Source organism: Pantoea sp. Morm (assembly GCF_016643525.1).
GTDB classification, from domain to species: Bacteria; Pseudomonadota; Gammaproteobacteria; order Enterobacterales; family Enterobacteriaceae; genus Pantoea; species Pantoea dispersa.
Map to the genome: position 1 here is coordinate 1 of NZ_VOQX01000043.1, position 42156 is coordinate 42156.

At 59.1% G+C, this 42156-nt stretch carries 31 protein-coding genes; 10 read left to right on the top strand and 21 right to left on the bottom strand.

Features of this window, described 5'->3' with window-relative positions; translation table 11 throughout:
- Positions 1-948: Ig-like domain-containing protein (locus FT726_RS15675; RefSeq protein ID WP_346303048.1), on the bottom strand; the 948-nt coding region annotated here is incomplete at its 3' end.
- Between the two features lie 192 nt (positions 949-1140).
- On the bottom strand, positions 1141-2985 hold the full coding sequence (locus tag FT726_RS15680; protein ID WP_346303049.1) for an Ig-like domain-containing protein: 1845 nt from the start codon (positions 2983-2985) through the stop codon (positions 1141-1143).
- Positions 2986-3386: 401 nt separating this feature from the next.
- Here FT726_RS15680 and FT726_RS15685 point away from each other — a divergent pair, with 401 nt between their 5' ends.
- Positions 3387-4709 carry an MFS transporter gene (locus tag FT726_RS15685; RefSeq protein ID WP_150059411.1) on the top strand — a complete coding sequence of 441 codons (1323 nt, stop codon included), beginning with the start codon at positions 3387-3389 and terminating at the stop codon, positions 4707-4709.
- Positions 4710-5071: 362 nt separating this feature from the next.
- On the opposite strand, the gene FT726_RS15690 is transcribed toward FT726_RS15685, so the two are convergent.
- From FT726_RS15690 to FT726_RS15710, 5 genes are read right to left on the bottom strand one after another with little or no spacing between them, the layout of a single operon-like run.
- The gene (locus FT726_RS15690) at positions 5072-6034 is read right to left on the bottom strand and encodes a spore coat U domain-containing protein (RefSeq protein ID WP_058781925.1); all 963 of its coding nucleotides are present in this window, start codon (positions 6032-6034) and stop codon (positions 5072-5074) included.
- Positions 6031-8463: a fimbria/pilus outer membrane usher protein gene (locus tag FT726_RS15695; RefSeq protein ID WP_346303050.1), complete on the bottom strand. Its 2433-nt coding sequence runs from the start codon at positions 8461-8463 to the stop codon at positions 6031-6033. The genes FT726_RS15690 and FT726_RS15695 overlap by 4 nt, the downstream gene beginning before the upstream one ends.
- A complete protein-coding gene (locus tag FT726_RS15700; protein WP_371221606.1) occupies positions 8463-9161 on the bottom strand; it encodes a molecular chaperone in 699 nt (232 codons plus the stop codon). Before FT726_RS15700 ends, FT726_RS15695 begins: the two co-directional genes overlap by 1 nt.
- Before the next feature lie 24 nt (positions 9162-9185).
- Positions 9186-9689 (bottom strand): spore coat U domain-containing protein, encoded by a 504-nt coding sequence (locus tag FT726_RS15705; protein ID WP_215800634.1) that lies wholly within the window; start codon positions 9687-9689, stop codon positions 9186-9188.
- 22 nt (positions 9690-9711) lie between these two features.
- Positions 9712-10281: a spore coat protein U domain-containing protein gene (locus FT726_RS15710; protein WP_021509578.1), complete on the bottom strand. Its 570-nt coding sequence runs from the start codon at positions 10279-10281 to the stop codon at positions 9712-9714.
- Positions 10282-10828: 547 nt separating this feature from the next.
- Between FT726_RS15710 and FT726_RS15715 the strand changes: the two genes are divergently transcribed.
- Positions 10829-12928 (top strand): EAL domain-containing protein, encoded by a 2100-nt coding sequence (locus FT726_RS15715; RefSeq protein ID WP_346303051.1) that lies wholly within the window; start codon positions 10829-10831, stop codon positions 12926-12928.
- Between the two features lie 162 nt (positions 12929-13090).
- The gene (locus tag FT726_RS15720; protein ID WP_346303052.1) at positions 13091-15184 is read left to right on the top strand and encodes an EAL domain-containing protein; all 2094 of its coding nucleotides are present in this window, start codon (positions 13091-13093) and stop codon (positions 15182-15184) included.
- A 320-nt stretch (positions 15185-15504) separates the two neighbouring features.
- Here the strand turns inward: FT726_RS15720 and FT726_RS15725 are convergent, their stop codons facing one another.
- Entirely contained in the window at positions 15505-18207 is a 2703-nt protein-coding gene (locus FT726_RS15725; RefSeq protein ID WP_346303053.1) for an Ig-like domain-containing protein, read from the bottom strand.
- Positions 18208-18418: 211 nt separating this feature from the next.
- Between FT726_RS15725 and FT726_RS15730 the strand changes: the two genes are divergently transcribed.
- Positions 18419-19849 carry a PLP-dependent aminotransferase family protein gene (locus FT726_RS15730; RefSeq protein WP_058757217.1) on the top strand — a complete coding sequence of 477 codons (1431 nt, stop codon included), beginning with the start codon at positions 18419-18421 and terminating at the stop codon, positions 19847-19849.
- Positions 19850-19861: 12 nt separating this feature from the next.
- Here FT726_RS15730 and FT726_RS15735 read toward each other — a convergent pair whose 3' ends face one another.
- From FT726_RS15735 to pepA, 4 genes are all read right to left on the bottom strand, one after another.
- The gene (locus FT726_RS15735; protein WP_371221604.1) at positions 19862-20368 is read right to left on the bottom strand and encodes a GNAT family N-acetyltransferase; all 507 of its coding nucleotides are present in this window, start codon (positions 20366-20368) and stop codon (positions 19862-19864) included.
- A 63-nt stretch (positions 20369-20431) separates the two neighbouring features.
- Entirely contained in the window at positions 20432-23287 is a 2856-nt protein-coding gene (locus FT726_RS15740; RefSeq protein ID WP_021506717.1) for a valine--tRNA ligase, read from the bottom strand.
- 5 nt (positions 23288-23292) lie between these two features.
- The gene (locus FT726_RS15745) at positions 23293-23751 is read right to left on the bottom strand and encodes a DNA polymerase III subunit chi (RefSeq protein WP_346303054.1); all 459 of its coding nucleotides are present in this window, start codon (positions 23749-23751) and stop codon (positions 23293-23295) included.
- Between the two features lie 311 nt (positions 23752-24062).
- Positions 24063-25574: a leucyl aminopeptidase gene (gene pepA / locus FT726_RS15750; RefSeq protein ID WP_021506719.1), complete on the bottom strand. Its 1512-nt coding sequence runs from the start codon at positions 25572-25574 to the stop codon at positions 24063-24065.
- 267 nt (positions 25575-25841) lie between these two features.
- Here pepA and lptF point away from each other — a divergent pair, with 267 nt between their 5' ends.
- The gene (gene lptF / locus FT726_RS15755) at positions 25842-26942 is read left to right on the top strand and encodes an LPS export ABC transporter permease LptF (protein ID WP_031279533.1); all 1101 of its coding nucleotides are present in this window, start codon (positions 25842-25844) and stop codon (positions 26940-26942) included.
- On the top strand, positions 26942-28018 hold the full coding sequence (gene lptG, locus FT726_RS15760; RefSeq protein WP_021506721.1) for an LPS export ABC transporter permease LptG: 1077 nt from the start codon (positions 26942-26944) through the stop codon (positions 28016-28018). Before lptF ends, lptG begins: the two co-directional genes overlap by 1 nt.
- A gap of 115 nt (positions 28019-28133) precedes the next feature.
- Here the strand turns inward: lptG and FT726_RS15765 are convergent, their stop codons facing one another.
- From FT726_RS15765 to FT726_RS15775, 3 genes are all read right to left on the bottom strand, one after another.
- Positions 28134-29411 (bottom strand): DUF445 domain-containing protein, encoded by a 1278-nt coding sequence (locus tag FT726_RS15765; RefSeq protein ID WP_058757214.1) that lies wholly within the window; start codon positions 29409-29411, stop codon positions 28134-28136.
- A 23-nt stretch (positions 29412-29434) separates the two neighbouring features.
- Positions 29435-30937, bottom strand: a complete 1503-nt coding sequence (locus FT726_RS15770) for a helicase HerA-like C-terminal domain-containing protein (RefSeq protein ID WP_288421086.1) — start codon at positions 30935-30937, stop codon at positions 29435-29437.
- Positions 30938-31107: 170 nt separating this feature from the next.
- A complete protein-coding gene (locus tag FT726_RS15775; RefSeq protein WP_374710413.1) occupies positions 31108-32682 on the bottom strand; it encodes an ABC transporter substrate-binding protein in 1575 nt (524 codons plus the stop codon).
- Between the two features lie 525 nt (positions 32683-33207).
- Here FT726_RS15775 and FT726_RS15780 point away from each other — a divergent pair.
- From FT726_RS15780 to FT726_RS15790, 3 genes are read left to right on the top strand one after another with little or no spacing between them, the layout of a single operon-like run.
- Positions 33208-33939, top strand: coding sequence for a gluconate 2-dehydrogenase subunit 3 family protein (locus FT726_RS15780; RefSeq protein WP_031279537.1), 732 nt, complete (start codon positions 33208-33210; stop codon positions 33937-33939).
- A 32-nt stretch (positions 33940-33971) separates the two neighbouring features.
- Positions 33972-35741: a GMC family oxidoreductase gene (locus FT726_RS15785; RefSeq protein ID WP_346303055.1), complete on the top strand. Its 1770-nt coding sequence runs from the start codon at positions 33972-33974 to the stop codon at positions 35739-35741.
- A 4-nt stretch (positions 35742-35745) separates the two neighbouring features.
- On the top strand, positions 35746-36996 hold the full coding sequence (locus FT726_RS15790; protein WP_288421090.1) for a cytochrome c: 1251 nt from the start codon (positions 35746-35748) through the stop codon (positions 36994-36996).
- Positions 36997-37108: 112 nt separating this feature from the next.
- On the opposite strand, the gene FT726_RS15795 is transcribed toward FT726_RS15790, so the two are convergent.
- From FT726_RS15795 to FT726_RS15815, 5 genes are all read right to left on the bottom strand, one after another.
- Positions 37109-37786 carry a MarC family NAAT transporter gene (locus tag FT726_RS15795; RefSeq protein ID WP_021506728.1) on the bottom strand — a complete coding sequence of 226 codons (678 nt, stop codon included), beginning with the start codon at positions 37784-37786 and terminating at the stop codon, positions 37109-37111.
- 265 nt (positions 37787-38051) lie between these two features.
- Positions 38052-38687: a hypothetical protein gene (locus FT726_RS15800; RefSeq protein WP_215800640.1), complete on the bottom strand. Its 636-nt coding sequence runs from the start codon at positions 38685-38687 to the stop codon at positions 38052-38054.
- 95 nt (positions 38688-38782) lie between these two features.
- Entirely contained in the window at positions 38783-39262 is a 480-nt protein-coding gene (locus tag FT726_RS15805; protein WP_288421094.1) for a carboxymuconolactone decarboxylase family protein, read from the bottom strand.
- A 12-nt stretch (positions 39263-39274) separates the two neighbouring features.
- A complete protein-coding gene (locus FT726_RS15810) occupies positions 39275-39880 on the bottom strand; it encodes an NAD(P)H-dependent oxidoreductase (protein ID WP_346303056.1) in 606 nt (201 codons plus the stop codon).
- Positions 39881-39891: 11 nt separating this feature from the next.
- Positions 39892-40317, bottom strand: coding sequence for a GNAT family N-acetyltransferase (locus tag FT726_RS15815; protein ID WP_059011143.1), 426 nt, complete (start codon positions 40315-40317; stop codon positions 39892-39894).
- Between the two features lie 120 nt (positions 40318-40437).
- Between FT726_RS15815 and FT726_RS15820 the strand changes: the two genes are divergently transcribed.
- On the top strand, positions 40438-41817 hold the full coding sequence (locus tag FT726_RS15820; protein WP_215800643.1) for a PLP-dependent aminotransferase family protein: 1380 nt from the start codon (positions 40438-40440) through the stop codon (positions 41815-41817).
- 109 nt (positions 41818-41926) lie between these two features.
- Here FT726_RS15820 and FT726_RS15825 read toward each other — a convergent pair.
- Positions 41927-42156 (bottom strand): DUF2501 domain-containing protein (locus tag FT726_RS15825; RefSeq protein WP_346303057.1); only part of this gene is annotated, 230 nt, incomplete at its 5' end.

Here is a 42156-nt window from a genome sequence, read left to right on the forward strand (position 1 = left end):
TTCCGTTGTTGCCGCCGGTGCGAGATCGATATCCAGTTTAAACTCATCGGTCCAGCCGCTGCCGGCATTGGCGCGGAATTCCCAGTTACCGGCACCCAGCGCCGGGTTTGGCGTCCAGCTCCAGCTGGTGCCGTTCATTACCGCATTGCCGCCGTCGATCCATTCACCTTTATCGTTGCGATACTGAATGCGCACCACGCTGCCTTCCGGTGCGCTGCCGCGCAGATCGGGCGTGGTGTCATCGGTAATGCCGCCGCTTTTCAGTGAGCCGGTCAGGCTGCCGGCGTTGTCGATAGCCTCAATGATTTTGGCCACGCCGCCCGGATCGCTCGGCACGTCGCCGTCTTTTCCGATGGTAATGTTAAACTCATCGGATACTTTGCCCTCGCGCACCTTACCGGCAAAGGTTTCCGCCGCCACCAGCGTCAGGTTGTGACGGCCATCCGCCAGGTCCACATTCGGTTCCAGCGTCCACAGACCGGTTTTCTCGTCAGCTTTGGCGCTGCCGATCACGGTGTTGCCTTCTTTCAGATACACCACGGTGCCCTTTTCGGCGATGCCGGTCAGGGTCGGGCGGCGGTCGTCGGTCATTTTACCGGCGTCAAAGCTGCCGGTAATGGCGCCCTGATCGTCGTACAGGTTAAGCAACGTCGGTGCGACCGGCGGCGTGGTGTCGACGATCAGCGTGCGCTGTGACGGCGTACTGAGGTTACCGGCGGTGTCGATGGTCATAAAGGAGAGGCTGTATTCGCCGTCGGTCAGCGCTTCCGGTGGCGTCCACTTCCAGCTGCCGTCCTGCGGGTTGATGTCGACAAAGAAATTCCTGTCGCCAAGCGTAATCATTACCTGGCCGCCTTTGCCCACTTCTGAGTTGATGATGCCGGAGAAGGTTGGGGTGTTGGTGTCGCGCTCGAGGTACTTCACCTCTTTAAAATCAAACAGATCCATGGAGTTTTTCCTGTGTTTTATGTTGGGTCTATTGCAGCAAAGCCCGCTGCGCCTTGTTATAAAGTGCGCATTTTGTAATAGATGACGTAAAACGCTGTATGAGACCTGTCCCGAAGGGAGAAAAGTCCGAACGGGTGAAAAGCCGGGGAAAGAGGGCAGGGTGATGCCGTGCTAAGCGCACGGCATCGGGGGTTACACCAGTTGCAGTTGCACGCCGTCCTGCACCAGCAGTTCGGCGTCGCCGTGACTCCAGACGTGGTATTGCGTACCGGCGATGGTCAGGGTGCCGGTCTGCTGCGTCCAGCCATCAACCGCTTCGCCTACCGGCAGAATATCCTGCAGCTGCACGCTGTCGCCCGGCTTGCCTTTCACCAGCAGCTGGGTGCTGTCATCCTCAATGAACAGCCCTTTGCCACCTTCGCTCAGCAGCTGGTGGAGCGTCAGCGCGTCCGGCTGGGCTTCATCCTGCGCCTGCTGATCGAACGCGGCGTCCGGGCTGACGTCGAGCACGAATTTGCTGCTCCAGTTGCTCTTCATCTCACCGGTCGAGGCGCGCGCCTGATATTCCCACACGCCAGGCTGATGCAGATACGGCGAGGTGAAGCTCCATTTGCCGTCGGCATCGACCAGCACGCTGCCGGCGTGGCGCAGGCCTTCACCCTGCACGCCATATTCGATCTCAATCACCTGGCCCGGCGTGCCGCTGCCGTGCAGCGTTGGCGTGGTGTCATCGGTTGAGTCATGCTGATAAACCGGCCCCTGTAGCGGACCCGCGTTGTCCCAGGCGTAGTCGATGGTCGGTTCCAGCGGCGCGCCGGGGATCACCAGCAGCTCAAACTTATCGCTCCACGCGCTGGCTTTACCATCGGCCACGCCGCGCGAGCGGAAACCCCATTCGCCAAAATAGGTCAGTTCGAAGCCGGCGAACTGCCAGTTGCCCTGCGCATCGACCGTCACGCTGCCCGCGCTGTGCCAGCCGCTGTTACTCAGGTTGTACTCAATCTCGACGATGCTGCCCGGCGCACCGCGACCTTCCAGCACCGGCGTTTTATCGTCGGTGGTGCCGCGATGGTACACCTGGCCGGTATGGGCGCCGGTATCGTCACGCGCAAAGTCGATAGCCGGACGCAGATTCTCCAGCGCCGACATATTAAGGCTGAAATCCGGGCGGTAGTCGTCTTTGCTGTTCTCGTAAGAAGCATAGAAGGTGTAGATGCCGTCACCGCTGATCATCGCGCGCGACTGAATCACCCAGTCGCCGTTGGCATCGGTTTTAACGCTGCCTTTATAGCCGATTCCGCCGTGATCGTTCTGCGCGAACAGATAAACGATGCTGTTCGGCTCCGCGCGGCCCACGATCAGCGGCGAGAAGTCGTCAGTGGTGGAACCGCTGGCGAGCTGGCCCTGCACGGTGCCGACATCATCAATGGCATAGCTGATGGTCGGCGGCACCGGTCCGCTGTCAACCACAGTGATGTCGAAGTGGTCAGAAGGTTCGCTGACGCGGCCAAACTCGTCGGTGGCGGTGACGGTTAGCTGATGCCCGCCCGCACCCAGCAGCGGCTCCAGCGACCATTCGCCGCTTTTACTGGCCACGGTGCTGCCAATCAACCGGTCGTGATCGTACAGCCGCACCGTGCTGCCCGGCAGCGCATAGCCCTGCACTCTAGGCGTGGTGTCATCAATGGTGTGTCCGCGCCCGACCGGGCCGGTTTCGCTGCCGACGTCGTCAAACAGCGCGGTGATCGCCGGTTTGTCCGGCACCGAGAGCGCGACGTCAACAGAGAACGGATGCGGTTCACCGCTGTCGCCGATGCACGCCACCATGTCGTGGCTGCCTTCGCTCAGCGAGAACGGCGGCTGAAATGACCAGCTGCCGTCGGCGGCAATCGGCGTGCTGTAGCGGTGATCGTTGATAATGAATTCAATGATTTCACCGGCCTGCGCCGGCAGGCTGCCGCTCAGCAGCGGATAAGGTGTGCCCACTCGCAAGGTATTAATGGATAAAAAGGGGTCAAAGCTGAGAGGTGTTAGCATAAGTATTCTCCACCAAAATCATCAACGGCGTGATTACCGTTGCCTGCCCAGCTTAACGGGGGAGGGGATAGCGCCATGTACCAGAATCGTCTCGTTTCTAAGACTGATCTTAATAAGTTCTGCTAATGAAAAAGGCATTAAAAAGAGCAGGATAAAGCTCATGACATGGCTTGCTTAGGCCTGATGGTGCTGAAGTTATGTCACCGGAAAGATCGATAGTCTGTCCCGCGCCAGCCAGCGCAAAAGCCCAGAATTATTAACTTTCCTCATAAGCTGATCGGATCGGTCTTGTTAATCCTTTGTTACCTTTGTTTGTACTTTTGTAAAGTGCAATGGTGAACAGGATCACATCTATTCACGCGCCGGCAGGCTAAAACAGGAGAAAAACCAGGAAGGACGATATGAGCTCAAGTCACACTTTACAAAAGTCATCGCAGGGCGGTGCCAAAACCATCTTTAGCGTTACCAGCGGTAACTTTCTTGAGATGTATGATTTTATGGTGTTTGGCTACTACGCCACCGCCATTGCAAAAACCTTTTTCCCGGGCGACGATCCGTTTGCTTCGCTGATGCTGACGTTGATGACCTTTGGCGCCGGCTTCCTGATGCGTCCGCTCGGGGCGATTATACTGGGGGCCTACATTGACCATCACGGCCGGCGCAAAGGGCTGCTGCTGACGCTCGGCCTGATGGCGCTCGGTACGCTGACTATCGCGCTGGTGCCAGGCTACGCCACGCTGGGCGCGGCGGCGCCGATTCTGATTCTGCTGGGCCGCCTGCTGCAGGGCTTCTCGGCGGGCGTGGAGCTGGGTGGCGTCTCGGTTTATCTGTCTGAAGTGGCCCCCAAAGGCCGCAAAGGCTTTTACGTCAGCTGGCAGTCGGGCAGCCAGCAGGTAGCGGTGATCTTCGCCGCGCTGCTGGGGCTGGGGCTTAATCATCTGCTGGCGAAGGACGCGGTGACCGAATGGGGCTGGCGTATTCCGTTTGTGGTCGGCTGTCTGATTGTGCCGTTCCTGTTCTGGATTCGCCGCATGCTGGAAGAGACCGAAGCCTTCAGCCAGCGCAAATCGCACCCGTCAATGGGTCAGATTGTGCGTTCCGTGGGGCAAAACTGGGCGCTGGTGCTGGCTGGCATGCTGATGGTGGTCACCACCACGGTGATGTTCTACATGATTACTGCGTTCACCCCGACCTTTGGTAAAACCGTGCTGATGATGAGTGACAAACAGAGCTTCCTCGTGACGCTGTTTGTCGGCATCTCGAACCTGTTCTGGCTGCCGGTGATGGGCGCGCTGTCGGACCGCGTTGGGCGGCGGCCGCTGCTGATTACCTTTACCGTGTTGATGATCCTGACGACCTGGCCGGTGCTGCACGGGCTGGTGGGATCGCCGACCTTCGCGCACCTAGTGGAAGCGGAGCTGTGGTTATCGTTCCTGTACGCCAGCTATAACGGCGCGATGGTGGTGTATCTGGCGGAGATCATGCCGGCTGAAGTGCGTGCTTCGGGCTTTTCGCTGGCCTACAGCCTGGCGACCGCGCTGTTCGGTGGTTTTACGCCAGCGATTTCGAGCTATCTGATTCATGCTACTGGCGATAAAGCGATGCCGGGCGTCTGGCTGTCGTTTGCCGCGGTGTGCGGCCTGGTGGGTACGCTGCTGATTGGCCGCATGGTGAAACAGTATCAGGCGCGGCACAGCGCAACGGTAGTGGGCGCGTCGCTGTAGTTAGAGTGGGTATGCGCTGGGCCTCACTTTAACTTTTCCCATTTGCCCTCACCCTAACCCTCTCCCGCATGCGGGAGAGGGAACCGCTCGGTGCGGTTTCGCAGACCTGCACTTCACCTCAACACTCGCTTGGTTGGCTCCTTCTCCCGCCAGCGGGAGAAGGCGGGGGATGAGGGTGCCAGCCAGCTCCTGCTCTGCCTGCTGGCCCTCACCCTAACCCTCTCCCGCACGCGGGAGAGGGAACCGCTCAGTGCGGTTTCACAAACCTGTACTTCACCTCAACACCCGCCCGGTCGGCCCCTTCTCCCGCTTGCGGGAGAAGGCGGGGGATGAGGGTGCCAGCCAGCTCCCGTCCCACCCCGCTAAAACGCCACATCCACCACCACGCTATCGCTGTAATTGCCCGCTGCGGGCGTATTCTGCGTAGTCAGAATCTGCGCCGTATAGGTAAAATTGCGCGTCACGGTATCCGCGTTGAGCGATGTCGAGGTCGCGCTGCTCCAGCGGTCGCTGCCGCTCGGGCCCCAGCGATTAGTGGTGGTGGTGCCTTTATAAATATCGTAAGCCAGCCGGTTGGTGCCGCTCGCCATCTGGCGCGTGGTGCCGCTGTAATAGCTGCCATTACTCAGTCCCACCGTATACGTGCTGCCCTTTGAACACACCACGTTAATCGTCTGCTGCACAGTAGAAAAACTACCGACCAGCGGCGCACTGCCGAAGCTGACGTTCGGCGCCGTAATCGTGGTGCAGTCGTTGGTGATCACCATATTCACGGTGATCGGCATCGCCGTCCCGCTGCTGCTCTGCACGGTGCCGACGCACACGCCGGCCACATTTAGCCCGGCGCACACGTTATAACTCACCGTCAGCGTGATGGTGGTGGTGTAACTGCCGGCGGCAATCACCTGGCCAGGCACGGTGCGGAAATAGAGTGGAATGACAAAATTGAGGCTGTTGCCGAGCGCCAGCAGCGCGGAAGAGTTCCAGCGATAGCTGCCGCCCTGGCGCAGTTCGGTGGCACAAGCGCTGTCGATGCACAGCTGAATCGGCACGTTATCGGTGCCGCTGGCCGATGCCTTCATGGTGGCGCGCGTGCCGCTCAGGTAGCTGGCAGTGGTAAACGCATAGGCGACGTAATCGCTGCCCAGCAGGTTGAGCGTGCCGGTGCCGCAGTTAACGTTGGTGTTACTGGAAGTATTGACCGCCGTCGACTGAACGTAAAACGTGGTTTGCGTGCCAAAGCTGGCGTTGGGGGCCGAAAGCGAACAGAGCGCGTAGCTGCTGGCCGGCAGCAGCCACAGCAGCAAGAACAGAAATTTCCTCATGGCGAGATCCCTGACTGTGAGTTGTTGGCGGCATTCACGGCCGTACCGGGCGCGGCAGGCGGCAGCGGGCAGGTGAGTGGACCGTAAGTCTGCAGCGCTTTAGGCTGCCCCTCAGCAATAGCCAGCGTGGTCTCGCACTGGCGTCCGTCCGGCGTCACCACGCGCATCGGGTTGCTGGCGCTGAGATCTTCCATCCACACGAGGCCGTCCCAGCCGACATATTCGGTGGCGCGATCGCGGCGCAACACCTGGCTGGAGACCGGCAGCGGCTGGCCGTCGCTGTCGTGCAGGATCACGCTGGCGGCGCGCAGGCGCTCCACCGGGAAATTCAGCAGATAGCCACTTTTGCGCTTCACCGCGAAGCGCTGCTCCACTTTGGGCGCGGTCATGTCAGCCGGCAGATCGAGGGTATCGATATCGTACTTCGCGCCGTAATAGCTGCTGATGGACGGCACCAGCAAATAGCCGGCGTCATCGGTGCGGCCCATCGCCTGGTTCTCGTAGCGCACCGTCACGTCCGGATAGCGGGTTTTCACCACCACAAAGGCATCGTTGATGTTGTTGGCGGCGAACACATGGTTGTCCATCAGCACCAGCGAGCCGGTGAAATCGGCCCACTGCGTGGTGTTGTCATCATCGCCGTAAAAGCCGGCGGAAGTATCAATCTTGTTGTTGCGATAGCGCAGGCTGCCCTGACGATAATCGCCGCTGTCGCCGCCCTGATGCGCCCATGACGCATCGTAAGCAAAACCGCCGTCGCTCGGCATGGCGCGCGACACGTACAGGCGCTGATTGCTTTGTCCCTGCTGATCGCGCTCGACGCTGATCGATGCGCTGCTCTGTTCGCCAAACGGAATCACCAGCGAAATCGCGCCGCTCCAGTCGCCCTGTTGCTGGTCGCGGCTGGCGGAGATGTACAGACTGCTGTTGCCCCACAGGTTTTTACTCCACGATAAATTCCACAGGCGGGTGCGATCACCGCTGCCGCCGGCGATGTCCAGATACGCCAGACCGAGGCTGCCGTACTGGCTGAGCGACAGGCTGGCGGTGTACTGCGCGCTGCGTCTGGCGAGCGAATAGCTGGTATTGGCGTTGTCGCCGCGGCTGCCGACCAGCGCCAGGTTGCCGAAATCCGCGCTGCGCAGCGTGTGCTGAGTGCCGAGGCTGAACCAGCTGTTGTTGTACTGGTAACCCCAGCTGTACTGGGTGCCGGGCCTGCCGTCCAGCTGGCTCTGCGCCAGCGCGGCGTTGATGACGCCCAGGCTGCCCAGCTTCACCAGCGCGCCGGCACCGCCCATCGCCACGTCGCTGCTGCCTTCGGCGTGCGATTCGAGCGTTAGCCAGTCGCGCAGGCCGTAGCGATAGGATCCGCTGGCCGCCGCCGCGCCGTAATCAAAGTTTTTGATGCCGTAGTTCTCGCGAATCGCCCCGGCGGAGAAGGCGTAATCAGACAGGCCGGTTTTCAGCAGGCTGCTGGAGACGTAGAACGGCAGCGTCGTCGTCACCTGACGACCGACCGCGTCGGTGGTGGTGATCACCGCATCGCCCGCCCCGTTCACGAATGGCACATTGGTCAGCGACCACGGCCCCGGCTGCACGTTGGCCTGCGCGCTGCGGTAACCATTGATAAACAGATCGACTGACGACGGCACCGCCGCCTGGCCGCTAAAGGCGGGCAGCGGGTAGGTGACCAGATCCGGTCGCACGCTGAAGTCACGCGCGATCTGCACGCCGCCAAGGCGCACGCTGTTGCTCCAGCCCAGCGCATCCGTAATCAAATCCCCGGCGCGCCAGCTCAGCGCGGCGTTCTCGTTCTCGTTGCTGTACCAGGTGTCGTAGCGAATGTAACCCTGCTGCTGGCCGCGGGTGTCACCCGCAAGCTGCTGAATATAGACACCGTTGCTGGAGAACTGGCCGGCCGGGCCGAACAGGCGTAGCTCGTTCCAGCTGGAGAGGCGCGAACCGGCGTTGTCGGTGCGCGTGGCATAAAGGTCGTAGTTGAGCAGCGCGCCGTTGCTGGCCTGGCCGGGATAGCGCGGGCCATTTTGCGGCTGACCGAGCGTCTGCTCTGGCAGCCAGGCGGGCGGTACCGTCAGCAGCAGGCGCTGGCGGCGTTCATCGTATTCCACTTTAACCTCACCCAACTGACCGGGAGCGACCTGTTCGCCAGCCAGCTTCGCCGCCGGAATGCCGGCGCGCTGCAGATCGCCGCTGCGCAGCCAGAACTCACCGTCGCGCCGCTCGACCGGCACAATCTCGCCCCGTTCGCGCTGGTTCACCACCAGTTCCAGCATGTATTGCTGGCCGCTGGCGCTGTGGCTGACGGCAGGCGGCGGTGGCAGCTCAGAGAAAGTCTCTGCGCTGCTCAGCGGGGAAAAGCACAGCACGCTGGTCACCGCCAGCGCGCAGGGAGGCGGCGTCAGCTTCATCAGCGCGCGGCAGCGCTGCGCCAGTGAGTTTTATTCACCTCGGCCGCGAGTTCACCGCTCACCGGGCTGTTCAGCGGCCAGCGGTGGCTGCTGTTAGCCAGCACATAGCCAAACAGGCCGTTGCCGAGCGCGCGACCGCCGACGGTGACGTTGCTCAGGCGCGCGTGGCCGTTGCCGCGATTGGTCAGCTCCAGCCAGCGTTTGCCGTCGCGGCTGACCTGACGCCAGCTGAGATCGGCTTTGGTGCTGTCGCGCGTCAGGCCATCGCCATAGACAAACAGCGGCACCGAGTAGCGCATCTGAAACGTCAGCCCGGCCTGATTCTCGCCCGGCGAGCGCGGCGTCGGGATCTCATCCAGCACCACGCGATAGGCTTGCTCCACGCCGGCGGGCGGCGTGCTCTGGCGAATCAGGCGCACCAGTTGCTTCTGCCCCGGTTCCAGCCGCACCATCGGCGGGCTGGCGACCACCTGCTGCTGCGTTTGATACTGTTCCTGGCCGTCAATCTGCTGCCAGTTGAAGATGCGCACCTGCATGATGGTGGTGGCGTTACCGCGATTCTCCAGCCACAGTTCACTGGCTTTTTCCTGCGGATTGATGGCGGGATCAATCGGCCAGATCATCAGCGAGTTGGCCGCGAAGCTGGCGGGCGAAAGGGCCAGAAGAAACCACAGAAGCAGGGCGCGCAGGCTCATCATTATTCATCCTTTTTTATGCTGCCGTCACCAGCTCAGGGTGACGGTTAACGTATCGGTATAGGTCCCGGCGCGCGTCGGGCCAGGCAGGGTTAACAGGCCATAAATCGGCAGCACGATGTTATTGGCGTTGCTGTAACTCAGCGCCACCGGCGAGTTAACCGGAATCGTTGTGGTGTGCGCTGCGTTGGTATACAGGCTGTACGCCACGGTATCGGTGTTACTGGTGTGTTTGAGATTGCGGCTGCTGGTGTAATTGCTGCCGCCATTGATGCTCATGCTGAGGGCGGTACCCGGCGTGCAGGCGAGGGTGAGGGTGGTGCTTTGCACGTAGCTGGCGCTGACGCTGCTGCTCGCCACGCCCGACTGGGTGCCAAAATTCAGCGTGCCAAACACGCCGGTATTGGTACCGGAAATCACGCAGCCTGCCACCACTGACGCAGAGACCTGGAAGGTGGCCGTCGGCAAACCCCAGGCCGGGACGCTCCCTATCAGCAGGGCCAGGCTGCCAGCGCGCAGCAGCCAGACCATCCTTCTTACCCCACCGCTGGCTTCAGTAATTCACCGCCACGTTAATAGTATCGGTGTAGGTACCGGCCGGAATCAGTGGGTTAAAGCCGCCGCCGACTACCCGACCGTAAATGGCATAGTTGGTGCCGAGCGTCGGATCGGTGGTGCCGCTGGCGGCAATGTTGGTGTTGTTGGCGATGGCGGTGGTAAACGCGGCGTCGCTGTACAGCGTGTAAGCAATGCCCTGCGTATTGTTGGAGCCGAGGATCAGGTAACGCGGCTGGCCGCTCACCGTACCGTAAATAGTGGCCGGTGCCGGATTACTGCTGGTGACCTGCACATTGAAGGTCTGGCCGGTGGTGCAGCGGACAAAAATGCCGTTCCCGGATGCACCCACCAGGGTGGCGTTTAAGGTATCAAAGGTTGCAGCGCTGCTACCGAAGTTCAGGGTACCGAAGTTAACCCCGCTGGTGGCGGACTGACCGTTCACCAGACAGCCGGTGGTGAGCGTCAATGTGGCATTGATGGTTCCCGTTGTGGTGGCAGCAAAAACCGTTGCAGGGGCGAGCGCGGCGCTCAGGCTGGTAGCCAAAAGAAAAAGCTTGAGTTTCATAATCAATCCTTACTGATTATCCAAGGTCAGTGCTTTTTCGCCTGGTGATTTATTAATGAAACGAACCCGTAAATAACAAGACGCCGCGATCGGCAAACGAACTTAATGCCCTGCCACCTAAGAAAATTCTTAAAGGCTGAGTTAGTGATTTATATCAGTTTTATTTACTATAGAACACCCTTTTGCCGCTTGTACAACGCACCGGAGAATTTTCGCTAATCAATTCTCCCTTTTCGCCGATAACGCAGTCATAACAAGGGCTGGCGGCCCGTTAAAAAAACCAAACGGCAAGTGTTTTCCCCCTCTACCGCGACTTCAGGTTCAATGCTATGTTCATGCATTAATCAGATATCATTACTTTTCCCGGCCGCGACAGACGATGAGAATAAAAAATAGCCGTGCAATACCTCCAGTTATTTATGGATCTGTTTTCGTGTCGCCACAGCGCGGGTGGTCATTAGCTGCCTCTCATTGATGTTTCCACTTTTTCTGTTGTTAATTGACGATACCGCACCTGCGCCGCCGCGGGTTGAGTTGAGGAGCGCACATGTTGCTGGTTACCTGGGATAGCGTTCTGGTTGCCGTTTCGCTGATTGTGGCGTTTATCGCGGCGTTTACGGCGCTGGATACCGCCGGGCGCGTCGCCGTGTCGCGCGGCCTGCTGGCGAAACTGTGGCTGGTGGCCGGCGGTACGGCGATGGGCATTGGCATCTGGGCGATGCACTTCATTGGCATGCTGGCGATGATGATGCCGATGACCATGCGCTATGACATTCCGCTCACCGCCTTCTCGCTGCTGCTGGCAATTCTCACCAGCATCTTCGCCTTTGCGCAGGGCCTGCAGGGCAGCCATCTGACGCGCCGCCGGCTGCTGCGCGGCACGGTGATCCTCGGCAGCGGCGTGGTTGCCATGCACTATCTCGGCATGCTTGCGCTGCTGATTGAACCCGCCATTCACTGGGATTTGCGCCTGGTGGCACTGTCGGTACTGATTGCCTACGGCGCATCCGGTGCTGCGCTGTGGCTGGCGTTTCACCTGCGCCACGGCGAGAGCCTGCTGCTGATGCGCGCCTGCGCGGCGCTGGCGATGGGGGTAGCGATTGCCGGCATGCACTACACCGGCATGGCGGCCGCGCAGTTCAGCGCCCCAGGCAGCATGCAGCACCACGGCATGGGACAGGAGGGGCTGGCGGTGTGGGTAACCATCATCACGCTCACGATTCTCGGTCTGACGCTGCTGATCTCGATGCTGGACGCCCAGCTGCGCGCGGCGCGTCTTGCCGCCCGGCTGCGGCGCGCCAACAGCGAGCTGCGCCAGCTGGCGCTGCACGATAATCTCACCGCACTGCCCAATCGCGTGATGCTGGACCAGCAGCTCAGCACGCAAATCAAACACGCGACGCTGTATGACCAACCCTTTGCCCTGATGTTTATGGATCTCGACGGCTTCAAAGCGGTGAACGATACCTGGGGGCATCACGTCGGCGATCGTTTGCTGGTCGCCGTGGCGGAACGGCTGCGCAGCCAGCTGGATGCGGACATTTTGCTGGCACGCCTCGGCGGCGATGAGTTTGTCATGCTGTGTCCACAGTACGCGGCAACGCAGGCTGAAGCGCTGGCGCAGCGGCTGGTGCACAGCATTGATGCACCGTTTGAGCTGGATCGTTACTCGCTGCGCGTCTCGCTCAGCATCGGTATTGTGATCTTCCCGCAGCATGGCCGCAGCCCGCAGGAGATGATGTTCAACGCGGACTCGGCCATGTACCACACCAAGCACAGCGGGCGTAACGGCTGGAGCCTGTTTGAACCGGTGATGAGCGCGGTGGCGCAGCATCAGCTGGCGCTGGCCAACGATTTATGGAACGCGCTGGAGTGCCAGGAGATGCGCCTGTTCTACCAGCCGAAATTTCGCGCGGGCGGGACCATTCTGATGGGTTTTGAGGCGTTACTGCGCTGGCAGCATCCGCGCCGCGGCTTGCTGATGCCGGATATGTTTCTGGCGCGCGCCGAGAAAACCGGCCAGATTGTGGCGCTCGGCAACTGGGTGATCAACGAAGCCTGCCGCCAGCTGCGGCAGTGGCATGACGAGGGCAATCGCGACTGGAGCGTCTCGGTTAACCTCTCCGCACTGCAGTTTCATCAGCGCGATCTGATCGACACGCTGCGCCAGACGCTGCAGCGCTACCAGCTGCCGGAAGGCGCGCTGATGCTGGAAATCACGGAAAACATCGCCATGCGCGATCCGCAGTTCAGCCAGCAGCGCATCGCCGAACTGCAGCGGCTTGGCGTCAAAGTGGCCATCGACAACTTTGGCATTGGCTACGCCAATCTGCTGCACCTCAAGCATCTTGAGGCCAGCGAGCTGAAGATTGATCGCGCCTTTATTAACAGCCTGCGTGCCGACAGTGAGGATGCAACCGTGGTGACCGCCATGCTGACGCTGGCGCAAAGCCTTAACCTGCGCATGGTGGCGGAGGGCGTGGAGACCGAAGAGCAGCAGCGCCTGCTGACCGGTCTCGGCTTTGACACGCTGCAGGGGTATCTGCTGGGCAAACCAACGCCGGCGGAGCGCATCGGCGAATTCACTGCATCAACGCAGATTGCGCCGCACTTTCCTGATAACGTGCTGCCGCTCACCGGCGCCTGACCAGCAATTTTTGTTCTCCTTCACATCGGAAGCTTTCATCGTTCAGTGACTCATATCGGCAGCCGGTCTGCCGATAATTTCAATTATAAAACCAACATTTTCTTTTTCATTTCAACAACACCACAGCTGACTTAACACAGCTTTTTTATATGGGAAATCACTATGTTAGTGACTTCGTACGATGCGTTTACCGTTCTCGTTTCGATACTGGTAGCGATGCTGGCCTCGTTTACCGCGCTGGATATGGCGGGGCGCGTCGCTTCCTCCACCGGCCGGGTGGCGCTGGTCTGGCTGCTGGGCGGCGGTTTCGCCATGGGCGTGGGCATCTGGGCCATGCACTTTATCGGCATGCTGTCGATGAGCCTGGATATGGTGATGAGCTACGATCCGCTGCTCACCGCCGCCTCAATGGTGGTGGCGATTCTTGCCTCCATCTTTGCCCTGTGGCTGGTGTGCTCGTCCGGCGACTTGCCGTGGCGACGGCTGCTGGGCGGCGCGCTGGTGCTGGGTTCCGGCGTGGTGGCGATGCACTACACCGGCATGGCGGCGCTGATGTTTGAGCCGGGCATCAGCTGGAACTGGGGCTGGATTGCGGTTTCGGTGCTGATTGCGCTGGTGGCTTCCGGTGCCGCGCTGTGGCTGGCGTTCAACCTGCGCGAAGGACATGGCCGCGTCACGCTACTGCGCGTCGGGGCGGCCGTGGTGATGGGTTGTGCCATTGCCGGTATGCACTATACCGGCATGGCAGCGGCGAACTTCCCGATGCACAGTCACGCCACCCATCACGGCGTGAACAGCGACTGGCTGGCGATGCTGGTCACGGTGGTGACGCTGGCGATCCTCGGCATTACGCTGCTGGTTTCGATGCTCGACGCGCGTATGCAGGCGCGCACCTCAATCCTTGCACGCTCGCTGGCGGAGGCCAATCGCGAGCTGGCCCAGCTGGCGCTGCACGATAACCTGACGCGACTGCCGAACCGCATCCTGCTGGAGGATCGCCTCGAGCAGGCGATCAACAAGGCCAACCGCGAGCGCTCGCACTTTGCGCTGATGTTTATGGATCTCGACGGCTTCAAAGCGGTCAACGATGCCTTTGGTCACCACGTCGGCGATAACCTGCTGATTGCGGTAACCGAACGCATGACCGACCAGATGAAAGGGCACTACACGCTGGCGCGGCTGGGCGGTGACGAGTTTGTGCTGCTGATTGAGATCGGCGATCCCAATGATGCCGCAGCGGTGGCGGATGCGCTGGTTAAAGCCGTGGATCGCCCGTTTAGCGTGTCACGCTACGAGCTGATGGTGTCGCTGAGTATCGGCATCGCTGTTTATCCCGGTGATGGCAAGGACGAGCGCGAGCTGATGTTTAACGCCGACGCCGCGATGTATCACACCAAGAACAACGGCCGTAACGGCTACAACTTCTTCCAGCCGTCCATGAACACGCTGGCGCAGTCGCAGCTGCAGCTTAATAACGATCTGTGGCAGGCGCTGGATAGCAACGAGCTGCGTCTGTTCTATCAGCCTAAGTACTGCGCGCCGAGCGGGCCGATCATTGGCTTCGAAGCGCTGCTGCGCTGGCAGCACCCGACGCGCGGCCTGCTGACGCCGGACAAGTTTTTACCGATCGCCGAGAAGACCGGCATGATCATTAATATTGGCAACTGGGTGATCAACGAGGCCTGCCGCCAGCTGCACATCTGGCATCAGCAGGGCCATCCGCACTGGTCGGTGGCGGTGAACCTCTCTGCCTTGCAGTTTGAGCAGTGCAACCTGGTCGACACCGTGACGCAGGCGCTGGAACAGCACCAGATCCCGGCCGAGCTGCTGACGCTGGAGGTCACCGAAACCACGGCGATGCGCGATCCGGAAGAGAGCGTGCGCATCCTCACCGAGCTGACCAGCATGGGGGTAAAAGCCTCGATTGATGACTTCGGCACCGGCTACTCCAGCCTGCTGTATCTCAAACGCTTACCGGCCAGCGAGCTGAAAATCGACCGCGCCTTTGTTAACGAACTGCAGGCGAAATCGGAAGACGCCACCATCGTCTCCGCCATCGTCGCGCTGGCGCAGTCGCTGGATCTCAAAGTGGTGGCCGAAGGCGTGGAAACCCAGGATCAGCAGGCGTTCCTCACCGGGCTCGGCTGCGACACCCTGCAGGGCTTCCTGCTGGGCAAACCGCTACCGCCAGAGCGCATCAGCGAGCTACCGGATTTTGTTAAAGACAAACCCGCGGCGCTGACGGCGGCGGAGTAGGGGCTGGTTTCTGCCGCCTGGAGCTCCTCTCTCCCGCGTGCGCGCTGAGTGTTTTTCACCTTCACCCGCGTGCACGCTGTGTGTCTTTTCTCCCTCTCCCGCGTGCACGCTGTGTGTCTTTTCTCCCTCTCCCTCTCCCGCGTGCGCGCTGCGTGTCTTTTCTCCCTCTCCCGCGTGCGCGCTGTGTGTCTTTTCTCCCTCTCCCGCGTGCGGGAGAGGGCCGGGGTGAGGGCCAGACCGCACCCAACCCAACAAAAAAAGCCGCAGCATCCCTGCCACGGCTTTTACCTCAAACTCACCTAAAAAGGAGGAGAAAAAACTCACACCAGCTCGACTTTCACTCCTTCCTGCACCAGCAGTTCAGCATCGCCGTGGTTATAGACGCTGTAATGAATGCCAGCAATGGTGACGGTGCCATTCTGTTGCACCCAGCTAACATTATTATCTGATTCCGGTATCAAGTCTTTTAGCTTAACGACATCTCCATTATCACCATTGACTTTCATCTGGGTATTACTGTTTTCTATAAATAAATTCATCTCTCCATGCTGAAGAATCGTTTTTACATCGACCAGTAAATCGTTATCGATTTTGTCAGACATATTAATGGTATTAACTGTGCCTTTTTCTGCCAGCAGGTTAGCTAAATCGAAACTACTTTGCTCAGCACTCAGGTTAATTACCTCGTAACTGGTTTTCATATCAGCAAGGTGATTATCTGTTTTTTCTTCGACAGGTTTAATAGCGATGTTGTCTATCGCGAAATCGTTACCGTTTCTACTCGAGGTACCATTGGTAATAGCTACCTTAACTTTTTTTGTTTCGGTTGCCATATAATAACCTGTGTAATGTGTCCAGCTTGTTTTTTGAAGTGTTTCCGGAATAACCGATTTTCCATCAATGCTCATCCCGAGTTTTGATGTGTATTCACCAAATGTATGTTGAAGGGCATCATAAGAAACTTCATAAGTTTTTCCTTTTTCCACAATGATAGTGCGGTAAGCAACTTCTCCGTTGTAGCCGTCGGTGGTCCCATTCGTCATACTACCCAACTGATTTGTTCCGTTTCCACTCCATTTTTTTACTGTCAGCTCACCAGATTGGCCATATTTCCCCGCAGCCTTCCATCCTTGCAATGTTCCATCATTAAAATCCCATAAATAGCCTTGTGACTCTTTTCCGGAATCAGTTACGTTGATAGCGAAAGTGTTACTCCACTTCGGAGTGCCAGTATGGCCAGTGTTACTGGCACGAAATTCCCAGCCTGTCTGTTCTTTCAGTTTTGGTGATTGCCATGACCAGTTACCATCTTTATCTACAACTGTAGTACCACCTGCCACCCATGGATTACTAAACTGGCCATACTCGATAGTAATAATTTGTCCCGGAAAACCTGTACCTTTCAATATCGGTGTTAAGTCATCTGTAAAACCGCCGTGTTGTATCAGACCACCTGTGGGGGATGAATCATCAAACGCACCCACAATCTCAGGTGCTTCGGGTTGAATATTTAGATAAAATTGTAATGATTGTTCACCTGATTCATCCGCCTTAGCAATAAATTGCCAGCTGCCACTGTGCAGGTTTTCTTGCGGAATAAATGACCAGTTACCAGCGTGATCTGTTTTTACTGAGTGACCAGTATTCCAACTGCCATCTTTAGAACGATATTCGACGTATACCACTGAGTTGGCTTCAGCCACACCTCTAATTTCTGGTGTCGGATCGTCAGTCGTCGCGCCGGATTTTAACGCGCCGGTTAATTTACCAAAGTTATCAAACGCACTGGTGATCTGTGGTGTTAAACCCGTATCATTGGCTATCGTCAATGCAAAATCGCTGTTGCTGTTGTGCGCGTTAGCATTATCACTCGCTGAAAACTGATAGCTGCCCGGTGAAATGCGGTCGGTTTCATACACCCAGCTGCCATCCGCGCCAGCCTGCACGCTGCCCAGGACTTCCCAGTCGCTCAACGCGTTACGGAAGTGAATATAGACAATGCTGTTAGCCTCAGCGCGACCGTTCAGCGTTGGCGTGCGGTCATCGGTGATTGCGCCACTGTGTAACAGACCGGTATTGATGCCAAAATCATCCCACGCATGCGTGATTGCGAGTTCGCTCTCCGGCGTCAAATCGATTTCCAGCGTGAACTCGTCGGTCCAGCCGCTGCCGGCGTAAGCGCGGAACTCCCACTTGCCTTCACCCAGCGCCTGACCCGGCGTCCAGCTCCACTCGGTGCCGTTCAGCGTGGCGTAACCGCCGTCAACCCACTGGCCGTTCACGTCCCGGTACTGAATCAGCACGTGGCTGCCGGCTGGCGCAGTACCGTGCAGCGTTGGCGTGGTGTCATCGGTCAGCGCGCCGTCCAGCAGCTTGCCCTGTGCGGCACCCGCGTTATCCTGCGCGTGGGTGATTTCCACCTTGCCGGGAACCGGGACTGCTGAGTCATCGGCAACGGTCAGCGTAAATACCTCCGATGCCTGACTGACGTAGCCACGGCCATCGGTGGCGGTGACATACAGTGAATGCTCACCGTCAGCCAGCGACGGGGTAATTTCCCAGTAGCCGTTGCTGCTGGCTTTAACGCTGCCAATCAGCTGGTTCTGCGCATTGTACAGGCGCACAATGCTGTCTGGCTCGGCCACGCCTTTCAGGGTCGGCGTACGGTCATCCGTCTGCTGGCCGGAACTGACCAGGCCGGTTTTATCGCCGAAATCATCCCCGGCACCAATAATCAGCGGCTGGTCCGGCGCGGTAAGGTCAACGTTAACGATTAATAGCGATGGAGCACCAATATTTCCGGCGCGATCGATGGTGCGCACGGAGAGGTTATGCGGGCCTTCAGCCAGCGGAAACGGCGGCTGCCAGCTCCAGCTGCCGTCAGCGGCGATGGAGACGGTATAGACGGTGCTGTCCATAACGATTTCCATGATGCCGCCGGCTTCGGCTGGTGAGGAGCCGCTAAAGGTGCGCTGCGGATCGGTGGTCCAGAGTTGTCTTGCGTTGGTGAGTGCTGTGCTCATGAGGTTTTCCTGTTAAGTAATAATCAGTGTCCTGGTGGATCTGGCCGCATCAAACGGCAGGTGGCGATTATTAGTGGATCGGATAATTCTCCCAACGAGAACGGTCTTGAAGGAAAACTGGCGGCGCGCGGGGAAAAGGACACGGATTTTTAGCCGCAGCAATGGCTGGCAGGCTATACTGGCGCGCACGCAGGTCGCAGGGAATGGAGCCATGGCCAAATACCAGCAGCTGGTAGATCAGCTACGTACGCAAATCGAAGCACGCATCTGGCCGCCGGGTGAAAAGCTGCCGTCGCTGCGCCAGCAGGCGGAGCAGAGCGGGTTAAGCCTGATGACGGTGATGCACGCTTACGAAGTGCTGGAGAGCCAGGGCTGGATTGTGTCGAAGCCGCAGTCGGGCTATTACGTGGCACCGCGCGCGGCGGAGAGCCGTCCGCGTTTGCCAACCCAGGCAATCGCTAAAACCGATCAGGCCGATACCAACAGCTTCGTGTTTGACGTGCTGCAGGCGACGCGCGATCCGGCCATCATGCCGTTTGGTTCTGCTTTCCCCGATCCGGAACTGTTTCCCCAGCGCCAGCTGATGCGCTCGCTGGTGAAGGTCTCGCACAATCTTAAACCCACCGATGCCCTGAATAATCTGCCGCCCGGTAATGAAGCGCTGCGAAAAATCCTCGCCCAGCGTTATGCGCAGCAGGGCATTACGCTGTCGCCGGATGACATCGTCATTACTAACGGTGCGATGGAAGCGCTGAACCTCAGCCTGCAGGCGGTGACCGAACCGGGCGACTGGGTGGTGATTGAGAACCCTTCCTTCTATGGCGCGTTGCAGGCGATTGAACGGCTTAAGCTGAACGCGATTGCTATCGCCAGCGATGTGGAGCAGGGCATCGATCTGGATGAGCTGGAGCAGGCGCTGCAGCGCTGGCCGGTGAAAGCCTGCTGGCTAATGACCAACCGGCAGAATCCGCTCGGCTTTACCCTCAGCGCCGAGCGCAAACAGCAGCTGGTGGCACTGCTGACGCGTTATCAGGTGGCGATGATAGAGGACGACGTCTACAGCGACCTGTATCACGGCCACGATAAGCCGTTGCCGGCCAGAGCGTTCGACCGCGAGGGTTACGTGCTGCACTGCGGCAGCTTTTCGAAAAATCTGGTGGCGGGATTTCGCGTGGGCTGGGTCGCGGCGGGGCGCTATGCGCAGCGCGTGCAGCGCATTCAGATGATGAGTACGCTCTCGACCAGCGCGCCGATGCAGCTGGCGCTGGCGGATTTTCTCAGCACCCGCAGCTACGATACGCATCTGAAAAAGCTGCGTCAGACGCTGGCGAAGCGCAAACAGCTGGCACAGCAGGCGCTGCGCCGCGTGCTGCCCGCCGAGGCGCACATCAGCGATACGCCCGGAGGCTACTTTTTGTGGATTACCTTGCCAGAGCAGATTAACGCCACGCAGCTGTATCATCTGGCGCTGCAGCAGGGCATCAGTATTGCGCCGGGCCAGCTGTTTTCCAGCAGCGAGAGTTTCAGCCACTGCTTCCGCTTCAACACCGCCTGGCCATGGGATGCACGCGCCGAGGCGGCGGTAGAGACGCTGGGGGCGTTAATTGGTCAGCTGGCGCAGGGCGTTGCGGTAGAGAAGTGAGTGGTTTTTCCCTCACAACACCCGCAGCATTCTCACTTCGCAATCCACGTGGCCGGTACAGCCCATCGCGTCCGCAATCTGTTCAAAGCCCAGCGACTGATAGAGTTTAATGGCACGCGTCAGGCTGCCGGTGGTCTCCAGGTAGCAGCGCCGGAACCCGCGCTGGCGGGCAAAATCCATTGCGCGCAGCGCCAGTTCGCGCGCTAAACCCAGCCCGCGCACCGACGGCAGGAAATACATCTTCTGCAACTCACAGATATCCGGTGCGCTGCAGGCCAGTGGCGCCACGCCGCCGCCGCCGACCACCTGACCTTCATGCTCCACGATCCAGTAAGCGCTGTCCGCCGCACTGTAAAGTTCAAACAACCGATCGAGCTGCGGGTCGGACACGGTATAACCTTTATCCGCCGTCAGGCCGAACTCGGCGGAGACATCGCGGATCACCTGGGCAATCAGCGGATTATCGGCGGCGACAATCGGGCGCACCTGCAGGTTAAGTGGCGTGGCGGTGGTCATCATAATCTTCCGATAGAAAAAAGCCGGGCAGTGCCCGGCTTCGATTAAGCGTCAGGACTGAAGCGCTTACAATGCCGCAATCACGCCCTGCTGTTCAATCAGTTTTGCTTTTGATTGCTCCAGCTCGGCTACGCGCTCGCGCTCTTTCGCTACCACCGCTTCCGGTGCGCGCGATACAAAGCCTTCGTTAGCCAGTTTGGTCTGAATCTTCTCGATCTCGACATCCAGCTTCACCAGCTCTTTTGCCAGACGCTCCAGCTCGGCTTCCTTGTTGACCAGATCTGCCATCGGGATCAGCAGCTCTGCGCCATCAACAATCTTGGTCACCGAGACCGGACCTTTCTCGCCGGCTGGCAGAATGGTCAGGCTCTCCAGACGCGCCAGGCGCGACAGGAAGTTGCGGTTCTCTTCAACACGACGCTGCGCCGCCGGCGAGCAGTCGCGCAGCAGCACGTCGAGCGGCTTGCTTGGCGCGATGTTCATTTCGGCACGGATATTACGCACCGCCACAATCGCCTGCTTCATCCACTCGATATCGGCCTTCGCTTCCGCGTCTTCCTTCGCCGCGTCATACTGCGGGAACGGCTGCAGCATGATGGTATCGTGATCGATGCTCTTCAGCACTTTCACGCGCTGCCAGATGGTCTCGGTAATGAACGGGATGATCGGATGCGCCAGGCGCAGCAACGCTTCCAGCACCGTCACCAGCGTGTTGCGCGTGCCGCGCAGCTCCGCTTCGCTGCCGCTGTTCATCACCGGCTTGGTCAGCTCCAGGTACCAGTCACAGAACTGGTTCCAGGTGAAGTCGTACAGAATGTTGGCAGCGATATCAAAGCGATAGCTATCCAGCGCTTCACGGTACGCTTTCACGGTGCTGTTGAATTCCGTCAGGATCCAGCGATCCGCCAGTGACAGCTTCAGCTCGCCGCCGTTCTGGCCGCAATCCTGATCTTCGGTGTTCATCAGCACGAAGCGGCTGGCGTTCCACAGCTTGTTACAGAAGTTGCGGTAGCCTTCCAGGCGCTTCATATCCCAGTTGATGTCACGACCGGTGGACGCCAGCGCGGCGAGGGTGAAGCGCAGCGCATCGGTGCCGGAAGGCACGATACCGTCCGGGAACTGCTTCTCGGTGCGTTTGCGAATCTTCTCAGCCAGCTGCGGCTGCATCATGTTACCGGTGCGTTTCTCCAGCAGATCTTCCAGCGAAATGCCGTCCACCATATCCAGCGGATCGATGACGTTGCCTTTCGACTTGGACATCTTCTGGCCTTCTTCATCGCGGATCAAACCAGTCATGTAGACGGTTTTAAACGGAACCTGCGGCTTGCCGTTCTCATCTTTGATGAAGTGCATGGTCAGCATGATCATGCGCGCAATCCAGAAGAAGATGATGTCGAAGCCGCTCACCAGCACGCTGGTAGGATGGAAGGTGCGCAGCGCTTCGGTATTCTCCGGCCAGCCCAGCGTAGAGAATGTCCACAGGCCGGAAGAGAACCAGGTATCAAGCACGTCGTCATCCTGGCGCAGCGTCACGTCGGCGGCCAGATTGTTTTCCTGACGCACTTCTTCTTCGCTGCGTCCGACATAGACGTTACCGTTGTTGTCGTACCAGGCCGGAATGCGGTGTCCCCACCACAGCTGACGCGAGATGCACCAGTCCTGGATGTCGCGCATCCACGAGAAGTACATGTTTTCGTACTGCTTCGGCACAAACTGAATGTCGCCGTTTTCTACCGCTTCCACCGCGACTTTCGCCAGCGGGGCCGTGCGCACGTACCACTGATCGGTCAGCATCGGCTCGATCACCACGCCGCCGCGGTCGCCGTAGGGCACCGTCAGATCGTGTGGTTTGATTTCGTCGAGCAGGCCGAGCTCGTCAACGGCGGCGACAATCGCTTTACGCGCGGCAAAACGCTCCATCTTCTGGAACTGCGGCGGAATTTCATCGGAACAGGCATCGCTGACTTCACCGTTGGTGTCGAACACTTCCGCACGCTCGCGGATGTCGCCATCAAAGGTCAGGATGTTGATCATCGGCAGCTTGTGACGACGGCCCACTTCGTAGTCGTTGAAGTCGTGCGCCGGGGTAATCTTCACGCAGCCGGTGCCTTTCTCCATATCGGCGTGTTCGTCGCCGACGATCGGAATACGACGGTTCACCAGCGGCAGGATCACCTCTTTGCCGATCAGATCTTTGTAACGTGGATCTTCCGGGTTGACCGCCACGCCGGTATCGCCCAGCAGGGTTTCCGGACGGGTAGTGGCCACCACCAGGTAATCTTTGCCTTCGGCAGTTTTCACGCCGTCCGCCAGCGGATAGCGAATGTGCCACATTGAGCCTTTGCTCTCGCGGTTTTCCACTTCGAGGTCAGAGATCGCCGTGCGCAGTTTCGGGTCCCAGTTCACCAGGCGCTTGCCACGGTAGATCAGGTTTTCTTTGTACAGACGGACGAAGACTTCTTTCACCGCGTTGGACAGGCCTTCATCCATGGTGAAGCGCTCGCGCTCCCAGTCAACCGAGTTGCCGAGGCGACGCATCTGGCGGGTGATGGTGCCGCCGGATTCAGCCTTCCACTGCCAGATTTTTTCGATAAAGGCGTCACGACCGTAATCCTGACGCGTTTTGCCCTCTTCAGCGGCGATCTTGCGCTCAACCACCATCTGCGTGGCGATACCGGCGTGGTCCGTACCTGCCTGCCACAGGGTGTTTTTACCCTGCATGCGCTGGTAGCGGATCATGGTATCCATGATGGTTTGCTGGAAGGCGTGACCCATATGCAAGCTACCTGTGACGTTCGGCGGCGGGATCATGATGCAAAAGCTTTCCTGGCTGGTATCGCCATTCGGTTTGAAGTAGCCCTGCTGTTCCCAGTGCTCGTAGAGCGGCTGCTCGATATCTTGCGGGTTATATGTCTTTTCCATATCTGCTATGTCGTTTGCGGCGGGGGTGGCGTCGCCGTATTCAATTGGAAACCAACGCTGCGATACGCTTTATAGCGGTCGCGCGCCAGTTGTTTCAGGAATTCTTCATAAGGTACGAAGTCTATCACTTCATGGAAACCGGTAGCAAAATCTGCGAACTGCGGTAGCAGGCTGATCAGCAGATCGCGCGGCGCACTGCCGCGTCGCTGCGGCCAGGCCAGCTCAACCGGCGCGCCATAGCGCGGGCCTTCGCCGGCCAGGTTGTGCGGCACAAAGGCGTTGGCCGGACGCTGCCACAGTGCTTCATCCAGTCGATTGGCCTGCTGTTCATCTTCGCAGGCAATCAGGATGCGCTTACCGTCTCGCCAGCGGCTGGCGGCCAAATCGCACACCAGCGCTTCGATGGCGCTTAAGCCGTCGCTGGCGCTTTCAGACTCCATCACGAAGAAGGTGGCGTTTTTCATGGCAGGTTATTTCCATCAATGACAGTGGGGCGCATTGTGCGACAGTAAGATTGCGGCGTCCAATAATAAGGTCGCCATCAATGGCGACCTTACAAACCGTGCGGCTGATAATCAGGTCGCCATAAATGGCGACCCTACACCCGTAGGGTGCGCATTCATGCGCACCGTATCAATGGCCGCAGGGTATTTAACGCATTCATGCGCACCGTATCAATGGCCGCACGGCGTCAAACGCATTCATGCGCACCGTTCCAATGGCCGCACGCTGTCAAACGCATTCATGCACCCCGTTGCAGCATTCGCCCCGGCTCTTAATCGTCGCCGTTCAGGCCAGCGCGGTTCAGCAGGAACTGCGACAGCAGCGGCACCGGACGGCCGGTCGCGCCTTTGGCTTTGCCGGAGCGCCAGGCGGTGCCGGCGATATCCAGGTGCGCCCAGTTAAACTTGCGTGCAAAGCGTGCCAGGAAGCAGGCTGCAGTAATTGCGCCGCCCGGACGGCCACCGATGTTAGCCATATCGGCAAAGTTAGATTCCAGCTGCTCCTGATACTCATCGGCCATCGGCAGACGCCACGCGCGGTCGCCCGACTGCTCTGACGCGCTGATCAGCTCGTGCGCCAGCGGATTGTGGTTCGACATCAACCCGCTGACGTGATGGCCCAGCGCGATCACGCAGGCACCGGTCAGGGTGGCGACGTCAATCACCACTTCCGGATCGAAGCGCTCAACGTAGGTCAGCGCATCGCACAGCACCAGACGGCCCTCGGCATCGGTATTCAGCACTTCAACCGTCTGGCCGGACATGGTGGTTAGCACGTCGCCCGGACGCATCGCGCGCCCGTCCGGCATGTTCTCACAGCCCACCAGCACGCCGACCACGTTCAGCGGCAGATTCAGCTCCGCCACCATGCGCATCACGCCGTACACCGACGCCGCGCCGCACATGTCGTATTTCATCTCATCCATCGCCTCGGCAGGCTTGATGGAGATGCCGCCGGAGTCAAAGGTCAGCCCTTTACCTACCAGCACGATAGGGCGCGCATCGGCGTCGCTGCTGCCTTTGTACTCAATCACCGACATCAGCGACTCGTTGTGCGAACCGGCACCGACCGCCAGATAGGCGTTCATGCCCAGCTCTTTCATCTGCTGTTCGCCAATCACGCGGGTGGTGACGTTTTTGCTGTACGCATCGGCCAACTGACGTGCCTGCGACGCCAGATACGCGGCGTTACAAATATTCGGCGGCATATTGCTCAGGTCTTTCGCCGCTTTGACGCCGGCGGCAACGGCCAGACCGTGCTGAATAGCGCGCTCACCGCTGGTCAGCTCACGGCGGGTCGGCACGTTGAACACCAGCTTGCGCAGCGGACGGCGCGGCTCAACTTTGTTGCTTTTCAGCTGGTCGAAGTTGTACAGCGCCTCTTTAGAGGTTTCTACCGCCTGGCGCACTTTCCAGTAGGTATTGCGCCCTTTAACGTGCAGTTCGGTCAGAAAGCACACCGCTTCCATCGAACCGGTATCGTTCAGGGTATTGATGGTTTTCTGAATCACCTGTTTGTACTGGCGCTCATCCAGCTCACGCTCTTTACCACAGCCGATCAGCAGGATACGTTCGGACAGGATATTTGGCACATGGTGCAGCAGCAGCGTCTGGCCCACTTTGCCCTCCAGCTCACCGCGGCGCAGCAGCGCGCTGATGTAGCCATCGCTGATCTTATCCAGCTGCTCGGCAATTGGTGACAGACGACGCGGTTCGAAAACGCCAACCACAATGCAGGCGCTGCGCTGTTTTTCCGGGCTACCGCTTTTTACACTGAACTCCATGCACTCTCCTGAATCTTAAAGACAACGGCCTTAGCTGTCGTTAGAATGTAGCGCGTTCGTAACCCATTAATTTGTTGCGACGCCATGACAATTTAACGCCGGCGGCCATAATGAGTGGGGTGACAATGTGTTGTTTTTTCACCACCCTAACGCGTTCGTCATACTATTTTAGCTACCATGACGGCCATTGATGAAGAAAAATGGCTGATAAGCGTTGAAACTAGCGATTTTCCTGCAAAAAGACAAGTTTTCACAGGCGTACTAAGCGTGATCATCATTAGATATCTGGTTCGGGAAACGCTCAAAAGCCAGCTGGCTATCCTGTTCATCCTGCTACTTATCTTCTTTTGCCAGAAGTTAGTCAGGATTTTGGGTGCGGCGGTGGATGGCGAAATCCCAACAAATCTGGTTCTGACATTGTTAGGACTTGGCGTGCCTGAAATGGCACAACTTATCCTGCCCCTAAGCTTGTTTCTGGCGATTTTAATGACCCTTGGGCGGCTGTACACCGAAAGTGAAATTACGGTGATGCACGCCTGCGGGCTGGGTAAAGGCGTCCTGATTAAAGCGGCGATGATCCTGATGCTGTTCACCTCGCTGGTGGCGGCGGTCAACGTGATCTGGCTTGGCCCGTGGTCCTCGCGCTATCAGGATGAAGTGACACAAAATGCCAAAGCCAACCCGGGAGCGGCTGCGCTGGCGGCGGGGCAGTTCCAGACCTCCAGCGACGGCAATACCGTGCTGTTCGTCGAAGACGTGAAAGGCAACAAGTTCGGCAGCGTGTTCCTGGCGCAGCTGCGGCCGAAGGGCAATGCACGGCCATCGGTGGTGCTGGCAGACAGCGGTCACATGGAGCAGCACAAAGATGGCTCGCAGACGGTGACGCTGGATAAAGGCACGCGCTTCGAAGGCACGGCATTGCTGCGTGACTTCCGCATAACCGACTTCGTCAATTATCAGGCGCTGGTGGGATACAAAGAGGCGGTGCTCGATCCTAACGATGCCGATCAGGCCGATATCAGCACGCTGATAAAAACCAAAACGCCGCAGTTCCAGGCGGAGCTGCACTGGCGTCTGACGCTGGTGTTCGCTGTGCTGGTGATGGCGCTGATGGTGGTGCCGCTCAGCGTGGTTAACCCGCGTCAGGGCCGCGTGCTGTCGATGCTGCCGGCAATGTTACTCTACCTGATCTTCTTCCTGCTGCAGAGCTCGCTGCGCTCCAACGCGGCGAAAGGCCGGTTTGATCCGGCGATCTGGATGTGGGTGGTCAACCTGGCGTATCTGGCGCTGGCGGTGGCGCTTAACGTATGGGATACCGTGCCGATGCGCCGTTTCCGCGCGCGCTTTAGCCGTGGAGGATCCGTGTGATGTTTAAGGTCCTTGACCGCTATATCGGCAAAACCATCTTCAACACCATCATGATGACGCTGTTCATGCTGGTGTCGCTGTCGGGCATCATTAAGTTTGTTGATCAGCTGCGTAAAACCGGGCAGGGCGCGTATACCGCGCTGGATGCCGGTTACTACACGCTGCTCAGCGTGCCGAAAGATATCGAGATCTTCTTCCCGATGGCGGCGCTGCTGGGCGCATTGCTGGGGCTGGGCACGCTGGCGCAGCGCAGCGAACTGGTGGTGATGCAGGCCTCCGGCTTTACCCGTCTGCAGGTGGCGCTGGCGGTAATGAAAACCGCGATTCCGCTGGTGCTGCTGACCATGGCGGTGGGCGAATTTGTCGCCCCGCAGGGCGAGCAGATGGCGCGTAACTACCGGGCGCAGCAGCTGTACGGCGGCTCGCTGGTTTCGACGCAAAACGGCCTGTGGGCGAAAGACGGCAACGATTTTATCTACATTGAGCGCATTAAAGGCGACAACGAGATCGACGGCGTCAGTATCTATCGCTTCACCGACCAGCGACGTCTGCTGAGCGTGCGCTATGCCGCCACCGCGGTCTGGAATAAAGATCGCAAACTGTGGGAGCTGTCGCAGGTGGATGAGTCGGACCTGAAAGACCCGAAGCAGATTACCGGTTCACAGAGCCTGAGCGGGGAATGGAAAACCAATCTGACGCCAGACAAGCTGGGCGTGGTGGCGCTGGACCCGGACGCGCTGTCGATCAGCGGTCTGTATAACTACAGCAAGTATCTCAAACAGAGCGGCCAGGAATCCGGGCGCTACCTGCTGAATATGTGGGGCAAAATCTTCCAGCCGCTGTCAGTGGCGGTGATGATGCTGATGGCGCTGTCGTTTATCTTTGGTCCGCTGAGAAGCGTATCGATGGGCGTGCGCGTGGTCACCGGCATCAGCTTTGGCTTCCTGTTCTACGTGCTGGATCAGATCTTCGGGCCGCTGAGTCTGGTGTACGGTTTACCGCCGGTGCTGGGCGCGATTCTGCCAAGCGGCGCGTTCTTCGCCATCAGTTTGTACCTGTTGCTGAAACGGCGGTAGTGAGGGTTGCAGGGGCGCGATTCAGGGCGCCCCTGTCATTCCCGCACCGTTACCGTAGGGTCGCCATTCATGGCGACCTTTTTTATTTATGCCAGCCAGGTCGATGCCCGCACCGTTAGCGCAACGTCTGCACCCAGCCCGGCAGCTGCGACAGCAAAAACAGCACCAGGCCAATGGTACCGCCCACCAGCGTGCCGTTGATGCGGATAAACTGCAAATCACGGCCAATGTTCAGCTCAATCTGTTGCGACATCTCGCGCGCATCCCAGCTCTTCACCGTATCGCTGATGTGACGGGTGAGAAACGCCGCAAACTCCGGCGCGACGCTGCGCGCAGCGTCTTCCAGATGCTGATTCATTGAGGTACGCAGTGCTTCATCGGCGGCGAGCGTTTCGCCCAGCCACAGCGCCGCCAGCCGCACCCGCTCCTGCACGCGCGAATCGTCACTGTTGAGGTCGCTCTTCAGCCAGCGGCGCAGGTCCTGCCACAGCTCGCCGATATAACGGTTAAACGACTCATCCTCTTTCAGCCAGTGTTTGATGGTCTCAGCGCGTTCAGCCATCTCCGGATCGCTTTTTAGTCGCTCTATCAGGCGCTGTACCGCGCGGTTAAAACCGAGGCGAAATTCGTGGCCCTGGTCGCGCGCCACTTCATCCAGAATCGAATCCACCGCGTTGGCGACCAGCTCGGCGCTATGTTCGCCGAGCCATTCGGTCGGCAGTACTTTGGCTTTGATCGGATGTTCGCGTTTCAGCCAGCGCACAATCTGCAGCGCGATAAACTCGCGCGTGCCGGGTTTGTGCAGCAGACGCAGCAGCTGTTGCACAGCAGCGTCCAGCAGCTCCTGATGGCGGTTGTTTTTGGTCAGGCTGTCCAGCAGCAGCGCGCTGGACTGGGTCAGATCAACCTTATCCAGTGCGCGATGCACTGCGCGGCGCAAAAAGCGCTGAATACGCTGATCGTCAGTGAGATCGAGGAAACCGCGCATCACCTGCAGCAGGTGGCGGCCAATGCGATCGGCATTGCCCGGCGTATTGAGCCACTGCGCCAGCAGCTGTGACGGATCGTGGCGGCGAATCAGTGCCAGCAGCGAATCGGTATCGAGAAACTTCTCCTGCACGAAGCGGCCAAGATTCTCGCCGATGCGATCTTTGTTGCGTGGAATAATTGCCGTATGGCGCGAGATGAACGGCACCGGCACGCGACGAAACAGCGCCACCACCGCAAACCAGTCGGCCAGCGCGCCGACCATCGCCGCTTCAGCAATCGCCTTCAGCCCCAGCACCCAGAACGTGGGCGGCAGAAACAGCGTCACGACAAAGGTCGCGGCGGCAATCAGCAGCAGCGACAGGGCCAGACGCTTGCTCCGTTTTAATTGTTGATATTTATCCATACCACGATCATAGCAGAGGGCGATTAACGGCGGCGTCCACCGAGCAGACTGCCCAGCACGCCGCGGATGATCTGATTGGTCACCTGGCGCGCCGCGCTTTTCGCCACGCTCTGCACTACGCCGTCGCGCTTGCCGCCGCGCGGCCCGGTGCTACCGAACAGAATCTCTTTCAGCCCACCCAGAATGCCGTCATCCACCGCCACGCTATTGCCTTTGCTGGGCGGCGCATCGGCCTGCTGCGGCGCGGCCTGCACGCCTTGCTGTAACATTTCGAACGCCGATTCGCGATCGACGGCACTGTCGTATTTGCCGTACAGCGGCGAATGGTTGATCAGGCTGTTGCGTTCATCAGGAGTGGCCGGCCCCATGCGCGAGCCCGGCGCGATCACCATGGCGCGCTGCACCATCGACGGGCTGCCTTTCTCATCGAGGAAGGAGATCAGCGCCTCGCCGGTGCCCAGCGCCTGAATCGCCTCCACGGTATTAAACGCCGGGTTGGCGCGCATCGTTTCGGCGGCGCTTTTCACCGCTTTCTGGTCTTTCGGCGTGAAGGCACGCAGCGCATGCTGCACGCGGTTACCCAGCTGACCCAGCACATTATCCGGAATGTCCGCCGGATTCTGCGTGACAAAGTACACGCCAACGCCTTTCGAGCGAATCAGGCGAATTACCTGTTCCACTTTCTCCAGCAGCACCGGCGGCGCGTCGTTAAACAGCAGATGCGCTTCGTCAAAGAAGAACACCATCTTCGGTTTGTCCAGATCGCCGGCTTCCGGCAGCTGTTCATACAGTTCCGCCAGCAGCCACAGCAGGCTGGTGGCGTAGAGTTTCGGCTGCTGATGAAGCTTTTCCGCCGCCAGGATATTGATGAAGCCTTTGCCGTCAGCGTCGCAGCGCATCCAGTCACGGATATCCAGCATCGGTTCACCAAAGAAGTGTTCTGCCCCTTGCTGCTCCAGCGCCAGCAGGCCGCGCTGAATGGCGCCCACCGAGGCGCTGCTGATATTGCCGTACTGCGTCTGAAATGCTTTGGCGTTGTCACCGATATATTGCGTCATGGCGCGCAAATCTTTGAAGTCCAGCAACAGCAGGCCCTGATCGTCGGCGATACGGAAGATAATTTGCAGCACGCCGGACTGCACCTCGTTGAGGCTGAGCAGCCGCGCCAGCAGCAGCGGGCCGAGATCGGACACCGTTGCGCGCACCGGATGGCCCTGCTGGCCGAAGATATCCCACAGCATCACCGGATTTTTCTGCGCCTGCCAGTCTGTGACACCAATCTTCGCCAGCCGCGCCAGCAGCTTTTCCGAGCCGTCGCCCGCGGCCGCAATGCCGGAAAGATCGCCTTTGACATCGGCCATAAACACCGGCACGCCGATGGCGGAGAAGGATTCTGCCAGCTTTTGCAGCGTCACGGTTTTACCGGTGCCGGTCGCACCGGTTATCAGTCCGTGACGGTTAGCCATGGCGGGCAGCAGATGCAGTTGAAGGTCAGGCGTCTGGGCGATCAGCAGTGGGGTAGTCATGATGTTTGCGCTCTCCGGCATTGCGTAATGACTCAAAGAATAGCAAGCGGTGCGCGGGAGAGAGAGGGATATTTGGGTGAAAAATAAGGGGAGTTCCGGTTGCTGCCCGCGCGATCGGCCCTTCTCCCGCGGGCGGGAGAAGGCTGGGATGAGGGGCAGCGCGCACCGACCTACCTCTTCTCTACCGCATCGAAAAACAGCAGGCTCACGCCGATGCCCTGCTGCACGTGGCTGACATTATTGCGCACCGCCACCTGCTGCGCGCCCTGCAGCATCACCACGAACGGCGAATCCTGCTGTACGCGCTGTTGCAGCGCGGTATACAGCGCGCGGCGCTGGCTGGCGTCGCTCTCACCGGCTGCGGTGCGCGTCTGCGCGCTCAGTTCGGGAATCTCCCAGCCAACGCGCCACGCCAGCGTTTTCGAGCCGCCCGGTACGTTATAGGCAAAGGCGCTGGCGTTGGTATTCGGATCCACATAGTCGGCGCCCCAGTAAATAAAGATCGACTGGAAATCACGTCCGCGCATTTTGCTCCACAGTTCCGATTCCGCCACCGGCTGCAGCTCAATCTGCACGTCGGCTTTGGCAAAGCTGGCCTGCAGCGCCTGCGCCACGTCGATGTACGGCGGCTGATTGATCACCGTCAGCGAGAATTTGCTGCCGGGCCTGATACCGCCCTGCGCCAGGATCGCTTTAGCTTTGGCTACATCGTAATGGAACGGCTGATTCTCCAGCGCGCCATCAAAGCCCTGCGGCAGGAAGCTCTGGTGAATACGGTACTGGCCTTTCAGCAGATCGCGTGAAATGGCATTGTAATCCACCAGCCAGCGCGCCGCCTGCCACAGCGCCGGGTTACCCAGCGCCGGCTGCGCTTTGTTTTGCGTATTAAATGCCAGGTAATAGACCAGGCTCGACGGGAAGGCTTCAATGCGCAGCTGCTGGTCGTTTTTCAGCGCATCGATCTGGTCCGGGCCCAACTGGTAAGCCACATCGACATCGCCCTGCTGAATCAGCAGGCGGCGTGCACCGGCATCGGCCACGCCTTTCAGCAGGATGCGTTTCAGCTGCGGCTGCGGGCTGGCGTGCGGATTTGCGCTCAGCACCAGCGCCTGCTGCGGCACATATTGCTGGATGCTGAATGCGCCGCTGCCCGCGGAGTGAGTGTGCAGCCAGCCGTTGCCGCTGTCGTTGGCGGTGATGTGCTGCTGCACGGTTTTGCTGTCCACCACCGAGGCCACCGGCGCGGTCAGCAGGCGCAGCGCCAGATCCTGACCAATTTGCGCCGGCCACTGAATCTCCAGCTGATGATCGTTCACAACCCGCAACTGGCTGGCGATGTTGTCCGCCGTCCAGCCAAACTCAGCGAGAATAAACGACGGGGCTTTATTGAGCTGCACCGCGCGCGTTAGCGAAAACACCACGTCCTGCGCGGTCACCGGGTTACCGCTGACGAAATGCGCATCCGGTTTCAGATTGAACACCAGGCTGTGCGGCGTGCTGCCGGGCTGCCATGAGGTGGCGAGCAGCGGCGCGAGTTTTTGTGGCGCATCGCGATCGGCCTCTACCAGCGTCTGATAAATGTTGCGCTGCACGCTGTTACTGACGGTCTCAAAACTTTCTGCCGGGTCGAAGCTGATAATGCCGTCGAGCGGCACGGCCACCACCAGCGTGTCTTTTGGCGTGGCGGCCTGCAGGGCAAAGGCGCTGCTGAATAAGGTGAAGAACAATAAGAGTGCTCGCATCATGATTATCCTGAGTAATTGATGCGACGACTTTATCGCTGTCGCGCTGCTGGCTAAATGCCGGTTTGTTCTGAGCTGTGCCGGAAATAACAATTAATACCGGCAATTAACTAATCGGTTATTTTGTGCGCGCGCTGTCATATTCAGGAAATAAACCGCTCAGACGTTGCGCATTGAGCCAATAAGCGGTTATTGATAAGAATAAGCTCTGGTATGGAAGTATGATTTTTTCTGATTAATTAAGCTGAGCGACTATTTCTCACGCCGATTTGTTTCAGTCATTTGCCCAGTCTCTGGCGCTAATCTCCTGGCATTTGTACGGTTAAAAGCGCAATTCCCGCTGCGAAAGCGCGTCCACAGCGCCTGGCGACTTTTCGTCAGGTTGATGGTTTCTCATCAAAACACATTTATAATTTAATGCTTACATCCTGAAATATCTGTATCCATAAGATTGCCAGCTTGTTTGCCGATTTATAAATCTATTAACAAAAATAATTCCCTTTCTTAGCAAGTGAGAGTCGTCGCGCCATGCTTTTAGAAAAACCGACCACCAGACGTAAGTTTTTACTTGGGTCGTTGCTGGCTTTGCCATTAAGCGACCTGGTTTTAAAAGGACTGACTGCAGCCCAGGCTGCGGAAATGGCAGCACCGGACCTTGCCGACTATAAACCGATCTTTTTTAGCGCTGAGGAGTGGCAATTTATTCTGGCCGCGACCGATCGCCTGATCCCCGCCGGTGGCAACGGCAAAGCGCCGGGTGCGCTGGAAACCAACGTGCCGATCTTCATTGACCAGCAGCTGCACAGCCCGGAGTTCGGCGCAGAGATCTACCTGCAGGGGCCGTTTGATGTGCACGCGCCCGCCACCATGGGCTATCAGATCCCGTTCACGCCGCAGCAGATGTATCGCACCGGCATCAAACTGGTGGAGCAGTGGACGCAGAGCACCTACCACAAAGCGTTCTCGCAGCTGACGCTGGCAGAGAAAGACGCGGTGCTGACCAAAGTGAATAAAAACGACGGTATCGACTTCGCCGCGCTGGGCGAACCGAACCTGAAAGCCTCGCAGTTCTTCAGCCAGCTGCTTTCCGATACCAAACACGGCTACCTCGCTGACCCGATGTACGGCGGCAACAAAGGCATGAAAGCCTGGATCGCCATCGGCTTCCCGGGCGCACGCGCCAGCTTCACCGAGTGGGTGAAGCAACACAACGTACCGTATCCGCTCGGACCGGTCAGCCTGATGGGCGAACGCGCCTGAATCCCCGTATTTGGTATGTGAGACAGAAAAACATGGCACAGATTACAAAGAAAGAAGTCGACGTCGTGGTGTGCGGCCTCGGCTGGGCCGGCTCGCTGATGAGTATTGAACTGGCAATGGCCGGACTGGACGTGCGCGCCCTTGAGCGCGGCGGCGAGCGCGACTACCCGGATTTCGCTTACCCGAAACCGGCCGATGAGTACGCCTATAACGTGCGCAACAAAGTGTTCGCCACGCCAAAAGAAGTGGCGGTCACCGTGCGTTACAACATGGACCAGACGGCGCTGCCAACCCGCAAATGGGGCGCGTTTGCTCCGGGTACTGGCGTCGGCGGCGCGGGCATGCACTGGACGGCGGTACTGATTCGCCCCACGCCCACCGATATCAAACTGAAAACCTACGTCGATCAGGCCTATAAGCCCGGCATCCTGCAGGATGACATGCGCGTGATGGACTTCCCGTTCACCTGGGATGAGATCGAGCCGTATTTCTACAAGTTTGAGTTGATTTGCGGCCAGTCGGGCACCACCGGCAACCTGCGCGGGCAAATTCTGGAAGGCGGCGATCCGTTTGAAGGCCCGCGTTCCGAGCCGTATCCGTTGCCGGCGCTGGACGATACGCTGAATAACGTGATGTTCAAAGAGGCGGCGAAGAAGCTGGGCTATCATCCGTTCCCGAACCCCTCAGCCTGCGTCTCACGCGCGTGGAAAAACCCGTACGGCAACCAGATCGCTCCCTGCAACTACTGCGGCTACTGCTCGAAATATCCGTGCCTGAACTACTCAAAAGCCTCACCGCAGACGGCAGTGATGGACGCGCTGAAGCGCATGCCGAACTTCTCCTATGAAGTGCACGCGGAAGTGTACAAAGTGGTGCTGCACGACGATGGCAAAACCGCGAAGGGCGTGCTCTATTTTGACGCTGACGGCAACGAAGTGTTCCAGCCGGCGAAGATTGTGGTGCTCTCCAGCTTCCAGCTGTACAACGTGCGCCTGATGCTGCTGTCCGGTATCGGCAAGCCCTACAACCCGATCACCGAAGAGGGCGTCGTCGGGCGTAACTATGCGTTCCTGTCCAACGGCGGCGCCACGCTGTTCTTCAAAGACAAAAACTTCAACGCCTTCGCCACCGCTGGCGCGACCGGTCAGATGTTTAATGACATCTCGCCTGGCAACTTCGACGGTCCGGGACTCGGCTTCCTCGGCGGCGCCAAAATCCACAGTTCGCAGGCAACCGGTACGCCAATTGGCACCGCGCTGCCGAAGGGCACACCGAGCTGGGGCATGGGGTACAAAGAGGGGCTGGAGCAGTGGTACAACCATTCGATGAAGATCAGTATTACCACCACCTGCCAGTCGTACCGCGATATCTATCTGGATCTGGATCCGCACTACACCGACCATCGCGGTCAGCCGCTGCTGCGCATGACCTTTAACTGGAAACAGAACGAGATCAAGCTGCAGCAGCACCTGAAAGGCATCGTTGGCGACATCGCCAAAGAGCTGAATCCGGACAGCATGAGCATGAGCTTCCTGCCGATGGGCGCTGACTTTGACCTGACCAAATACGTCTCTACCCACAACGTGGGCGGCGCGGTGATGGGCGACAACCCGAAAACCTCGGCGCTGAACAAGTACCTGCAAAGCTGGGATGTGCACAACGTGTTTGTGCCGGGCGGTAACGCCTTCCCGCAGAACTTCCAGGCGAACCCGACCGACACCATCGGCGCGATTACCCTGATGGCGGCGCAGGCTATTAAAGAGCGCTATTTGCAGAATCCCGGCCCACTGGTACAGGCATAAGTACATGAAATTAAAATCATTGTTAATCGCTCACGCGGTGCTGCTGGGCAGCTGTGCGGTGCAGGCGCAGGCAGCAGATGACGCATCATTGATTAAAAAGGGCGAGTATCTGGCGCGCCTTGGCGACTGTATGGCGTGCCATACCGTAGCCGGCAAAGCGGATTACGCCGGCGGACTGGCGATTGAGTCGAACCTCGGCACTATCTACTCCACCAACATCACGCCGGATAAACAGCACGGCATCGGCAACTACAGCGAGCAGCAGTTCTCGGACGCGGTGCGCAAAGGCGTGCTGCCGGACGGCTCGCGCCTTTACCCGGCGATGCCGTACCCGGATTACGCCAAAATCAGCGATGAAGACCTGCACGCGCTGTACGTCTACTTCATGCAGGGCGTGAAGCCGGACAGCGAACAGCCGCCGGAAACAAAGCTGAGCTTCCCGTTCAGCCAGCGCTGGGGCATGCGTTTCTGGAACTGGGCGTTTACTTCGGACAAACCGTTCCAGCCGATTGGCGGCGCGTCAGCGCAGGTTAATCGCGGTGCTTACATCGTGGAAAGCCTCGGCCACTGCGGCAGCTGCCACACGCCGCGCGGCCTCGGCATGAACGAGAAGGCGCTGGACAGCAGCGACGATCGCTTCCTCGCCGGCGGCAGCCTGAATAACTGGGAGGTGCCGTCGCTGCGCGGTGTGCCACGCTGGAGCGAGCAGGAGATTGTCGATTATCTGCAAACCGGACGTAACGATAAAGCCGCAGTGGGCGGCGAGATGACGTCAGTGGTGGAGCACTCCAGCTCGTACATGACGGATGCCGATCTGCAAGCAATTGCCGCTTACCTCAAGTTCCTCGGTGGCAATCCGCCGCTGCAGGCGTACGACGTGCAGGCGCAGCAGAAGACCGAAGCGAAGCTGACAGCGGCGAAGAATCTGAGCGAAGGCGAGCGTCTGTATCTCGACAACTGCGGTGCCTGTCACTTTGTCACCGGCAAAGGCGCACCGGGGATCTTCCCGGAGCTGGATCAGGCCACTATCGTCAATGCGCAGGACCCCAGCGGGTTGATTCACACCATTCTGGCCGGTGCGCAGCAGCCCTCAACGGAGAAAGCGCCGTCGACGCTGGCGATGCCGCCGTTTGCGTATCGTCTGACCGATGATGAAGTGGCGCAGCTGGCCACCTTTATTCGTCAGGGCTGGAGCAACCACGCGCCGGCAGTAACGAAAGAACAGGTAGCGGATGTGCGGAAAACGCTGCATTAAAACGTAGCGGCGCGATCTGGCGCGCTGTCCTGATGGCAATGCCCGGCGTCGCGTGATGGCGGGCATTGCGCGATGAATCGCGCCGCTACAGTACGGTGCGATTTTTTATTGTTTAATGAAAAGTGTGCGCCACTTCCAGCACGCCGTTGATGACAAACTGCACGCCCATACACACCAGTAAAAACCCCATCAGGCGCGAAATCGCTTCGATGCCGCCTTTGCCGACCAGCTTCATGATGGCGCCGGAGCTGCGCAGCGAAATCCATAAAATCACCGCCACCGCCAGGAACGTCAGCACCGGCGCGATGGCCACCACCCACGCGGGGAAATCGACGCCGGCTTTCACCGTCGAGGCCGAACTGATGATCATCGCTATGGTGCCCGGTCCTGCGGTGCTCGGCATTGCCAGCGGCACAAAGGCGATATTCACCGTTTCACGCGGGTCGTCGCTGGCGTCGAGTTCATCCAGCTTGTGTTTGGCCTCCACCGAATGCCCGACCGGTTTGGCGGGGAACAGCATGCGAAAGCCGATAAAGGCGACAATCAGCCCGCCGGCCATGCGCAGGCCGGGAATCGAGATGCCAAAGGTGTGCAGCACCGCGTTACCGGCGTACCAGGCGACCATCATAATCAGGAACACGTAGATCGACGCCTGCAGCGCCTGGCGATTGCGTTCCTGAAAGTTCATGTCACCCGCGAGGCCGAGAAACAGCGCCACGGTGGTTAACGGGTTAGCAAGCGGCAAAATCACCACCAGGCCGAGCCCAATGGCTTTGAACAGTTCCAGCATGATTTATTCCCTGGTTAATATCAGGCGCGCAGCTGCCAGCGCAACGGTCGCCATGAATGGCGACCCTACAGTATCCTGTGCACCGATTTTTTCGTAGGGTGCGCATTTATGCGCACCGCCATGGCCGCGTAACGCAATGAAAATCCTGTTGGTTACGCATTCATGCGCGCAGCTGCCAGCGCAACGGTCGCCATGAATGGCGACCCTACAGTACCCTGTGCACCGATTTTTCGTAGGGTGCGCATTTATGCGCACCTGGACAGCATCAATGCTTCGGCGTTTCCATCGCTTCCAGCAACTCGGGGAAAAAATCTTCCAGCAAATCCGGCGTCATCAGCTCGGGATAATGAATCAGATGCTCGCGAATGCGTTCATTCACGTCTGGCAGCAGGCGCTGGGCGGCGTCGCTGGCGCTGATTTTCTTCTGCTTCATCAGGCGCAGCACGTTATCCGGCAGGTTATCCTCATCTTCCTCACTCTCCACGCCTTCCAGATCGTCCAGCTCATCCAGCAACTCCATCAGCGCTTCAATCTGCGGCGTGCGTGACTGATACTCTGCCGGCTTCTCATTCTCCAGATAGCGCAGCAGCGCGCGCACCGGCGAGCCGTCCGGCGTGGCGGGCGGTTCACTGGCGAACCAGCTGAGCAGCGCATGCTGGCTCACCTGATGCACGTGATAACCGTTGTCCACCAGCTCATCGGCGAGGATATCGGCGGTGTCGTGCTCAATCAGGCAAATGTGGGTGCGACCCGGCGTGAACTGCTCCAGCCACTGATAAATCTCCTCAATCACGCTGTCGGCGTAATGAAACGTCTGGCTGAGGTAGCTCTCATCCGGCTGGTGAACGCAGATGCGAATCAGGTCGGGATCGAAGTAAATCGCAATGTTGATGCCTTTCATGCGCGGTGTCCTGTGTGGTGCAAAACCTCACTATAGCGTCAGGGCGCGCAGAAAAACATGCTATCGCCAGCAGCCGCAGCCACTGGCGATAAAAATTACCGCAAATCAGCACGATCCAGCCCGTAAGCGCTGTCGAGCGCGCCGGGTGCCATCTGCGACAGGATCATCAGCCGGTTCCAGGTATTGATCACCGCGATCTTAAAGGTCAGCTCGCTGATCTCCACCTCGGAGAAGTACCCGCGCAGCTCGCCGTACAGCGCCTCATCAACGCCGTGCTCGCCAATGCGCGTCAGCGCTTCAGTCAGGGCAAAGGCGGTTTTCTCGCGCGCGCTGAACAGCGGCGATTCACGCCAGATCGCCACATGGTGCAGCCGCAGCTCATGCTCGCCGTCAATCGCCGCCTGCTTGATGTGCATATCGAGGCAGAACGCGCAGTGGTTGAGCTGCGAGGCGCGGATATCCACCAGATGCCTGAGCGACTTCTCCAGCGACGTGCTGGCGACGCTATTCGACAGATCCGACATCGCTTTGGCCAGCGCCGGGGTGGTTTTGAAATGGTTAACGCGTTGAGTCATGATTTTCCTCCGTCAGAACAGACGTTCAATGGTTTCGAGTGCTTCAGGTAACGCGCGGGCACGGCTGAGCGGGTCGTGCGTGCCGTCGACGCGGATAAACTGCACATCGCTGATGCCGATGTACGCCAGCGCCGCGCGCACGTACGGCGTGAACTGGTCATCCTGCATAAAGGGCCCGTGGGCAAACACGCTGCCGCTGGCCATCACGCAGTAAACTTTTTTGCCGCTCACCAGCCCGATTTTGGTGCCTTCGGGGGTAAAGGTGAAGGTGCGGCCGGCGCGGGTAATATGGTCGAACCAGGCTTTAAGCACCGACGGCAGCCCGAGGTTCCACATCGGCGATGAGATAACCAGGGTGTCGCAGGCAAATAGCTGATCCACCAGCTGTTCCGAGGTGCGAATGGCGTTACGCTGCGCTTCATCACGCGCCTCCGGTGGGGTAAAAAAAGCCCTGATGGTGAAGGCATCCAGATGCGGCAGCGGCTGTTGCGCCAGATCCAGCACCGTCTCGTGCAGATCGTGATGGCGGCTGCGCAGCTTTTCGATCAGACGCGCTGAAGCGATGCGCGACGCCGATCCCGCCAGATCCGGGCTGACTTTAATGTGCAGCACATTCATGCAGTGGTTCCTCATACGATAGAGCGATAAAAATGCAGGCCGAGCGCCTGATAGCCGCAGCGCTGATAAAACGCCTGCGCCCGGGTATTACTGATTGCGGTATCCAGTACCATACGGTGGCATCCGTACTCCCGCGCCAGCACTGCTAAGCCGTCGAGCAGCGCGGCGCCGAAGCCCTGACCGCGCAGCGCGGGATCGCTCACCAGGTCATCGACGTAGCAGAAGCTGCCGTGGATAAAATTCTCCAGCAGGCGATAACCGGCCAGCACCGCTGGCTGTCCCTGATGTTCGATACCAGCGAGGCGATAACCCTGCGCCTGCTGACGCTGCGCCTGGGCGATAAACTGCGCCTCATCCGCCAGCCGCCCGCGCAGCGCACGCATCAGCGGGTAGCAGCGCGCGAGTTGTTCTGCGGTGGCGTAATGCACAATCTTCATGGCTGTCATCCGTATTGCAGGGGGAATGCCTGCATCTTAAACTGCTATGTCTGAGCGAACAGGGCCATTACGCGTGAAAACAGGTAGGACATAGCGCAGTGGCTGAGAAAGGAGTGACGCGTGGGTTACAAAGAGATTTACCAGCGCTTCCGGCAGCAGATTCTTGCCGGACAGCTCCGGCCGGGCGATCGCGTACCGGCGATTCGCGTGCTGGCGGGCGAGCTGCAGGTGGCGCGTAAAACGGTGGAGGCCGCCTATGAAATCCTCATCGGCGAAGGCTATTTTGTCAGCCAGGGCGCGAAAGGCACGCGCGTTAATCCACAGCTGAAGCTGGCGAGCGCAGCTACGCCACCGCGCGCACCGGCGACGACGCCCGCGCTGCTGCCGGTGACCGAGGGCAAAGGCGAGCTGCGGCTCGGCATCCCGGCGCTGGACGAGTTTCCGCATAAAAAGTGGCGGCTGATGTCGGCGAAAGCGGCGCGCAGCCTGCGGCCGGACGAGATGATGATACCGCCGGTGATGGGATATGCGCCGCTGCGGGCGGCTATCGCCAGCTACCTGAACATTTCGCGCGGCCTCAACTGCCAGCCGAAGCAGATCTTCATCACCAGCGGCTACCGTGCCAACCTGCGACTGATTCTGGCGGTGCTGGCGCAGCCGGGCGACAAAGTGCTGTTCGAAGATCCCGGCTACTTCTTTGGCCAGCAGTTGCTGAAGCGCATCGCACCCAACCTGCACTATGTGCCGGTGGATGGGCAGGGCGTCGACGTGGATTATCTGCTGCGCTATCACGCCGACGCGCGCTTTGCGGTAGTGACGCCAACGCACCAGAGCCCGCTGGCGGTCAGCCTGTCGCTGCCGCGCAAACATCAGCTGCTGGCGTGGGCGCAGCAGCATGACAGCTGGATTATTGAGGATGATTACGACGGCGAATTTCACTACACGCGTAAGGTGATTCCGGCGCTGAAAAGCCTGGATGCGCATGACCGGGTGATCTACACCGGCACCTTCAGCAAAACCATGATGCCGGCGATGCGCATCGGCTATCTGGTAATGCCGCAGCACACGCTGGCGCAGTTCGGCGAGCTGGGCGAGATTCTGGAAACCGGCCTGCCGCTGCTGCCGCAGAAGATCCTCGCGCAGTTTCTCAGCGAAGGGCATTTTTATCGTCACATCAAGAAGATGCGCATCCTGTATCAGCAGCGCCGCCGCATGATGCTGGAGGCCATCGAAGCCTGCTTTCCGGGGCTGTTTACCTTTGAGCTGACCGACGGCGGCATGCACATCGTGGCGTTTCTGCGGCGCGGCACGCAGGACGTGGCGCTGGCGACGCTGTGGGCGCAGCAGGCGTTGTACGTGCGGCCACTGTCGGGCTGGTACGCGCAGACGCAAAAGCGCTACGGCCTGGTGATTGGCTACACCAATATTCAGTCGTTTGAACAGGCGAGGGCGCTGCTGGCGCGCGTGGCGGATGCGACGCTGACGTTGTTGAGGGCTTAGCGGCTACGTGGCGAGAGAAGAGGGCGCGGGGGACAGCCCGCGCCGGCTGGCATAAGGTGAGCGGCGATTCAGACGGCAGGAAGGCGGCCCCTGAACCCGCGCGAAGGAATCACATGCCGATGTATTTTTTGCCCTGCTTCAGCACTACATCGCAGGCTTTGGTTTTCAGCTTCTCACCCATCGGCGAGTTGCTCAGGCTCTGCAGATTCAGCTGCTGACCGTTGCCGGTGTTCAGCAGGCCCTGCAGCCCCTGCTGGTAATCGGTTTTCTGCTGCTGCGCGGTGGTGCTGCTCAGGCCCAGCTTGCTCAGCACCTGATCTTTCACCGACTTCACGTTGT

Bases quoted from the DNA above. Each gene is read 5' to 3' on its own strand.
- FT726_RS15775 (WP_374710413.1), bottom strand. From the start codon at position 32,682: ATGATGCGAGCACTCTTATTGTTCTTCACCTTATTCAGCAGCGCCTTT.
- FT726_RS15745 (WP_346303054.1), bottom strand. From the start codon at position 23,751: ATGAAAAACGCCACCTTCTTCGTGATGGAGTCTGAAAGCGCCAGCGAC.
- FT726_RS15740 (WP_021506717.1), bottom strand. From the start codon at position 23,287: ATGGAAAAGACATATAACCCGCAAGATATCGAGCAGCCGCTCTACGAG.
- FT726_RS15730 (WP_058757217.1), top strand. From the start codon at position 18,419: ATGGCCAAATACCAGCAGCTGGTAGATCAGCTACGTACGCAAATCGAA.
- FT726_RS15725 (WP_346303053.1), bottom strand. From the start codon at position 18,207: ATGAGCACAGCACTCACCAACGCAAGACAACTCTGGACCACCGATCCG.
- FT726_RS15710 (WP_021509578.1), bottom strand. From the start codon at position 10,281: ATGAAACTCAAGCTTTTTCTTTTGGCTACCAGCCTGAGCGCCGCGCTC.
- FT726_RS15705 (WP_215800634.1), bottom strand. From the start codon at position 9,689: ATGGTCTGGCTGCTGCGCGCTGGCAGCCTGGCCCTGCTGATAGGGAGC.
- FT726_RS15770 (WP_288421086.1), bottom strand. From the start codon at position 30,937: ATGACTACCCCACTGCTGATCGCCCAGACGCCTGACCTTCAACTGCAT.
- FT726_RS15800 (WP_215800640.1), bottom strand. From the start codon at position 38,687: ATGAAAGGCATCAACATTGCGATTTACTTCGATCCCGACCTGATTCGC.
- FT726_RS15790 (WP_288421090.1), top strand. From the start codon at position 35,746: ATGAAATTAAAATCATTGTTAATCGCTCACGCGGTGCTGCTGGGCAGC.
- pepA (WP_021506719.1), bottom strand. From the start codon at position 25,574: ATGGAGTTCAGTGTAAAAAGCGGTAGCCCGGAAAAACAGCGCAGCGCC.
- FT726_RS15805 (WP_288421094.1), bottom strand. From the start codon at position 39,262: ATGACTCAACGCGTTAACCATTTCAAAACCACCCCGGCGCTGGCCAAA.
- FT726_RS15700 (WP_371221606.1), bottom strand. From the start codon at position 9,161: ATGATGAGCCTGCGCGCCCTGCTTCTGTGGTTTCTTCTGGCCCTTTCG.
- FT726_RS15680 (WP_346303049.1), bottom strand. From the start codon at position 2,985: ATGCTAACACCTCTCAGCTTTGACCCCTTTTTATCCATTAATACCTTG.
- FT726_RS15810 (WP_346303056.1), bottom strand. From the start codon at position 39,880: ATGAATGTGCTGCACATTAAAGTCAGCCCGGATCTGGCGGGATCGGCG.
- FT726_RS15785 (WP_346303055.1), top strand. From the start codon at position 33,972: ATGGCACAGATTACAAAGAAAGAAGTCGACGTCGTGGTGTGCGGCCTC.
- FT726_RS15815 (WP_059011143.1), bottom strand. From the start codon at position 40,317: ATGAAGATTGTGCATTACGCCACCGCAGAACAACTCGCGCGCTGCTAC.
- FT726_RS15695 (WP_346303050.1), bottom strand. From the start codon at position 8,463: ATGAAGCTGACGCCGCCTCCCTGCGCGCTGGCGGTGACCAGCGTGCTG.
- FT726_RS15690 (WP_058781925.1), bottom strand. From the start codon at position 6,034: ATGAGGAAATTTCTGTTCTTGCTGCTGTGGCTGCTGCCGGCCAGCAGC.
- FT726_RS15795 (WP_021506728.1), bottom strand. From the start codon at position 37,786: ATGCTGGAACTGTTCAAAGCCATTGGGCTCGGCCTGGTGGTGATTTTG.
- FT726_RS15765 (WP_058757214.1), bottom strand. From the start codon at position 29,411: ATGGATAAATATCAACAATTAAAACGGAGCAAGCGTCTGGCCCTGTCG.
- lptG (WP_021506721.1), top strand. From the start codon at position 26,942: ATGTTTAAGGTCCTTGACCGCTATATCGGCAAAACCATCTTCAACACC.
- FT726_RS15735 (WP_371221604.1), bottom strand. From the start codon at position 20,368: ATGATGACCACCGCCACGCCACTTAACCTGCAGGTGCGCCCGATTGTC.
- FT726_RS15715 (WP_346303051.1), top strand. From the start codon at position 10,829: ATGTTGCTGGTTACCTGGGATAGCGTTCTGGTTGCCGTTTCGCTGATT.
- FT726_RS15720 (WP_346303052.1), top strand. From the start codon at position 13,091: ATGTTAGTGACTTCGTACGATGCGTTTACCGTTCTCGTTTCGATACTG.
- FT726_RS15685 (WP_150059411.1), top strand. From the start codon at position 3,387: ATGAGCTCAAGTCACACTTTACAAAAGTCATCGCAGGGCGGTGCCAAA.
- FT726_RS15780 (WP_031279537.1), top strand. From the start codon at position 33,208: ATGCTTTTAGAAAAACCGACCACCAGACGTAAGTTTTTACTTGGGTCG.